The organism is Staphylococcus sp. Y174-1 (assembly GCF_049897865.1).
Lineage (GTDB): Bacteria > Bacillota > Bacilli > Staphylococcales > Staphylococcaceae > Staphylococcus > Staphylococcus saprophyticus.
This window is the reverse complement of sequence record NZ_JAFCXB010000001.1, coordinates 947,480-1,003,267: the sequence shown is the minus strand read 5'-3', so window position 1 is coordinate 1,003,267 and position 55,788 is coordinate 947,480. Positions and strand designations below refer to the sequence as shown.

70 protein-coding genes, 1 pseudogene and 1 riboswitch are annotated in these 55,788 nt (G+C 32.0%); of the genes and pseudogenes, 46 read left to right on the top strand and 25 right to left on the bottom strand.

Translation table 11 applies throughout. The features are described 5' to 3' along the window. Positions 1 to 208: 208 nt before the first annotated feature. Positions 209 to 436 carry a CsbD family protein gene (locus ACP7BT_RS05025; protein WP_115340666.1) on the bottom strand — a complete coding sequence of 76 codons (228 nt, stop codon included), beginning with the start codon at positions 434 to 436 and terminating at the stop codon, positions 209 to 211. Positions 437 to 627: 191 nt separating this feature from the next. On the opposite strand from ACP7BT_RS05025, the gene ACP7BT_RS05020 reads away from it, so the two are divergent. Together ACP7BT_RS05020 and ACP7BT_RS05015 are read left to right on the top strand one after the other, a co-directional pair. Then, positions 628 to 1,269 (top strand): DUF2975 domain-containing protein, encoded by a 642-nt coding sequence (locus tag ACP7BT_RS05020; RefSeq protein ID WP_100217403.1) that lies wholly within the window; start codon positions 628 to 630, stop codon positions 1,267 to 1,269. Positions 1,270 to 1,280: 11 nt separating this feature from the next. Beyond that, positions 1,281 to 1,493 (top strand): helix-turn-helix domain-containing protein, encoded by a 213-nt coding sequence (locus ACP7BT_RS05015; RefSeq protein WP_037538931.1) that lies wholly within the window; start codon positions 1,281 to 1,283, stop codon positions 1,491 to 1,493. A gap of 247 nt (positions 1,494 to 1,740) precedes the next feature. On the opposite strand, the gene ACP7BT_RS05010 is transcribed toward ACP7BT_RS05015, so the two are convergent. After that, positions 1,741 to 2,013, bottom strand: coding sequence for a hypothetical protein (locus ACP7BT_RS05010; protein ID WP_041079648.1), 273 nt, complete (start codon positions 2,011 to 2,013; stop codon positions 1,741 to 1,743). Positions 2,014 to 2,116: 103 nt separating this feature from the next. Beyond that, a complete protein-coding gene (locus ACP7BT_RS05005; RefSeq protein ID WP_041079646.1) occupies positions 2,117 to 2,614 on the bottom strand; it encodes a MepB family protein in 498 nt (165 codons plus the stop codon). 153 nt (positions 2,615 to 2,767) lie between these two features. On the opposite strand from ACP7BT_RS05005, the gene ACP7BT_RS05000 reads away from it, so the two are divergent. Both ACP7BT_RS05000 and ACP7BT_RS04995 read left to right on the top strand, forming a co-directional pair. Next, positions 2,768 to 3,583, top strand: coding sequence for an alpha/beta hydrolase (locus tag ACP7BT_RS05000; protein ID WP_011303567.1), 816 nt, complete (start codon positions 2,768 to 2,770; stop codon positions 3,581 to 3,583). Positions 3,584 to 3,690: 107 nt separating this feature from the next. After that, a complete protein-coding gene (locus tag ACP7BT_RS04995) occupies positions 3,691 to 3,873 on the top strand; it encodes a hypothetical protein (RefSeq protein WP_041079644.1) in 183 nt (60 codons plus the stop codon). A 70-nt stretch (positions 3,874 to 3,943) separates the two neighbouring features. Here ACP7BT_RS04995 and ACP7BT_RS04990 read toward each other — a convergent pair whose 3' ends face one another. Beyond that, positions 3,944 to 4,144 (bottom strand): helix-turn-helix domain-containing protein, encoded by a 201-nt coding sequence (locus tag ACP7BT_RS04990; protein WP_011303566.1) that lies wholly within the window; start codon positions 4,142 to 4,144, stop codon positions 3,944 to 3,946. A 213-nt stretch (positions 4,145 to 4,357) separates the two neighbouring features. Between ACP7BT_RS04990 and ACP7BT_RS04985 the strand changes: the two genes are divergently transcribed. Together ACP7BT_RS04985 and ACP7BT_RS04980 are read left to right on the top strand one after the other, a co-directional pair. Further along, positions 4,358 to 4,744 carry a VOC family protein gene (locus tag ACP7BT_RS04985; RefSeq protein WP_041079642.1) on the top strand — a complete coding sequence of 129 codons (387 nt, stop codon included), beginning with the start codon at positions 4,358 to 4,360 and terminating at the stop codon, positions 4,742 to 4,744. An 80-nt stretch (positions 4,745 to 4,824) separates the two neighbouring features. Then, entirely contained in the window at positions 4,825 to 5,265 is a 441-nt protein-coding gene (locus ACP7BT_RS04980) for a GNAT family N-acetyltransferase (RefSeq protein WP_041079640.1), read from the top strand. 227 nt (positions 5,266 to 5,492) lie between these two features. Here ACP7BT_RS04980 and vraX read toward each other — a convergent pair whose 3' ends face one another. Further along, positions 5,493 to 5,657 carry a C1q-binding complement inhibitor VraX gene (gene vraX, locus ACP7BT_RS04975; protein WP_002483865.1) on the bottom strand — a complete coding sequence of 55 codons (165 nt, stop codon included), beginning with the start codon at positions 5,655 to 5,657 and terminating at the stop codon, positions 5,493 to 5,495. A 408-nt stretch (positions 5,658 to 6,065) separates the two neighbouring features. On the opposite strand from vraX, the gene ACP7BT_RS04970 reads away from it, so the two are divergent. Beyond that, complete coding sequence (locus ACP7BT_RS04970; RefSeq protein ID WP_011303563.1) at positions 6,066 to 6,296, top strand: hypothetical protein; 231 nt, start codon at positions 6,066 to 6,068, stop codon at positions 6,294 to 6,296. A gap of 76 nt (positions 6,297 to 6,372) precedes the next feature. Here ACP7BT_RS04970 and ACP7BT_RS04965 read toward each other — a convergent pair whose 3' ends face one another. From ACP7BT_RS04965 to tsaT, 6 genes are all read right to left on the bottom strand, one after another. Then, positions 6,373 to 6,549: a hypothetical protein gene (locus ACP7BT_RS04965; protein WP_162835591.1), complete on the bottom strand. Its 177-nt coding sequence runs from the start codon at positions 6,547 to 6,549 to the stop codon at positions 6,373 to 6,375. A 233-nt stretch (positions 6,550 to 6,782) separates the two neighbouring features. Further along, positions 6,783 to 6,917 carry a hypothetical protein gene (locus ACP7BT_RS04960; protein WP_256093036.1) on the bottom strand — a complete coding sequence of 45 codons (135 nt, stop codon included), beginning with the start codon at positions 6,915 to 6,917 and terminating at the stop codon, positions 6,783 to 6,785. A 204-nt stretch (positions 6,918 to 7,121) separates the two neighbouring features. Further along, a complete protein-coding gene (locus ACP7BT_RS04955) occupies positions 7,122 to 8,087 on the bottom strand; it encodes an arsenic resistance protein (protein ID WP_041079638.1) in 966 nt (321 codons plus the stop codon). A 116-nt stretch (positions 8,088 to 8,203) separates the two neighbouring features. Next, entirely contained in the window at positions 8,204 to 8,338 is a 135-nt protein-coding gene (locus ACP7BT_RS04950; protein WP_011303560.1) for a hypothetical protein, read from the bottom strand. 121 nt (positions 8,339 to 8,459) lie between these two features. Beyond that, a complete protein-coding gene (locus tag ACP7BT_RS04945; protein WP_041079636.1) occupies positions 8,460 to 8,708 on the bottom strand; it encodes a hypothetical protein in 249 nt (82 codons plus the stop codon). A 575-nt stretch (positions 8,709 to 9,283) separates the two neighbouring features. Next, complete coding sequence (tsaT, locus tag ACP7BT_RS04940; RefSeq protein WP_011303557.1) at positions 9,284 to 9,466, bottom strand: type II toxin-antitoxin system toxin TsaT; 183 nt, start codon at positions 9,464 to 9,466, stop codon at positions 9,284 to 9,286. A gap of 255 nt (positions 9,467 to 9,721) precedes the next feature. Between tsaT and ACP7BT_RS04935 the strand changes: the two genes are divergently transcribed. The 3 genes from ACP7BT_RS04935 to ACP7BT_RS04925 all read left to right on the top strand — a co-directional run bounded on the left by ACP7BT_RS04935 (position 9,722) and on the right by ACP7BT_RS04925 (position 11,077). Continuing rightward, positions 9,722 to 10,219 (top strand): hypothetical protein, encoded by a 498-nt coding sequence (locus ACP7BT_RS04935; RefSeq protein WP_426303744.1) that lies wholly within the window; start codon positions 9,722 to 9,724, stop codon positions 10,217 to 10,219. Between the two features lie 68 nt (positions 10,220 to 10,287). Continuing rightward, positions 10,288 to 10,494 carry a TM2 domain-containing protein gene (locus tag ACP7BT_RS04930; protein WP_002483856.1) on the top strand — a complete coding sequence of 69 codons (207 nt, stop codon included), beginning with the start codon at positions 10,288 to 10,290 and terminating at the stop codon, positions 10,492 to 10,494. Between the two features lie 367 nt (positions 10,495 to 10,861). Then, entirely contained in the window at positions 10,862 to 11,077 is a 216-nt protein-coding gene (locus ACP7BT_RS04925) for a YozE family protein (RefSeq protein WP_037538918.1), read from the top strand. A gap of 12 nt (positions 11,078 to 11,089) precedes the next feature. Here the strand turns inward: ACP7BT_RS04925 and ACP7BT_RS04920 are convergent, their stop codons facing one another. From ACP7BT_RS04920 to ACP7BT_RS04900, 5 genes are all read right to left on the bottom strand, one after another. Beyond that, positions 11,090 to 11,326 (bottom strand): hypothetical protein, encoded by a 237-nt coding sequence (locus ACP7BT_RS04920; protein WP_011303554.1) that lies wholly within the window; start codon positions 11,324 to 11,326, stop codon positions 11,090 to 11,092. A 539-nt stretch (positions 11,327 to 11,865) separates the two neighbouring features. Next, a complete protein-coding gene (locus tag ACP7BT_RS04915; protein WP_041079632.1) occupies positions 11,866 to 13,161 on the bottom strand; it encodes a CitMHS family transporter in 1,296 nt (431 codons plus the stop codon). 182 nt (positions 13,162 to 13,343) lie between these two features. After that, positions 13,344 to 13,610, bottom strand: a complete 267-nt coding sequence (locus ACP7BT_RS04910; protein WP_041079630.1) for a hypothetical protein — start codon at positions 13,608 to 13,610, stop codon at positions 13,344 to 13,346. Positions 13,611 to 13,841: 231 nt separating this feature from the next. Next, positions 13,842 to 14,378, bottom strand: coding sequence for a GNAT family N-acetyltransferase (locus ACP7BT_RS04905; RefSeq protein ID WP_041079628.1), 537 nt, complete (start codon positions 14,376 to 14,378; stop codon positions 13,842 to 13,844). A gap of 476 nt (positions 14,379 to 14,854) precedes the next feature. Then, complete coding sequence (locus ACP7BT_RS04900) at positions 14,855 to 15,280, bottom strand: organic hydroperoxide resistance protein (RefSeq protein ID WP_011303551.1); 426 nt, start codon at positions 15,278 to 15,280, stop codon at positions 14,855 to 14,857. 158 nt (positions 15,281 to 15,438) lie between these two features. Here ACP7BT_RS04900 and aroD point away from each other — a divergent pair, with 158 nt between their 5' ends. Both aroD and ACP7BT_RS04890 read left to right on the top strand, forming a co-directional pair. Next, positions 15,439 to 16,158, top strand: coding sequence for a type I 3-dehydroquinate dehydratase (gene aroD / locus ACP7BT_RS04895; RefSeq protein ID WP_041079626.1), 720 nt, complete (start codon positions 15,439 to 15,441; stop codon positions 16,156 to 16,158). Positions 16,159 to 16,224: 66 nt separating this feature from the next. Beyond that, complete coding sequence (locus tag ACP7BT_RS04890) at positions 16,225 to 16,764, top strand: nitroreductase family protein (protein WP_002483850.1); 540 nt, start codon at positions 16,225 to 16,227, stop codon at positions 16,762 to 16,764. Between the two features lie 99 nt (positions 16,765 to 16,863). Here the strand turns inward: ACP7BT_RS04890 and ACP7BT_RS04885 are convergent, their stop codons facing one another. Continuing rightward, positions 16,864 to 17,184 carry a thioredoxin family protein gene (locus tag ACP7BT_RS04885; RefSeq protein WP_011303549.1) on the bottom strand — a complete coding sequence of 107 codons (321 nt, stop codon included), beginning with the start codon at positions 17,182 to 17,184 and terminating at the stop codon, positions 16,864 to 16,866. A 142-nt stretch (positions 17,185 to 17,326) separates the two neighbouring features. Between ACP7BT_RS04885 and ACP7BT_RS04880 the strand changes: the two genes are divergently transcribed. The 7 genes from ACP7BT_RS04880 to ACP7BT_RS04850 all read left to right on the top strand — a co-directional run bounded on the left by ACP7BT_RS04880 (position 17,327) and on the right by ACP7BT_RS04850 (position 21,994). Next, complete coding sequence (locus ACP7BT_RS04880) at positions 17,327 to 17,683, top strand: arsenate reductase family protein (protein WP_011303548.1); 357 nt, start codon at positions 17,327 to 17,329, stop codon at positions 17,681 to 17,683. Positions 17,684 to 17,855: 172 nt separating this feature from the next. After that, a complete protein-coding gene (gene gcvH, locus ACP7BT_RS04875; RefSeq protein WP_002483847.1) occupies positions 17,856 to 18,236 on the top strand; it encodes a glycine cleavage system protein GcvH in 381 nt (126 codons plus the stop codon). A gap of 265 nt (positions 18,237 to 18,501) precedes the next feature. After that, complete coding sequence (locus ACP7BT_RS04870) at positions 18,502 to 18,894, top strand: toprim domain-containing protein (protein ID WP_011303546.1); 393 nt, start codon at positions 18,502 to 18,504, stop codon at positions 18,892 to 18,894. Beyond that, a complete protein-coding gene (locus tag ACP7BT_RS04865) occupies positions 18,891 to 19,190 on the top strand; it encodes a thioredoxin family protein (protein WP_037538911.1) in 300 nt (99 codons plus the stop codon). Before ACP7BT_RS04870 ends, ACP7BT_RS04865 begins: the two co-directional genes overlap by 4 nt. A 54-nt stretch (positions 19,191 to 19,244) precedes the next feature. Beyond that, positions 19,245 to 19,352, top strand: a riboswitch (SAM riboswitch). A gap of 89 nt (positions 19,353 to 19,441) precedes the next feature. Next, complete coding sequence (locus ACP7BT_RS04860; RefSeq protein ID WP_041079624.1) at positions 19,442 to 20,467, top strand: methionine ABC transporter ATP-binding protein; 1,026 nt, start codon at positions 19,442 to 19,444, stop codon at positions 20,465 to 20,467. Continuing rightward, positions 20,460 to 21,155: a methionine ABC transporter permease gene (locus tag ACP7BT_RS04855; protein ID WP_037538908.1), complete on the top strand. Its 696-nt coding sequence runs from the start codon at positions 20,460 to 20,462 to the stop codon at positions 21,153 to 21,155. Before ACP7BT_RS04860 ends, ACP7BT_RS04855 begins: the two co-directional genes overlap by 8 nt. 23 nt (positions 21,156 to 21,178) lie before the next feature. Then, positions 21,179 to 21,994, top strand: coding sequence for a MetQ/NlpA family ABC transporter substrate-binding protein (locus ACP7BT_RS04850; protein WP_002483842.1), 816 nt, complete (start codon positions 21,179 to 21,181; stop codon positions 21,992 to 21,994). Positions 21,995 to 22,362: 368 nt separating this feature from the next. Here ACP7BT_RS04850 and ACP7BT_RS04845 read toward each other — a convergent pair whose 3' ends face one another. From ACP7BT_RS04845 to ACP7BT_RS04835, 3 genes are all read right to left on the bottom strand, one after another. Then, positions 22,363 to 22,785, bottom strand: coding sequence for a hypothetical protein (locus ACP7BT_RS04845; protein WP_052463669.1), 423 nt, complete (start codon positions 22,783 to 22,785; stop codon positions 22,363 to 22,365). A gap of 133 nt (positions 22,786 to 22,918) precedes the next feature. Next, on the bottom strand, positions 22,919 to 23,941 hold the full coding sequence (locus ACP7BT_RS04840; protein WP_002483840.1) for a hemolysin family protein: 1,023 nt from the start codon (positions 23,939 to 23,941) through the stop codon (positions 22,919 to 22,921). Positions 23,942 to 24,084: 143 nt separating this feature from the next. After that, positions 24,085 to 24,930 (bottom strand): DUF368 domain-containing protein, encoded by an 846-nt coding sequence (locus ACP7BT_RS04835; protein ID WP_037538904.1) that lies wholly within the window; start codon positions 24,928 to 24,930, stop codon positions 24,085 to 24,087. Between the two features lie 353 nt (positions 24,931 to 25,283). Between ACP7BT_RS04835 and sufC the strand changes: the two genes are divergently transcribed. From sufC to sufB, 5 genes are all read left to right on the top strand, one after another. Further along, positions 25,284 to 26,045, top strand: coding sequence for a Fe-S cluster assembly ATPase SufC (gene sufC, locus ACP7BT_RS04830; protein ID WP_002483838.1), 762 nt, complete (start codon positions 25,284 to 25,286; stop codon positions 26,043 to 26,045). 101 nt (positions 26,046 to 26,146) lie between these two features. Further along, the gene (sufD, locus tag ACP7BT_RS04825; RefSeq protein WP_002483837.1) at positions 26,147 to 27,454 is read left to right on the top strand and encodes a Fe-S cluster assembly protein SufD; all 1,308 of its coding nucleotides are present in this window, start codon (positions 26,147 to 26,149) and stop codon (positions 27,452 to 27,454) included. A 158-nt stretch (positions 27,455 to 27,612) separates the two neighbouring features. Continuing rightward, positions 27,613 to 28,851: a cysteine desulfurase gene (locus ACP7BT_RS04820; RefSeq protein ID WP_037538939.1), complete on the top strand. Its 1,239-nt coding sequence runs from the start codon at positions 27,613 to 27,615 to the stop codon at positions 28,849 to 28,851. After that, complete coding sequence (gene sufU / locus ACP7BT_RS04815; RefSeq protein WP_011303539.1) at positions 28,841 to 29,290, top strand: Fe-S cluster assembly sulfur transfer protein SufU; 450 nt, start codon at positions 28,841 to 28,843, stop codon at positions 29,288 to 29,290. The genes ACP7BT_RS04820 and sufU overlap by 11 nt, the downstream gene beginning before the upstream one ends. A 189-nt stretch (positions 29,291 to 29,479) precedes the next feature. After that, positions 29,480 to 30,877, top strand: coding sequence for a Fe-S cluster assembly protein SufB (sufB, locus tag ACP7BT_RS04810; protein ID WP_002483834.1), 1,398 nt, complete (start codon positions 29,480 to 29,482; stop codon positions 30,875 to 30,877). A gap of 286 nt (positions 30,878 to 31,163) precedes the next feature. Here the strand turns inward: sufB and ACP7BT_RS04805 are convergent. Further along, positions 31,164 to 31,316, bottom strand: a pseudogene (locus ACP7BT_RS04805) (zinc ribbon domain-containing protein); the annotation flags it as partial. 265 nt (positions 31,317 to 31,581) lie between these two features. On the opposite strand from ACP7BT_RS04805, the gene ACP7BT_RS04800 reads away from it, so the two are divergent. The 7 genes from ACP7BT_RS04800 (at position 31,582) to ACP7BT_RS04770 (ending at position 38,574) form a co-directional block, all read left to right on the top strand. Beyond that, on the top strand, positions 31,582 to 32,601 hold the full coding sequence (locus ACP7BT_RS04800) for a hemolysin family protein (protein ID WP_041079620.1): 1,020 nt from the start codon (positions 31,582 to 31,584) through the stop codon (positions 32,599 to 32,601). A gap of 116 nt (positions 32,602 to 32,717) precedes the next feature. Continuing rightward, on the top strand, positions 32,718 to 33,785 hold the full coding sequence (locus ACP7BT_RS04795) for an NAD(P)H-dependent flavin oxidoreductase (protein WP_041079618.1): 1,068 nt from the start codon (positions 32,718 to 32,720) through the stop codon (positions 33,783 to 33,785). 198 nt (positions 33,786 to 33,983) lie between these two features. Then, positions 33,984 to 34,832: a DUF72 domain-containing protein gene (locus tag ACP7BT_RS04790; protein ID WP_002483830.1), complete on the top strand. Its 849-nt coding sequence runs from the start codon at positions 33,984 to 33,986 to the stop codon at positions 34,830 to 34,832. Positions 34,833 to 34,842: 10 nt separating this feature from the next. Next, a complete protein-coding gene (locus ACP7BT_RS04785; protein ID WP_011303534.1) occupies positions 34,843 to 35,667 on the top strand; it encodes a sulfite exporter TauE/SafE family protein in 825 nt (274 codons plus the stop codon). Between the two features lie 22 nt (positions 35,668 to 35,689). Continuing rightward, a complete protein-coding gene (locus ACP7BT_RS04780; RefSeq protein WP_041079614.1) occupies positions 35,690 to 37,009 on the top strand; it encodes a bifunctional metallophosphatase/5'-nucleotidase in 1,320 nt (439 codons plus the stop codon). Between the two features lie 81 nt (positions 37,010 to 37,090). Beyond that, positions 37,091 to 38,032, top strand: a complete 942-nt coding sequence (lipA, locus tag ACP7BT_RS04775; protein ID WP_002483827.1) for a lipoyl synthase — start codon at positions 37,091 to 37,093, stop codon at positions 38,030 to 38,032. 152 nt (positions 38,033 to 38,184) lie between these two features. Next, the gene (locus tag ACP7BT_RS04770; protein ID WP_037538900.1) at positions 38,185 to 38,574 is read left to right on the top strand and encodes a YutD family protein; all 390 of its coding nucleotides are present in this window, start codon (positions 38,185 to 38,187) and stop codon (positions 38,572 to 38,574) included. Between the two features lie 126 nt (positions 38,575 to 38,700). On the opposite strand, the gene ACP7BT_RS04765 is transcribed toward ACP7BT_RS04770, so the two are convergent. Then, positions 38,701 to 38,967, bottom strand: a complete 267-nt coding sequence (locus ACP7BT_RS04765) for a DUF3055 domain-containing protein (RefSeq protein ID WP_002483825.1) — start codon at positions 38,965 to 38,967, stop codon at positions 38,701 to 38,703. A gap of 148 nt (positions 38,968 to 39,115) precedes the next feature. Here ACP7BT_RS04765 and ACP7BT_RS04760 point away from each other — a divergent pair, with 148 nt between their 5' ends. The 8 genes from ACP7BT_RS04760 to dltD all read left to right on the top strand — a co-directional run bounded on the left by ACP7BT_RS04760 (position 39,116) and on the right by dltD (position 45,915). Then, positions 39,116 to 39,547 (top strand): DUF86 domain-containing protein, encoded by a 432-nt coding sequence (locus ACP7BT_RS04760; RefSeq protein ID WP_002483824.1) that lies wholly within the window; start codon positions 39,116 to 39,118, stop codon positions 39,545 to 39,547. 6 nt (positions 39,548 to 39,553) lie between these two features. Further along, the gene (locus tag ACP7BT_RS04755) at positions 39,554 to 40,333 is read left to right on the top strand and encodes a TIGR01457 family HAD-type hydrolase (protein WP_041079612.1); all 780 of its coding nucleotides are present in this window, start codon (positions 39,554 to 39,556) and stop codon (positions 40,331 to 40,333) included. Positions 40,334 to 40,343: 10 nt separating this feature from the next. After that, entirely contained in the window at positions 40,344 to 41,303 is a 960-nt protein-coding gene (locus tag ACP7BT_RS04750) for a 2-hydroxyacid dehydrogenase (RefSeq protein ID WP_002483822.1), read from the top strand. A gap of 375 nt (positions 41,304 to 41,678) precedes the next feature. After that, the gene (locus ACP7BT_RS04745) at positions 41,679 to 41,825 is read left to right on the top strand and encodes a teichoic acid D-Ala incorporation-associated protein DltX (protein ID WP_011303529.1); all 147 of its coding nucleotides are present in this window, start codon (positions 41,679 to 41,681) and stop codon (positions 41,823 to 41,825) included. 14 nt (positions 41,826 to 41,839) lie between these two features. Further along, positions 41,840 to 43,303: a D-alanine--poly(phosphoribitol) ligase subunit DltA gene (gene dltA / locus ACP7BT_RS04740; RefSeq protein ID WP_041079611.1), complete on the top strand. Its 1,464-nt coding sequence runs from the start codon at positions 41,840 to 41,842 to the stop codon at positions 43,301 to 43,303. Beyond that, complete coding sequence (gene dltB / locus ACP7BT_RS04735) at positions 43,300 to 44,514, top strand: D-alanyl-lipoteichoic acid biosynthesis protein DltB (protein ID WP_041079610.1); 1,215 nt, start codon at positions 43,300 to 43,302, stop codon at positions 44,512 to 44,514. Before dltA ends, dltB begins: the two co-directional genes overlap by 4 nt. A gap of 19 nt (positions 44,515 to 44,533) precedes the next feature. Beyond that, on the top strand, positions 44,534 to 44,770 hold the full coding sequence (gene dltC, locus ACP7BT_RS04730) for a D-alanine--poly(phosphoribitol) ligase subunit 2 (RefSeq protein WP_002483818.1): 237 nt from the start codon (positions 44,534 to 44,536) through the stop codon (positions 44,768 to 44,770). Beyond that, positions 44,767 to 45,915, top strand: a complete 1,149-nt coding sequence (gene dltD / locus ACP7BT_RS04725; RefSeq protein ID WP_011303526.1) for a D-alanyl-lipoteichoic acid biosynthesis protein DltD — start codon at positions 44,767 to 44,769, stop codon at positions 45,913 to 45,915. Before dltC ends, dltD begins: the two co-directional genes overlap by 4 nt. Before the next feature lie 249 nt (positions 45,916 to 46,164). Here dltD and ACP7BT_RS04720 read toward each other — a convergent pair whose 3' ends face one another. Then, positions 46,165 to 46,407 (bottom strand): NifU family protein, encoded by a 243-nt coding sequence (locus ACP7BT_RS04720; protein ID WP_002483816.1) that lies wholly within the window; start codon positions 46,405 to 46,407, stop codon positions 46,165 to 46,167. 107 nt (positions 46,408 to 46,514) lie between these two features. Here ACP7BT_RS04720 and ACP7BT_RS04715 point away from each other — a divergent pair, with 107 nt between their 5' ends. Then, positions 46,515 to 46,826 carry a YuzD family protein gene (locus ACP7BT_RS04715; protein WP_002483815.1) on the top strand — a complete coding sequence of 104 codons (312 nt, stop codon included), beginning with the start codon at positions 46,515 to 46,517 and terminating at the stop codon, positions 46,824 to 46,826. A gap of 144 nt (positions 46,827 to 46,970) precedes the next feature. Here ACP7BT_RS04715 and ACP7BT_RS04710 read toward each other — a convergent pair whose 3' ends face one another. After that, positions 46,971 to 48,035 carry an NAD(P)/FAD-dependent oxidoreductase gene (locus ACP7BT_RS04710; RefSeq protein WP_002483814.1) on the bottom strand — a complete coding sequence of 355 codons (1,065 nt, stop codon included), beginning with the start codon at positions 48,033 to 48,035 and terminating at the stop codon, positions 46,971 to 46,973. Positions 48,036 to 48,455: 420 nt separating this feature from the next. Here ACP7BT_RS04710 and ACP7BT_RS04705 point away from each other — a divergent pair, with 420 nt between their 5' ends. The 6 genes from ACP7BT_RS04705 to ACP7BT_RS04680 all read left to right on the top strand — a co-directional run bounded on the left by ACP7BT_RS04705 (position 48,456) and on the right by ACP7BT_RS04680 (position 54,205). Then, entirely contained in the window at positions 48,456 to 48,692 is a 237-nt protein-coding gene (locus ACP7BT_RS04705) for a YuzB family protein (RefSeq protein WP_002483813.1), read from the top strand. Between the two features lie 12 nt (positions 48,693 to 48,704). Further along, positions 48,705 to 49,064 carry a HesB/IscA family protein gene (locus tag ACP7BT_RS04700; RefSeq protein ID WP_002483812.1) on the top strand — a complete coding sequence of 120 codons (360 nt, stop codon included), beginning with the start codon at positions 48,705 to 48,707 and terminating at the stop codon, positions 49,062 to 49,064. 234 nt (positions 49,065 to 49,298) lie between these two features. After that, positions 49,299 to 50,507 carry an NAD(P)/FAD-dependent oxidoreductase gene (locus ACP7BT_RS04695; protein ID WP_037538897.1) on the top strand — a complete coding sequence of 403 codons (1,209 nt, stop codon included), beginning with the start codon at positions 49,299 to 49,301 and terminating at the stop codon, positions 50,505 to 50,507. A 241-nt stretch (positions 50,508 to 50,748) separates the two neighbouring features. Continuing rightward, positions 50,749 to 52,230 carry a M17 family metallopeptidase gene (locus ACP7BT_RS04690; RefSeq protein WP_041079608.1) on the top strand — a complete coding sequence of 494 codons (1,482 nt, stop codon included), beginning with the start codon at positions 50,749 to 50,751 and terminating at the stop codon, positions 52,228 to 52,230. Between the two features lie 250 nt (positions 52,231 to 52,480). Then, positions 52,481 to 53,797 (top strand): Na+/H+ antiporter family protein, encoded by a 1,317-nt coding sequence (locus tag ACP7BT_RS04685; RefSeq protein ID WP_037538895.1) that lies wholly within the window; start codon positions 52,481 to 52,483, stop codon positions 53,795 to 53,797. Between the two features lie 30 nt (positions 53,798 to 53,827). Beyond that, positions 53,828 to 54,205, top strand: coding sequence for a hotdog fold thioesterase (locus tag ACP7BT_RS04680; RefSeq protein ID WP_002483808.1), 378 nt, complete (start codon positions 53,828 to 53,830; stop codon positions 54,203 to 54,205). Positions 54,206 to 54,372: 167 nt separating this feature from the next. Here the strand turns inward: ACP7BT_RS04680 and ACP7BT_RS04675 are convergent, their stop codons facing one another. Continuing rightward, on the bottom strand, positions 54,373 to 55,530 hold the full coding sequence (locus ACP7BT_RS04675) for an NAD(P)-binding domain-containing protein (protein ID WP_002483807.1): 1,158 nt from the start codon (positions 55,528 to 55,530) through the stop codon (positions 54,373 to 54,375). Between the last annotated feature and the right edge of the window lie 258 nt (positions 55,531 to 55,788).

Sequence of the window (55,788 nt, the reverse complement as noted above, 5' to 3'; positions counted from 1 at the left end):
TTGTAAAATTGAAGCTAGTGCTATGAAACTACAATGATACAATATTTGTGTTAGTCATCATTAACTATATGACATATAGAAATGATAAGATTTGTTCAATTGTACTATATATAAACTTATTTGCAACTAAAAAGTGGGCAATATTTAGTTTTATCTATTTTAGCGTGTCCTTTGTAGTATATTGATTCAAAAATATCGACAAAGATGATTACTTTGCCGATATAGGATAGCTACAAATAGCTGTAGACACAATATTATTTTTTAATTTGTCTATAAAATCATTAACTTTATCTTTTGTATTTTCAGTTACTTCTTTTGCTTTGCCAGAAGCTTTATCTTCTTTACCTTCTTGTTCCAAATCTTTGTTATCCATAACATTGCCTGCTGTCTCTTTTACGTTACCTTTAACTTGTTCAAATTTACTTTCATCTGCCAAGTTATTCACCTCAAAAATATATTTTTAAAAATTCTTATACTTATAATATACAAAATAATAAAATTTAACGCAATTAAAATCTATTTTGATGGCATGTTGTACATTTATTTATCGTTTTTCGATAAAAAAGTATTGATAATTGATAAATAGTTGTTATAATGAGTTTAATCTTAAATAAAGGGGTTTTAAGCATGAATACGTTTAATAGTAAATCTTTCAACTTGTTGCTAAAGCTTTTGATAATTATTGTGACTATTGCATTAGTTGTAACATCATTAAGTATATTACCTTTGTTAATTAGTATAATAGTTATAATTATTATTCCAACGTCATTTATAAATGATATAATAAATGAAAATCAAGATAGTTTATATGATGCTTTTAATGTTTCAAGCAATGTAGTTTCTAAGCATGATTTAAATGATGTCACTTTTTATAAACCCTCAGTGATTATCTTATTAGCGTTATTAATTGGTTTAATTTGTATTTATATAATTGGAATTTACTTTTTGAGGAAATGGTTGAAAAATATTAGTCAAAAAAGAATATTTACTTTAAAGAATGCAAATTTAATTGAAAAAATAGCTTACTGCTTTATTGTTATCGGTATTTATAATGCTATTTTGGGATTGGCTCGTTATTACGTATCGTATAGTATTGTTAGCGGTAATAGTAAACTACTATCTTTAATGGATAATGAAGTTGAATCATTGTCAGATTTTATATTTAGTTTTAATTTTGCATTTATATTTGCAGGAATCATTATTTGGATAATAGGTAGAGTTTTCAAATATGGAATGTTTTTACAAGATGAATACGATAGTACGATTTAGGAGATCATTTTATGATAATTATTAGGTTAGATAGGATATTAGCAGATAGAAAAGTTAAACTTAGTGAACTTGCAAATGAAATAGATATAACTATTGCAAATTTATCCAATCTAAAAACTGGAAAGGTTAAGGCAATTAGATTTTCAACGCTAGATGCTATTTGTAAAGCGCTTGATTGTCAGCCAGCAGACATTATTGAATATGTAGATGATAATGACATATAGAATATTTATCTTCGTCAAGTTTATATGATTTATGCAACATAATAAACACCACTATGTGTTTAATTTATATATTATATTTTTTTGTAATATTGGCAGTGATTTATGCCGACTCCTGCGGGAATAGCACTAGCCGAAGACTACAGGCTAAGGCAGTGCCCGCGGAAAGCGTGCATAAAAAAACTGACAACAAAGTCGGAGACTTTATCGACAGTCTGAAAGATTCCATTAATATGGAATCTTTTTTATTTTACTCATCAAGTAGTTGCAGAATTTCGTTATACTTTTGTTCACTTAACGTACCTAATGGACTTTGTTCAATTTCAAATATTAGAAAATCATCGGTAGAAGTAAAGTAAGTTTTGATGCTTTCACAAATTGTAGTTTTGTCTAAATTATTTTTTAAAAGCCATAAGCCTCTGTATATAAATAAAGCACTTCCTAAATTATTTAATTGAGACGGTAATTTTTCATAACCGTATGAAATGGAATTTAAATTATAAGACAATATATATTTTGACATCTATATCACGCTCCTATTTAAGCATATCATTAACCGATATTAAAAAGTTGGGAGAACTATGATATTTTAACGATTTCCATTGCAAGAGTGATTCATTAAAGAATTAATCTTCAACAGTCATTAACTTTTTCAGTAAATGTAAGTCAGTGGTGTGTGTTAGATCAATGAAATATTGCGTTTGCCATTTTTGAGATTTTTGAGCTGATGGGTTTAAATTGACCTCCCAAGGTGGGTAAACGCGCATTGCCATTTTCCCTTTATTATTTTCCGAATATAGTAAGCGTTGTGCAAGTAATTCAGATTTGGGGATAATAAAGAGACCTTTGTGTGTATGATCAAGCACCGTAATGATTAAGATATCTTTAGCTTCTTGATATGTAAATGGCCTATTGTTGTTATCGTAGTCTTTAGTCCAGAAAACAACAAAGTAACCAGATTTTGTTGGTGTTTTTTTAGCTAATCTGTGTCTATAGCTACAATGATTAATTTGAAAACAATAGCTTTCGTATTCTGCATTATAGGTTTCGTATGTTAAGTGATCTAAAGCACTTATATTTAATGAATTAAATAATGTACGCACTAATGTGATTGATTTATACATGGTTATCCTTTGGAATATGTATTTTGTATAAATAAGTATAGCATTCAAATAGATGATATATAAGTAAATGCTATATATGTTTAACGTATGAATTATTTGAAAAAAGGGTAATAAGTAACGTATGAATAATTTCAATAAAATGGAGTGATTAATATGAATTATATTAAATATGTGAAGTCTAAAGATAATACGAAACTCTATATGAAAGTGAATGATGTTCAAGAAGCAAAAGCAAATATTATTATCGTGCATGGAGTAGCAGAACATTTAGATCGCTATGATGAGATTACAGGCTATTTAAATGACAATGGTTTTAATGTCATAAGATATGATCAAAGAGGGCACGGGCGTTCAGAAGGAAAACAAACATTTTACAGCAATAGTGATGAAATTGTTGAAGATTTAGAAGCGGTCACAAATGATGTTAAGACACATATGGACGGTAAAGTATATCTAATTGGACATAGTATGGGCGGTTATACCGTTGCGTTATATGGAACACAACATCCAAATAAAGTAGATGGCGTGATAACTTCAGGTGCGTTAACACGTTATAATAATGAACTTTTTGGTAATCCTGATAAAAACATCTCACCGGACACTTATTTAGAAAATAGTTTAGGTGAAGGGGTATGTTCAGAAAAAGAAGTAATGGAAAAATATGAACTTGATGACTTAAATGCGAAGCAAATTTCAATGGGGCTTATCTTTTCATTAATGGATGGTATTGAATACCTAAAAGCGCATGCTCAAAATTTTACAGATAATGTATTAATTTTACATGGAAAAGAAGATGGTTTAGTAAGTTATCAAGATTCTATACAATTTTTTCAAGAAATAGGTTCAGTACATAAGTCATTACATATCTACGATCGCTTACAACATGAAATATTTAATGAAAAATCTCAAAATAAATTTATTTTTGAAGAAATCGTTGAATGGCTTGAAAATGAATTAAATAAAAATTAAAAAAGTAAGGTTACAACAATTGAATTAAATAAAACTGATGTGATTTTGTTTGATTTGTTTTAGAAAAATGAAGAATTTATAATAAATAAAATAGAGGAGTGATTAATATGGAAATAAAAACATTGCATATGGAATATGAAGAAAGTTTTAGTGATTTTGATAAACGTGTCAATGAATTTTTACAATACGTCAATGATAAGCAACACTGGGAATTAGTAAGTGTGACACCATCTGTCACGAACAGTGTTGAAGGTATAGACTATATCATAACAGTTATCTTTAAAAATTAAGCATAATAAAAAGTGGGGAACGGACATGCGTTTCCCACTTAAATATATAAATAATTAAGTTCCCTTAAAATTAATGCATGAATTCTTTTTCAGAAACATTAAAGTAATCAGCTAAAATTGATGCGTTTTTATTTGAAACATTGCGATAGCCATTTTCCCAGTCCCAAATTTGGCAAATTCTAATATCTGTATTATAGTTCGCGTTTAAATTAATTGCTAGTTTTGAAATACTTAAATTAGATTTTTCGCGCAATTCCATAAGGTTTTTCATAACGAGTCACTCCTAAAAGAAATAGATAATCAACATCCATGTGCCATTGTAGTATATATATTTCTGTAATACAAACTTATATTTTATTGAAAAATCCCACCGTATCATATAATGTTTTTTTGATTTTATTGTGTATACAAACAAAAAGTTGTTATTTTAGATGTAAACCATATATTTGATGTAAAAATGATTTCATAGATAAGGAGAAAATAAATGAGAATTATAGCGACAAGCAATTTTGTAGATGATCAAGACAAGGCGCAACAATTTTATACTGAAAAACTAGGGCTTAAGACAAAACATAATATTGAAATTGGCGGTGGTTTTAGATGGGTAACAGTTACAGAAAAAGATTCGACTAACCCCGTTGAAATCGTATTAGAGCCTAATGTCAGTCCTATATCTAAAGACTATCAAGAAGGACTATATGCGGCAGGGATTCCTGTCACAATGTTCGGCGTGGATAACTTGGATGGTGAACATCAAGCATTGATTGATAACGGCATTACATTTCACACTGAACCAAAAGAAGTTGAAGGTATAAGATATGCTATTTTTGATGATACATGTGGTAATTTGATTCAAATCGTTGAGCAATAAATATAAATAAGTGATACATTACTGCTATAAATAATTACTAAGGTTATGGTTTGTGTACGTGTGCTTTTGGGAGGTAAATAATGGAATTAAATATAAAACATACGAGGGATGTAACTAGTCAAGAACTTATACAAATTTATCAAGCTCGGATTCGCGTGTTTGTCGTAGAACAAAAATGTATATATCAAGAGGTTGATGATTATGATCTAGATGCAATTCATGTCATATTGAGCAACGAGAATGACATTGTGGCTTATACAAGAATTATAACGTTTGAACAGCATGTAAGTTTTGGAAGAGTTTTGGTTTCCGAAAATTATAGAAATCAAGGCTATGGACGCAAAATAATCAATGAGACAATCAATAAAATAAATGAATTGTATCAAAACACGACAATAAAAATTTCAGGGCAAGCACATTTAAAGCCATTTTATGAATCATTTGGTTTTCACAGTGTTTCGGATACATATATGGAAGATGGTATACCACATATTGCGTTTAAAATGCGTACACAAATTTAAATATAATATGGGTAGTGATGTAATAATCGTTATATTTAAAAATCTACTTTGAATTTTTATTATAATCATATAATCTACAAAACAAAACGCCAACTAAGAAAAATCATTTTCTAGTTGGCGCTAATAATTAATTGGATTAAATAGACGCAGTGTTCTATATTGAATTAAAATTGAAGCCCCTTGATTTTGAGGTTGGTGACAACATTGAAATGTTAATTGTTTTGCGATTATTTTTTCATTTTGTCAACATCTTGCGAAACGAGTAATAGTAGTTCCTCGGTTTCTGAATCTGTTAAATCATCAGATCCTTTGATTCTAATAACTAAGCCTTTATCTGTTTTGACATGATAAACAGGTTCGCCATCCTTATAAACTTTACGTAATACTTCCATTCCATCACCCTTTTTTATAAAAACATTTCAATGCAAATATCCATAATTTATCGAAATGTATGATATCTAATACTAAATTCAACTAGATAATTAATCTGTTTTTTTGTTAATGCTTTATCTATAGGATAACTTTTTATTAAATTGTTTTCCAACAGTATGATTGATTTTATTAAAATTAATTTATTATCAACTGCCATTATTAAGTATTGAAAGTTAAATGTTTTCAAAGTAGCAAAAAATAAATTGTAGTTATTTTGATATTATTAGTTATTTGTGTTTTTATTTAATAAAAGTGGGTATATATAACTAAGCACAAGAAGTCCTCCAAACTCTAGTGCAGATTATATTTTCGAGGTTGACGCCACTTTTCGAAGTGGCGTGTTTTAATTTTAAAAAGGGATGTAACATATGAAATTATTAAATATATTTTCGCTTATTTGCAGTATATTCATCGGTATGATTATTATTTATGGTGTCGTTATGATGGTCGGAGATGCTTTAGGTATCACAACATTTAATAATCAATTATTAATAGTAGGTTTGTCTCTGGTCTTACTTAGTGGATTGTTAGGGAAAAGTAAACCAAGATTATCAACGTTTGTATTATTTATAGGATTTATTATTGTCATAATAAATTAATAAAAAACTAAGCAGCAACACTAAAATAACTTTAAAAAGTATATTTTAGCATTGCTGCTTTATATCATTATCGAAGTCATTCAACATTTTGTCTAAGTTTATCGTCCATTTCTTTAGATACGCTTTGTAATAGGTTATTTGTTTGATATTGGGATAAGCTAGCATCTGTTTTTACTTTAATGATAAGTCCTAAATCTGTCTGTATATGATAAATAATGAAGTTATTTTCGTTTATTTTTCTTAAAGTTTTCATATCATCACCTCAGGGTAAAATTTGCGAGGTCACATAAGTGTAAAAAGTAAATATATGATTATTTTAAATCATTAGCGTATAAAAAGAAATAAATTGAATTATCAAATGAGAACAGTGACGTGGATCATTACTTCGATATTGTTATGGCGACGATATAAACAAGTTCTCATTAAAAAGACAAGGCTTCAACGGATGTCTTGTCTTTTGGTATGTATATACTAAGTGAAAATGTATTAAAACTGACTCGTTGTTCTATCTTCATCAACGACATCTTCTTCTAATTCGTCATCAATGACAATGTTTAATAGTGGCTTAATCAAAAAACTCAGACTAACAATCCCCAATAATACTAAAATAATTTTTTTCATCATGCTCATCTCCTAAGTTAATTTAAGTATTTGAAAATGAAAAACATAGCGCTTATATGTCATTTTATATTATAAAGTAACATTTTACGATTCATATCAATTATACCAAATAATTTAGTTGTATCATGTTAAATTATATAATAATAAAAAAATATACGCTTTATTTTAATTTTGGTGCTAAGAGAATAAGCAGGAATCAATGTATTACGATTTAATCAGCGAAGGTATCATTTTTATATAAAAAAGTTCACCTATCAATTCAATTAAAGTCTGTGTGATGATCACTGTTGTGGTTATTGTAACCCACTGATCTGGTAATGATAATGCTAGGGGAAGTACGACTAAGGCATTTCTAGTGCTTGTACTAAAGGCTAATGTCCGTAAAATGGATGGTTTTAAATGGAAAAGTTTACCCGTGAAATATCCGATAAAAGGAGCGATTAGCATAAAGATAATATATATAGGCGCTACTTTGACAACAACCGATAAGTCATTAGCGATTTTATTAATTTGTGAACCTACCACGGTAAATAATACCAGTGACATAAAGAGTTCAGGTAGCCAAGAAGTGGCCTTTAAAGTCTGTGACATCACATAATATTTTTTACTCAATAATTGTAAAGTCAATACGAGTAGTAATGGAATAATTATAAATGTGAAAAAAGAATGTATAAACGGCTCTATATCAATTATTGTAAGTATAGATTTATCTAAAAACATTGTTAAATACAGTGGTAATAATAAAATTTGTAAAACAAATAAAATGGGTGTTGAGATAAGCATATATTGAGCGTTGCCTTTACCTAAAGCAGTGAAAACAATGACGTAATCAATACATGGTGTTAATAGTACTAGAAATAGCCCAATTAATATTGCAGATGAGCTTATATTGAAAATAGAAATTAAAAAGTAAACGAAAATAGGTAGAATGACAAAATTAGCAATGATAAGTGCTGTCACAAATTTTAAGTTTAGGACACGCTTTTGTAATTCGAAAAAGGGGATCTGTGAAAACATACTAAACATAAGTATTGCGATACATATAGCTACAAAAGTTTCTAAAATGCCAGATATACCTGGGAAATTGGTCCCTATCAGTATGCCAAGTATTATTGCAGAAAAATAAATATAGATTTGAAAGTGTTCAATTTTTGTTTTGAAATGTTGCATAGTAACCTCACTTTACTGTATATATGATTGAAAATATGAATGGACATAGATTAAAATAAACCTCACAATTCTAAAGTTGATTGAACGAAAGAATGAGGTTTATTTAGTGTTACAGGTTATGATTTTTGTTCCGCTTGCACATTTACTTTATTTTCAATTTTATCTTCATTTGAATTGTCGACACTCAATAATAAAGCGCGAACGACAAGTACACCAGTTAGCAATAGTAATAGATTTTTGAATAATTTCATTCCCATCACACACCTATCTTATTAAACTGAGTTACGCACTGTTTCATGACATGAGGTACCACAACTATAAAGTTATAACGATTATTAAATATATACCCGTTTTTAGTAATTATAAAGGCGTTTAAATATCCTTAATAACAATTTGTTTATTGGCTTTTTTGACTTCGGCAACAAGGGATTGACTATTGTTTTCAACTGACGTATCAGTAACTTCGTCATTTTTAATAGTAAAAAATACTTGGCTTAAAATGCCCATAGCATAGTCGTTAATTGGACTGACTAAGGAAATTGAATTTTCATCTTCTTGAATAGCAAATGCTTGTTTACTTTGATTGATTAGCTGCCATTCAGGTAAATAAGTTAATTTCATAAATAACACTCCCTAAGGTGAATCTAAATGGTTAAATTGTATTGATTATATTATAAACTAAATGTATCAATGAATATACAATTTCAAGAGATTTACAATAGCGCAGTTAAATTGAATTTTTAAGGGAATAACATAGTGAAAATAAAAATCATTAGAGGTGATGTTATGAATTTTCTTATTATTGTAATACTTAGCCTCATTTTTGCATTTTTAGCAACGATGCCATTCTTATTTATTAATACCAGGTTGCATGAAAATACTAATCACTCAAAAGATGAGGTTCAACATGAGAGGGTGCGAGCAGTTAAACGCTTTGTTTACTTTTTTATTTTAGCAATAGTGATTTTGTTAATTTACACTTTTTTAACTGATTAAAGATTAAAATATAGGATGAACGTATGAATTATAGCTGGATGCTTAAGTTAAACTAGCAAAAGTCATGCTATAGAAAGTATATTTTTAAATAATTTAACTATGCTAGATTATAAAAAAGCCCTGCAAAGTCGTTTTCATTTAGTAAATGTCTACTTTGAAGGGCGCATCCGTATTAAATTAGAGATTCTTTGGTACAATATTTAACTAAATATGAGTGCAAATAGGATACCTACAACACCAAAAATAAGCAACATTACTGTAACGCCTAGTAATGATTCTTTTGCTTGTTCAGAACCTCTTAATTTGTATGTGATAAGTGAAACGATACCACAAATTAAAAAGACAAGAGATAGCCAAAAAACAATCATGAAATGTAGATTCAAATCACTACACCTCCTTTAATATGTTTAAATGTTTATAGTGAGTTCAATAAAATTAAATCATTGAACAAGTTTTGTTATATCTCATAGCCTTATCATCTTATCACTAATTAACAAACAGCAATAGGGAAAATATTGAAATTACTGTTTTATATTTAAGTGTAAGCAGCAATAATACAAATTATAGTGAAGTTTGAAAAAAGGGAAAATAGGTAATTTAAAACTGTGACAAGCTTTTATAGGGGGATATCGAATTCAATGGAAGATAATAATTTAAAACAATTGATACAAAGCATCGAATCACTACAATCCAAAAATATTGATGAATATCAAGAATCATTCGAAAAAGTTGAATCTGAAATTGTACAACAAAAAGTTGAGGTAAGAAATTCATTAATGCCTGATAATAATCAAGAAGATGAACGAATTAAGGATATTGCAAATAAGCTAAACGAACATATTAAGACTGGCTTTAGTGAGTTTGAAAAGGTAGATGAAATTCTGAATTATTTAGAACCTGCTTTTCAAAGAGGGAAGGTAGATAAAGCATATGGACGTGCACTTGTACTTTTAGTAGAAAATACAATGATTGAACAAGTGAAAATACATTTTGAACATTCAAAAGATAATGCCAGATTAATGGATTTTATCTTAGATAAGTTAATAGAATTAAGTGAAGAAATCATGCCAGATAATTATACAGAAATTTTGAGATTAGAAAAAAGATTCTTTGAGTTACGATATAGTGAAAAGTAATATACTTTAAATTAAGTAGCTGATTAATGTATAATATGAGTAATATAATGAAGATAGGAGATAGAACGATGAATGAAGTAAATAAAGTAATTTACATTGTTTTAGCCGTTTTCTTGGGTAGTTTTGGTATTCACAAATTTTACGCAAGAAAAACAGGTATGGGTATTCTTTTCCTAGTATTTTGTTGGACAGGTATTCCACAAATTTTAGCGATTATTGGCGCAATTTTAACATTATTCAAACCAGCAGATCAAAACGGTAATGTCTTAGTCTAAAACCAATACAATTTAGGCTGAGTAAAACGAAATGAAATTTAGTTTTTGGATACAAGTAAACCCTACGCATATGAATGCGTAGGGTTTGTTTTGTTAATATATTAATATATGACAATAAAAAGTGGGCTGATACGCATATTTCACTCAGCTTTAAAATATATTGTTAGAGATTAACATATAATTAAAAAAACTTTATAAAATTTACAATTCTTAATTAAATCTTGTGGCGACAGTATACAATTAAAAAACTTTTAAATTTTAAAATGTATCGTAATAGACAAATAGTTATTATTTGTTATGATTAAATAAAGATTTGAAAAAGATTAACAGTGTAACGAATAAAATAAAGATGGTCGAGGTAACGCTTATGACATTTTATGATTTTGTAATTGGTTTTATTGAAGACGATACACCGTTAGGGCAACTTGCACATAATATCATGAGAGATAAAAATTTCCCTAGATATGAAACAAGTTCTATTAAGTTAAACTCGTATTTTTATAGTCATTATTTTGATCACGAAGTATTAGCATCCGCAAAAAGAGCATTGAGTTTATACCTTAATAATATTGAACTTAGATAATTAAAAAGAAGTTTACTTATCGTAATACCAATTTTGTTTTCTCAAAGCGTCTCTAATGTCTTGAGTTTTAAAATTTATTTCGTTATTTCTGATCGAGAAAGGTTCAATTATATTTTGAGCCATCCATGAGTTAATGAGTTCCTTAGGTAAACCATCTAGTTCCATATCACTTTTACTTACAACAAAGCATTCCCAATCAAGTGAAACTTTAGATGGATTAACGTAATTACATTCATTAAGTTGATTCATAAAAACACTCCTTAATATTGTAAATCCGACGTTAACTTTTACCCATGTATGTTGAAAATGAAACGATATTCAAAAAATAAATTATTATTATGTCATTTTTTGAATCATTCATAAAGCATATATAAATTTGAAAGTATTTTATAGAATAGTGCTGTTGCGGTTTAAAGAAATATAAGCTTAAATATAACTCATTTTGTGAACTTATTATAAAAAAATGACCCGAAAAATTTCGACATCTTAATAGTTGTAATTCAAACTGTCGGCAAAGTCTTGGCTTTGTTGGCAGTTTTTTACGCACTCTTTACGCAATCACTGTCTTAGTTTGTAGATTTCGGCTAGCGCTGTTTCCATGGAAATTGGGTCAAATGACTGCCAATGCAATATGAAAAATATGTCCTGCACGATCTACATATATGAATAAATATAAAAAATAGACAAATCTTCCACAAATTAATGTAGTAGATTTGTCTATATCCTAACCTACGCTATCATAATAGTCGTAGGTATTTAAAATCTATTTTTTTGCTACTGTGTATGCTTTACCAAGGTATAATACCGAGGATACAGGCTACAATAATCATAAATAAACTGGAACCAATAGCCCATTTTATGACGATTCTTTGGTTTTGTCCGTATTCAATATCTAACATACCGACAAGTAAGTAACCTGCAGCATATAGTGGACTTAATACATGAAGCGGTTGTCCTAATACCGAAGCTCTTGCCATGTCAACTTTAGAGATACCAAATTGTTGCGCTGATTCAGCAAGTATTGGTAATACACCATAATAAAATGGATCATTTGCCATAAAGTAGGTGAATGGGCCACTAAGTATCGCAGTGATTAAAGCAAAATGGTTGCCCATTGCATCAGGAATAATGTGTACCAAGGCGTTAGCCATTTCATTGACCATCTTAGTACCATTCATTACACCAGTAAAGATACCAGAGGCAAATACTAAACTAATAACAGATAGTACATCGCCAGCGTGTTTTTTTACAACTGAATTTTGAATACTGAGATTTGGATAATTGAGTAAAATTGCAACGCCAAACCAAAGCATAAACATAACTGGAATAGGCATGATACTAATGACCAAACATATGATCAACGAAATGGTAAGCAAGGCATTTGGTATAAGCATTTTAGGTCTTTTAAGTAATGATTCTTCTTTTGTATCTGTAGGTTTAATATCATCTAAGTCAATATCTGTATAAGATGTGATATGTTTTTTGGCACGTTTACCTAATATGTATGCAACGCCAAAAGCAAAAACAATTCCGGCAATCATAGCAGGAATAATTGGTACGAATACTTCTTCAGTAGTGACTTGCAGTGAAGAAATTGCTCGTGCCGTCGGGCCACCCCAAGGTAACATATTCATAACACCTATGGATAGTAGTGCCAGCGTCGATAGTGTATATAAACTCATGCCGATTTTTTTATAAAGTGGCATCATTGCAGTAACAGTGATAATGAAAGTCGTTGTCCCATCGCCATCTAATGCTACCATTGATGCTAAGATAACAGTACCAAAAGTGATTTTAACTGGGTCCCCTTTAACGACTTTTATAATTTGATTAATGACAGGTTCGAATAATCCCGCGTCAATCATCACACCAAAATAGAGTATTGCGAAAGTAAGCATAATTCCTGTTGGTGCAACGGTTTCAATACCATCTAGCATAAATTTACCGAGACCTGCATAAAAACCACCAATCAATGCAAAAATTGTTGGTATAACAATTAACGCAGTTAAGGCTGACATTTTACGTGTCATAATTAATACCATGAATATAATAATCATGATAAAACCTAATATAGCTAAATTCATTTGTAATCCCCCCTATTTTTTATATTATAGCGCTTTCAGAAGATTTGTAAAATTAAAATATGAAAAAACTTTATATTAATTAATAGGGCATATAATTTGAAAATAAAAAAGCCTCTATAATTAACTAAATAACTTTAGAATTATAGAGGTTTAAATATTATATTGAATTGATATGTAAGAGATTAAGCTATAAATCCAGAAATATAAGCTGTCCATATTGGATAACTTAATAAAATAAATGAAAAAATAGATACGCACATTGCAAAAATGTTCGCAATACGATCGCCACGTAGACAAGCGTAAATGTTAATTAATAAGACACCTAAGATAAATAAGCCACCTGTTAAAATAGGTAGGTTACCTTCTAAAACTTTTCCAATTGCAAGTAAAGGTGTTGCTAACGTAATTAACGACAAGAATAGTGACAATAAGGTTGTAGCATATTTCAAAGTATTCAGTCCTCTCTTGTATTTTAAAATGATATCAATTTAAAAAAATTAAAACTGTTTTGTACTTACTTAAAAATAATATTTGCTTATGCGTAGGATTGCAGGTTATTTTAAAATATTAAGAGGTAGAATGATATATTCATGTTAAATGAAACACAGTCAATCATTAATACAAACGCTTTATTCACCAATATATGGCGTATTTTAATTAATAGGTATCAACGGTATGATTTATTCGAATAACTCGATATCTTGCTTGTTAAAGTAGTAAATGAGCCAATGTTCATCTACGTAATAGTCTTCATATTTTCTAGCGTGTTGTTCCAAAACCAGTGTCTCAAAATTGAGATTGCTGAAAAATACTTTGCCACTAATATTATTTGAAACAAGAGAAGTCATTAAAATCTCAATTTGTTTTTCATTACATATTTCGAAGACTTTACGCATTAACAAGTTTGATATAGATGCTCGTGCGTTGTGATTTTCACCTTTTACACACATGTTTTCCAATGTAGCTTTATGCGCTATACTATATCGATTTGTATGAATTAATGTGACAGCACCAATTAATTCCTCACCATCAAATGCACCGATAATATTGTAGTCCGTAGTCTCCGGTGATAGGATTCTAGAAATATTTGCCTCTTCAAGACATTTTTTATTTTGCAGTTTCCATGCCATAACCTCAAGTTTCTTATCAATACCTTGTAGTAAAAGCGCGTGATATATAGGAAGATCTTCAATTGTTAAATAACGAATATGAGTCATTTATTCCCTCCTTATCCAGAAAACTAAATTATTAAGTATAAGTACTGTAGTTAAGCGATTTATATATAATACTAAAGGAAAAAATTTATTTGAGCAATACTATATTTAATTTTTTGTAAAGATATGTATAAATTTAGAGTTCAAGTTATAAAAAAATATATTTTTATAAAGTTTAAACCATTCCTTAATATAATTTTTAAGTAACGAAATTAAATAGGATAATTATGCTATAATATGGTGAGTTATATAAATGAAAGCGGAGGCATAAATTATGGGGGCTTTAGTAACAATCATAGTTTCTTTAATCGTGCTTATTCTTATTTCTTTTTCAATATTAATTGTATGTCTGTATAACCAATATAAAGACAATTAAAAGTATTTAAAACATGAGACTTCAAGAACAAGCAACAAGAACTGAATAGCAAAGAAAACCCCCGAAATTCAATTTAGAATTTCGGGGGAATTACATATTAATATTAATCTACAACTGCTACATTTAAGTCAACTTCTATATTACCACGTGTCGCTTTTGAATAAGGACAAAACTCATGCGCATCTTGTAAATATTTCTCTGCTTCTTCTTGAGATAATACGTTTTTAACTTTTGCATCAATAGAAACACTTAATTTAGGGCTCTCTGCTTCTGGATCATCTTCTAAACGAACAGTCAAAGTAACTTCTGGCTCAGCGCCTCTTACTTTATTTTGTTTTAAGATTAAATCGAAAGCACCATTAAAGCATGAAGCGTAACCTGCTGCGAACAATTGCTCTGGGTTCGTACCTTTTTCAGCATCGGCTTGAGCTGGTGGTACAATCGCTACATCAATTGCTTTATCATCAGTTTGAACGTGTCCATTACGTCCACCTGTATTTGTCGCTTTTGTTTCATAATTTACTGCCATACTTATTACCTCCTAAAATTTTCATATTTATTCTTTACCCAACAAATAAAATTTAAATCATTCTAAGATATCAAGAAAATATAATTTAAGGATTATTTGTAATTTTTTTCGAAGTTGTTATACAATTATAAATATTATTAAAAAGAGGGCGTTTTTAAATGACTGAAGTAAAAGTTGCTGTAACCATTGCACCAGAACAAGAACTCTCACAATCAACGATAGATGATTTAATACAGTTTCAAGATTCAATTGATATTATTGAATTACGAATCGATCAATGGACAAATCTAAACGAAATTGCTATCGAAAAAGTTGTTGAAGATCTTCAAAGTTTAAAACTAAATAAAAAGCTATTAGTGACGTATCGAACTTCAAATCAAGGTGGTTTAGGTGATTTTGGGGAGGATGACTATATACAAATTCTAAGGAAAATTTCTAATTGCCAAAATATAGATATGTTAGATATAGAATTTGATCAAACTAGATCACTCAATATTTTACAAGAACTGATTGAACTAGCTCATAAAAATCAAGTTCAAGTCGTACTGTCTCACCATAATTTTAAGGAAACACCAAAGCTTGAAGCGTTAAAGCATTTATTTTATAAAATGCAGCAGCTTGATTCGGATTATATAAAAGTTGCTGTGATGCCTCATGGTAAACAGGATGTACTAAACCTATTGAATGCAATGTCTGATACTGCAGATGTTGTTACGCAACATGTAGTGGGCATTGCCATGTCTAAGATTGGTTTAATATCAAGAACAGCACAGGGTGTATTTGGAGGGTCGATTTCATATGGCTGTTTAGACACACCCAAAGCGCCGGGACAAATACATGTTTCCACGTTAAAAAAGCAACTTAGTATGTACGAGTAATTTGAAAATATATTGTACCTGTCTTATAATTGAAAATAGTTATCATTGACGAAAGGGCGATATATAATGGAACTACAAGAAGCAATTGCGAATCGTAGAAGTGTTAAAATTTTTAAAAGAGATATGACTATAGATGACGACGCTTTATACAAAGCAATCAAACAGGCTACAGATGCGCCTAACCATGGTCTAAGAGAACCTTGGAGAGTAGTTCATATTGCAAAAGATAGATTAGGAGATATGAGTAAACAATTATCAGAAATAGCATTTCCTAATTTACAGAAAAAACAGCAAAACCATTATGAAGTAGCCACACATTTAGGTGGTATGCTTGCTTTAATTGTCAAAGAAGATCCTAGACAAAAAGAAAACTTGGAAAATCATATGGCTTTTGGTGCATTTGCTCAAAATTTAATGCTCTTATTACACGAAGCAGGTATAGGTACATGTTGGAAATCACCTGCATATATTTTTACACCAGAAATTAGAGAACTCTTTGGGGTTAAAGATGATGAAAAATTAGTGGGGTTGTTATATTTAACAGATTTAGAAGACGAGTTACCTCATAGAGAGCGTCACTTTAATGAAATAATAGAAAAATTTTAATTGCTATAAGTACTGTGATGCATTGCATCATATTAAAAAGGAAGCTGAAACATAACTAAAGATGTTTCAGCTTCCTTTTATTGTTTAAAAATTAAGTGATTATTTAAACGTTTCTTCTAAAAATGATTCAACTTGATCTGGTGATTTCGCATTAGCAGAATGTAGGTGTGCTAATTTTTCACCATTTTTGAATACGAGTAAACTAGGGATGCCCATAACGTCATTTTCTGCTGCAACATCTTCTAATTCATCACGGTTAACAGTGAACCAACCATAATCATTGTATTTTTCTTGAATTGGATCAATCCACATATCCATTGCTTTACAATCAGGGCACCAACCAGCTTCGAATTTTACAATCACTGGATTATCGCTTTGAATTGTTTCTTTAAATGCATCATTTGTGTTAATAGGTTTCATTGATTTTGCTCCTTTTTTTGATATTAGTAATACCATTATAACGGACGATTGTATGTTATAAAAAAAATCAGCTTATTAATTAGAGCGTTTTTGTAACAAATTTGATATATTAGTGATAACTAGTTATAGGAGGTACAGAATCATGATAAAATTTTACCAGTATCCTAATTGTACAACTTGTAAAAAAGCAGCTAAATTTTTACAAGATTACGGTGTGAGTTTTGAACCCATAGATATCGTACAGCATACACCAACTAAAAATGAGTTTAAAGAAATACTAGAAGTAACTGATATCGATATTAATAAATTGTTCAATACGCATGGCGCTAAATATCGTGAATTAGGTTTAAAAGATAAACTTAAAGATTTAACAGATGATGAAAAGTTAGATTTATTATCTGCCAATGGCATGTTGGTTAAAAGACCGCTAGCGATTTCAGGTGACAAAGTAACTGTTGGATTTAAAGAAGACGAATATAAAGCAACTTGGTTGTCATAAAATAATAAAGGCGATTAAATTACGTTGGACTATTATTTTGACAAAATAATGAAAACGCTTTACCGGTGTTTTTCGAAAACATTATAATAATTTAAAGATGCCATTAAATAGTTGATTGTATGCTATTCATATGGCATCATTAATATGTAAAAACATTTAGGAGGGGATTCTCGTGGCAGTACCGAGTGAATTAAAATATTCTAAAGAACATGAGTGGGTAAAAGTTGAAGGTAATACAGTAACAATTGGTATCACTGAATATGCACAAGGTGAACTTGGCGATATCGTATTCGTTGAATTACCAGAAGTTGATGATGAAATTAATGAAGGCGACACGTTTGGTAGTGTTGAGTCCGTAAAAACAGTTTCAGAACTTTATGCGCCAGTATCAGGTAAAGTTTTAGAATCTAATGAAGAACTAGAAGACAGTCCAGAATTCGTAAATGAATCACCTTACGAAAAAGCTTGGATGGTAAAAGTTGAATTAAGTGACGAAAGTCAATTAGATGAATTAATGTCAGCAGAACAATATTCTGAAATGATTGGTGAATAATATTACATAGAACTCCATGATATAACTATCTTGGAGTTTTTATTTTACCTTTTTTTATCTATATTCAAATGAGACTAATCAAAAAATTGTTAAGACTTTGTAAATGCAGACGTTGTCATTTGTTGTAGGTAAGTGTATTTAGCTGACAAAAATGGATTGCCATAATAAGATGAAATTAGAAAACTGTAAAGGATGTTTATGGTCACTCAGTATTGTGAAGAACTAAATAGAGAAATTTACTATCAACATTTAGAGGGTGGATGTCATGGCGATACTAAACCAAGTAATTATTGTAGAAGGAAAGTCAGACAAAAAGCGGGTAAAACAAGTAATCGATCAACCAATCGATATTATTTGTACTAATGGTACGATGGGTGTCGATAAAATTGATGAAATGATTGATACATTATACGATAAACAAGTGTATATACTTGTCGATGCCGATGATGAAGGTGAAAAAATTCGAAAATGGTTTAAACGATATTTAAGTGAAAGTAGACATATAAGAATTGATAAACAATATTGTGAGGTTGCACGTTGTCCTAAACGATATTTATCCAGAGTGCTTGAAAAGCATGGGTTTACGGTAAAGGATGAAGAAAAAGTAGCTAAAGCGAAATTGGATTATATAGCTGAAAGGGTAAGTTTATTAACATGAAGTTAACAAATCAACAACGCGTCAATATAGATGAACATATAAATCAGGAAAAATATCTTATATTTGGATACACACCGACATGTGGTACCTGTAAAGTTTCTGAAAGAATGTTAGACATTGCTAATGAAATATTAAAATTACCAATTACTAAAATCGATTTGAATTTTCATCCAGATTTTAGTCAGGAACATGAAATACAATCTGTACCTGTGTTGATGTTGATGTCAAAAGGTGAAGAGCAAAAAAGAATTTACGCATTTCAATCCGTCCCTAATTTGTTAGAAAATTTAAAATAATTATTGACGAATCATTAGTGCGATGGTAGGATTAAAAATAATTAAATAACGAAACTCTTATCACGAGAGGTGGAGGGATGTGCCCTTTGAAGCCCGGCAACCGTCTGTAACAGAAATGGTGCCAATTCACATAAAGTTCATAGAAACTTTAGAAGATGAGAGAAGCAAACGTTGCTTTCTCTATTCTTCAATGAACATAGGGAAAGCATTTTTTATTTAATTGAAACAAAGCAATACGAGGAGGCAACAGAATGATTGAGTTAAATCAAATAGTCAAAAGGTACAAAACGAAAAAACAGGACGTACTTGCTGTAGATCATGTTGATTTAAGTATTCAATCAGGCTCAATTTTTGGTGTTGTTGGTTTTTCAGGTGCGGGGAAAAGTACATTAATAAGACTTTTAAATCATCTTGAGCAACCAACATCAGGAGACGTTATTATAGATGGTGACACTATAGGTAAGCTATCAAAATCGGACTTAAGAAAAAAACGTCAAAAAGTGAGTATGATTTTTCAACATTTCAATTTATTATGGTCACGTACTGTATTAAACAATATTACATTCCCATTAGAAATCGCAGGGATTTCACGACAAGAAGCCAAGCAACGTGCGCTTGAGTTAGTGGAATTGGTCGGATTGAAAGGGAGAGAAGATGCTTATCCTTCAGAATTATCAGGTGGGCAAAAACAACGTGTGGGTATTGCGAGAGCATTAGCTAACGAACCATCTGTATTATTATGTGATGAAGCGACAAGTGCATTAGATCCACAGACAACAGATGAAATATTAGAACTATTATTGAAAATAAAAGAAGAAAGAAACTTAACCATCGTTATTATTACACATGAAATGCATGTCATTAGACGTATTTGCGATGAAGTTGCAGTAATGGAAAATGGTAAAGTGATAGAACAAGGCAAAGTTTCAAGTGTATTCGAAAATCCACAACACGATGTGACAAAACGCTTTGTGAAGGATGACTTAAATGATGACTTCGACGAATCAATTAGTGAACTCGTGTCACTTAATGAAAATGATTACGTTGTGCGTTTGAATTTTACTGGGAACAACGCAACGGAACCATTAGTGTCATACATAACGAAGACACACAATTTAGATGTCAATATTTTGGAAGCTAATATTAAACATACAAAAGACGGTTCTATCGGATTTTTAATCATACAATTTGCCGTTGCAAATTCAGAAAAATTTGAAAAATTCAAGAATGATTTAGAGGCACAACATGTATCTGTGGAGGTGGTTAGACATGGGTAATTCATTAAGCGATATCCTCCGAGAAATGTTTACAATGCCAAACGTAAGCTGGGAAGAAGTTTGGGTTGCAACATATGAAACCATCTATATGACGGTAATAGCAACAATATTTGCATTTGTTTTAGGAATTATTTTAGGTGTCTTGCTCTTTTTATCAGCTAAAAGTAAGTCGCCAGTCGCTAGAGTATTTTATAGCATTGTTTCATTCATTGTGAATTTATTCAGAGCGATTCCGTTTATCATTTTAATCTTATTGTTAATTCCATTTACAAGTTTAGTATTAGGCACAATCAGTGGTCCTACAGGTGCATTGCCAGCATTAATCATCAGTGCAGCACCATTCTATGCAAGATTAGTGGAAATCGCATTTAAAGAAATTGATAAAGGTGTAATCGAAGCGGCTTGGTCAATGGGAGCGAGTACTTGGACTGTAGTGAGAAAAGTACTTTTACCAGAAGCAATGCCAGCATTAGTATCTGGCATCACAGTGACAGCCATCGCATTAGTTGGTTCTACAGCAGTTGCAGGTGTCATCGGTGCAGGTGGTTTAGGTAACTTAGCTTATTTAACAGGATTCACACGTAATCAAAATGATGTCATATTTGTTTCAACTATTTTAATACTTATTATTGTGTTCATTATTCAATTTATTGGTGATTGGGCAACAAATAAAATTGATAAAAGATAAATTCATAAAGGGGAGATTTTTATATGAAAAAGTTATTAAGTTTAGCTTCGGTCGTTGTGCTTGCACTTGTTCTAGCAGCATGTGGTAATGGTGGTGGCGGTAAAGATAAGACGATTACTGTCGGTGCTTCACCAGCGCCACACGCTGAAATTCTTGAAAAAGCAAAACCGTTATTAAAAGATAAAGGTTATGATTTAAAGATTAAAACAATCAATGATTATACAACACCTAATAAATTATTAGATAAAGGAGAAATTGACGCAAATTTCTTCCAACATACACCTTACTTAAACACTGAGAAAAAAGATAAAGGCTATAAGATTGAATCTGCAGGTAATGTTCATTTAGAACCTATGGCCGTATATTCTAAAAAATATAAAAGTTTAAAAGATTTACCTAAAGGTGCTACTGTCTATGTTTCAAATAATCCTGCTGAAGAAGGTCGTTTCTTAAAATTCTTCCAAGACGCTGGACTTATTAAAATTAAAAAAGGTGTTAAAATTGAAGATGCTAAATTTGATGATATTGTAGAAAATAAAAAAGATATCAAATTTAACAACAAACAATCAGCAGAATATTTACCAAAAATTTATCAAAATGAAGATGCGGATGCCGTCATCATTAACTCTAACTTTGCTATTGATCAAAAATTAAGCCCTAAAGATGATTCTATTGTCTTAGAAAAAGCGAAAGATAATCCATATGCAAACCTAATTGCAGTTAAAGATGGACATAAAAACGATAAAAAAATCAAAGCTTTAATGGATGTATTACAATCTAAAGAAATTAAAGATTACATCAACGATCATTACGATGGTGCAGTTGTACCAGCAAAATAATATTGAATATATTAACAAACCCTTTAACTCAAATAGTTAGAGGGTTGTTTTTATGTTTGGAATATTGTGAAACGGCATTATTTAAAACTAAAACTACAAAGTAAAAGACGAGTGATAGTTATTTTTTACGTTACACATGTAAAAGAAGTATAGTTACTATACGTTTGTTTTTCGTTATTATTACTAAACGCGCTATAGTTTGTTGTATTTGCGATACAGAAAAGTTCAAATGAATCGCTAAATTTAATTTTAATGTCTTTCAAAAAATTTGATGTTTGGAAACTAATATTAAATTTTGCTCTGTAATGTTCATTAATTCCTAAAATTTAAATACAAATTAAAAACACTTTAGTTTTTCAATTTTTAAATCAAATTAACCATTGGAAACTTTGTATAATGTCTTTACTTAAATTAAATGAGTTCGGTTGATGCTTTAATCGTTTTTTATATAATTTGCCTGCATCTTCTTCTTTGATTAGCATGTCCATACCCGCTTTTGTTACTAAAGTGGAAGAAAATTGAATAATAAGTATATCGGAATCTAAATAAATAATACGCCACTTGCTAGAGAAACATCGTAACAATCCTTTGCCTGTCCAAGTAAATTGATCGTCCTTTAATTTATCATAACCTAAGATAGATTTTGTTTTGTATTTTGTTTGATACTGTACTTTGTCTAGCAATATTAATGGTTCCTTTTCTATTATTGAATAAGAGATAGAAGGATTTGCTTTTTTGCCAGAAGTCCACATATTAAACGTTGACGCAATAATCTTCCATTTTCCAGGCAAATGTTTAATGTATTGAATATTGATCGCTCCTCTGCATAAGTTATTTTGTCATATAGAATTAAATTTACAAAAAAGCGCAATAGGTCACGTCTTATGATATGTGCCTATTGCGCCTATGTTTTATTATTTTATGTTAATCGTGTTCATCTTTAATATCGCCGACGATATTTTCTAAAATGTTTTCCATTGTAATGATACCTATAGCTTGTTGATTTTCATCTTCAACAAGGGCGATATGAATTTGTTGCGATTTCATTTGTTCAAGTACCTGATGATATTTTGTAGTCAATTTAATTTTAAGGATATCGTGTGTGATTTCCTGAACTGAAGTGACACTGTCATTTAATAAATCTTTTGAATGAATGTAGCCAACAATGTTCGTTGGATTATCTTTGATTACCGGAAATCTAGTATAGTTTGCATTGTTTACATAAGATTTTGTTTCATTTATATCGCTATTTATATCGATAACAGAAACTTTTTCTAAAGGTAGATAACCGTCTTTTATTTTCATTTCATCAAAAGCGAAGGCACGATTAATATGAGTTAATTCGTTTTCAGAGATCTCTCCACCTTCGTGACTTTCTTTAATTAATAGCTTTAACTCTTCTTCTGAATGATACAATTCACTTTCTTTAGCAGGTTGCATGCCGAACATTTTTAAAATTAAACGCGCCGAACCGTTAAGGATATATATAAATGGATAAAATATTTTGTAAAACATAATGATTGGTTTGGCAATGATTAATGTGATTTGTTCAGCTTTTTGAATTGCAATGGTCTTAGGTGCCATTTCTCCAACAACAACGTGTAAGTAAGTCGCAATAACAAAAGCACTGATTAAGGTGAATATATGGATCATTGTTTCAGAAAGTCCAATACTACTAAATAAGGGATGTAATAAAAATTCGAAAGTGGATTCACCGACCATACCTATTCCTAGAGCGGTAATTGTGATACCTAATTGACAAGCAGCTAGGTATTCATCTAAATGCGTTACGACTTTTTTAGCGGCAATCGCATTTTTATTATTTCCACTAGCAAGTGAATTGATACGAGATGAACGTACTTTGACGATTGCGAATTCTGTCGCAACAAAGAATGCAGTTAATGCAAGTAATACTATAAATGTGATTAAACTAATAAGGGTTCCCAAAAATTAATTAATTCCTCCATTGATTTGTTATTCAATCTATACCGATTGATATTCTATTATATAAAAATTAAGAATTCATGGCTAGTGTAACGTATTACACTGAGTGATTTTTTGAAGCATGATTATAATTTAGGTTGAAACGGTTAATCGGCGGTCACCCTACCTAATCTATAACTGATCACAAAACCTAATAACAGTGTAACGATTGATATAATCCAAATCATTATTGTACTTGGTAAACCGGGGAATACAGCATATAGTGAACCGATTACAAATCCTATGATTAATGCGTATGTTAAATAAGTATAATAAGACAATAAATATTGGATTAATTTACTAGAACACAAGAATCCGAATAATACGCCACAACCGACAGTAATTAAAATAGGTAAAGCTGCAAAGTTAAGTGAAACAAATTCAGAAATAGCATACATGATTGTACCGTAAACACCGAATACGAGTAACATAAATGAACCTGAAATGCCTGGTAATAACATTGCACTAGAAGCACATGCGCCAGCAATAAAATATTTTAATATAAGTCCTGTTGAAAGTGATAGTGTTTCTCCCGCATGCTTATCACCACTATTCATCACAGTCATCATTACTATGATGATAATGCCTACAACTAATAATAAATAATGCGGTGTTGTAAAAGTGTGTTTAAAACGAGAAGTTTTCAATAAATAGGGGATGATACCACCAATTAAACCTACAAAAAAGAACATTGTTGGAACAGTATGCGTATTAAGTAAATAGTTGATTAGTTTACTAAGTAAACCGATTGCAACTACCATGCCGATACCGATAGGCAGTAAAAACTTTAAACTTTCCCAAAAACGTTTTGAAAAAAGACCACTGATAGAACGTATAAAATCATCGTATATACCCAGTAAGAGCGCGATTGTACCGCCACTAACACCAGGTACGAGATCTGTCGTTCCCATCGCAAAACCTTTCCAAAGATTTGACCATTTGATTTTTGACATATTCAATTCCTTTCTTAAATAAAATGTATTAATGATAATAGCATAATATGGCCTATTACAATAATGAAACACGTAAAATAAAAAGGATGTAAAAAATATATTTTTGATTATATTGCGGAAAATTACCATTGAGAACATGATATCGTTTTTTATCAGTTAAGAAATACTTACTATTATTATCGAAAATGATTGTGTTTTAATAACGATTTTAATTTAGCACTTGAAAAGGTTTATATTCACCTATAACTACGTTATAATGAGATGATGTAACAAGGGCTCAGTCTTTTGACTGTAGATTAAAATTATTATAAACTAGATAGGAAAACATATCATATAATACGGAGGGAATATGTATGCCATCAACATTAGAAATTAAAGACCTACATGTGTCTATAGAAGATAAAGAAATCTTAAAAGGTGTTAACTTAACAATTAACACTGGTGAAATACACGCAATTATGGGGCCAAATGGTACGGGTAAATCAACATTATCATCTGCAATCATGGGACACCCTAGCTTTGAAGTAACTCAAGGGGAAGTTATCTTAGATGGCGTCAACATCTTAGAATTAGAAGTTGACGAACGTGCGAAAGCAGGTCTTTTCTTAGCAATGCAATATCCATCAGAAATCACTGGTGTAACTAATGCAGATTTCATGCGTTCAGCAATTAATGCAAAGCGTGAAGAAGGCGAAGAAATTAACTTAATGCAATTCATTAAGAAACTTGATAAAGAAATGGACTATTTAGATATAGATCAAGATATGGCTCAACGTTATTTAAATGAAGGTTTCTCAGGCGGAGAGAAAAAACGTAATGAGATTTTACAATTAATGATGTTAGAACCTAAATTTGCTATTTTAGATGAAATTGACTCTGGTTTAGATATCGATGCGCTAAAAGTTGTTTCTAAAGGTATCAACCAAATGCGTGGTAAAGAGTTCGGTTCATTAATCATTACGCACTATCAACGTCTATTAAACTACATCACACCTGATCACGTTCATGTAATGTATGGTGGTAAAGTAGTTACTTCAGGCGGTCCTGAATTAGCGAAACGCCTTGAAGAAGAAGGTTACGAATGGGTTAAAGAAGAGTTCGGTGCTGCAGAATAAGTCTCAACTCATATTAAATATATTAATTTAGATGAAGATTTAAGGTCTTGATTTAAGCCGATGAATTAAATCATATAATCATCAAATGGGAGGAAAATAGTATGACGACTGAAACTTTGAACATTTCTGAAGCGCAACTTGTTGAGTATTCACAAGCCCATAATGAACCAGCTTGGTTAACAGAATTACGTAAAGAAGCGTTGAAATTAACTGAAACTTTAGAAATGCCAAAACCAGATAAAACAAAAATTAATAGATGGGATTTTGACTCATTTAAACAACATGAAACGACAGGCGATGTATATCAATCATTAGAAGCATTGCCAGAAGCTGTTAAAGAGATTATTGATATTGAGAACTCAGAAAATTTAATTATCCAACATAATAATACACTTGCTTTTTCTAAAGTTTCTGACTCTGCAAAAAATGACGGTGTCATTGTAGAAGGCTTAGCAGATGCGTTAGTAAATCACCCAGATTTAGTGAAACAATATTTCATGAAAGAAGCAGTAGTTGTAGATGAGCATAGATTGACTGCGTTACACACAGCGTTATTAAACGGTGGTATGTTTGTTTACGTACCTAAAAACGTTGTCGTGGAGCACCCTATTCAATATGTTGTGTTACATGATGACAACCAAGCAAGTTTTTACAATCATGTTATTATTGCTGCTGAAGAAAGTGCAGAAGTAACATACGTAGAAAACTATTTATCAAATGCAGACGGTGAAGGCAATCAACTAAACATTATTTCAGAAGTAATTGCTGGTGCTAACTCAAAAATCACTTACGGATCAGTTGATTATTTAGATAAAGGCTTTACGGGTCATATCATTCGTCGTGGTACAGCAGATGCTGATGCGAAGATTAATTGGGCTTTAGGTCTAATGAATGAAGGTAGTCAAATTATTGATAATACAACTAACTTAATCGGTGATCGTTCTGAAAGTGAATTGAAGTCCGTGGTAGTTGGAACTGGAAGTCAAAAAATCAATTTAACTTCTAAAATTGTTCAATATGGTAAAGAAACGATTGGTTATATTTTAAAACACGGTGTTATGCTTGAAAGTGCTTCAACTGTATTTAATGGTATTGGTTATATTAAACATGGTGGTACGAAATCAAATGCAAACCAAGAATCTCGTGTATTAATGCTATCTGAAAATGCTCGAGGAGATGCTAACCCAATCTTATTAATTGATGAAGACGATGTAGAGGCTGGACATGCAGCTTCTGTTGGTCGTGTAGACCCAGAACAACTTTATTACTTAATGAGTCGTGGTATTTCTCGTCAAGAAGCTGAACGTTTAGTTATTCACGGCTTCTTAGATCCAGTAGTACGTGAATTACCTATCGAAGATGTAAAACGCCAATTACGTGAAGTAATTGAACTTAAAGTAAACAAATAATTAACAAAAATAAATGTAGTCAAGGACAGTAGTAATTAAATTGTGATGTCAAAATTTGAACGTATGTAAATGGTTATTAAATACGTTTTACAAGTTATGATTGAACCTTTACTAAGGTCTGATTATTGATTCTTAATTAAGGAAGGCCTGTGAATAATTTGACTGATACATTAAATGTTACTGAAATTATAAAAGATTTTCCGATTCTCAACCAACAAGTGAATGGCAAAAGATTAGCGTATTTAGATACAACGGCCACTAGCCAAACGCCTGTTCAAGTGATTGATGTTATGGCGGATTATTACAAACGTTATAACTCAAATGTGCATCGTGGTGTTCACACACTTGGTTCATTAGCAACAGATGGTTACGAGAGTGCACGTGAAACGGTCAGACGTTTCATTAATGCTAAATATTTTGAGGAAGTCATTTTTACAAGAGGTACAACGGCTTCTATTAATATTGTTGCACATAGTTATGGTGACGCACATGTTTCTGAAGGTGATGAGATTGTTGTTACTGAAATGGAACATCATGCAAATATTGTGCCGTGGCAACAATTAGCTAAACGTAAAAATGCACATTTGAAATTTATACCAATGACTGAAGATGGGCAATTAGCGTTAGAAGATGTTAAGGCAACAATCAATGATAATACTAAAATTGTTGCGATTGCACATGTTTCTAATGTCTTAGGTACGATTAATGATATTAAAGCAATTACTGAAATCGCACACCAACACGGTGCAATTATCAGTGTTGATGGTGCACAAGCTGCGCCTCATATGGCACTAGATATGCAAGCGTTAGATGTCGATTTCTATAGCTTTAGTGGCCATAAAATGCTAGGGCCAACAGGTATTGGTGTTCTGTATGGTAAACGTACGCTACTTAATAAAATGGAGCCTACCGAATTCGGCGGTGACATGATAGATTTTGTAAGTAAGTACGATGCTTCATGGGCAGATTTACCGACTAAATTTGAAGCTGGTACACCATTAATTGCACAGGCAATTGGTTTGGCCGAAGCAATTAGATATTTACAAAATATTGGCTTCGAAGCGATTCATCAACATGAATCAGAATTAACTGCATACGCTTATGATAAAATGTCAGAAGTAGATGGTATTGAAATTTATGGACCTGCCAAAGACAAACGTGCAGGTGTCATTACTTTTAATATGGTTGATGTTCATGCACATGACGTTGCGACTGCAGTAGATACTGAAGGCGTAGCAGTAAGAGCAGGGCATCATTGTGCACAACCACTTATGAAATGGTTAAATCAATCTTCTACAGCGCGTGCAAGTTTTTACATTTATAACACGAAAGAAGATATTGACCAATTCGTTGAAGCATTGAAACAAACGAAGGAGTTTTTCTCATATGAATTTTAATAATTTAAATCAGTTGTATCGTTCAGTTATAATGGATCATTATAAAAGTCCTAGAAATAAAGGTACTTTAGACAATGGTTCTATGACGGTAGACATGAACAATCCAACTTGTGGGGATCGCATTCATCTAACGTTTGACATCGAAGATGGTTTCATTAAAGATGCTAAATTTGATGGTGAAGGTTGTTCTATTTCTATGTCGAGCGCTTCTATGATGACAGAAGCGGTCAAAGGTCACACATTGGCTGACGCTATGAAAATGAGCCAAGAATTTTCAAAAATGATGCTTGGTGAAGAATATGAAATTAGCGAAGATATGGGCGACATTGAAGCGTTACAAGGTGTTGCGCAATTTCCAGCAAGAATTAAATGTGCCACATTAGCTTGGAAAGCACTTGAAAAGGGTACAGTTGAAAAGGAAGGCAATACAGAAGAGTAAAGATTCATTCGAATTGATACGTTGACATTGTGTAAAATTCCATTCAAACTGGAAAGAACAACAAGATAAATAAACGTGAATATGTATAGATAGAATAACAGTCTCTATGAGATAAAGTAAAAAATGCAAATAACAGACAAATCAATTAGCACGTTAGTCGTTTTTTAATATATAAAAGGAGTGATTTAAATGGCTAAAAAAGCACCTGATGTTGGGAATTATCAATATGGTTTCCACGATGAAGATGTTTCCATTTTTAGATCAGAACGCGGTTTGACGGAAAATATTGTCCGTGAAATTTCAAATATGAAAGAAGAACCAGAATGGATGCTAAATTATAGATTGAAATCATTAAAACAATTTTATAAAATGCCTATGCCACAATGGGGTGGGGATTTATCAGAATTGGATTTTGATGATATCACTTACTATGTTAAGCCATCAGAGAACACTGAACGTTCTTGGGATGAAGTGCCAGAAGAAATCAAACGTACATTTGATAAACTTGGTATTCCAGAAGCAGAGCAAAAATATCTTGCTGGTGTTTCAGCACAATATGAGTCAGAAGTTGTTTACCATAATATGGAAAAAGAACTTGAAGATAAAGGCATTATCTTTAAAGATACAGACAGTGCTTTAAGAGAAAACGAAGAGTTATTTAAGCAGTATTTCTCAACGGTTGTGCCAGCTGCAGATAACAAATTCTCAGCGTTAAACTCAGCTGTATGGTCAGGTGGTTCATTCATCTACGTACCTAAAAATATTAAATTAGATACACCATTACAAGCTTATTTCCGTATTAACTCAGAAAATATGGGACAATTCGAACGTACTTTAATCATTGCAGATGAAGGTGCTTCAGTGAACTATGTTGAAGGTTGTACTGCCCCTGTTTACTCAACAAGCTCATTACACTCAGCTGTTGTTGAAATTATTGTTCATAAAGATGCACACGTGCGTTATACAACAATCCAAAACTGGGCAAACAATGTTTATAACTTAGTAACGAAACGTACATTAGTATACGAAAATGGTAACATGGAATGGGTTGATGGTAACTTAGGTTCTAAATTAACTATGAAATATCCAAACTGTGTACTAATGGGCGAAGGCGCTAAAGGTAGCACATTATCGATTGCATTTGCTGGTAAAGGACAAGTTCAAGATGCAGGCGCTAAAATGATTCATAAAGCACCTAATACTTCTTCAACGATTGTCTCTAAATCTATTTCTAAAGATGGCGGTAAAGTTGTTTATCGTGGTATCGTTCATTTTGGTCGTAAAGCGAAAGGTGCGCGTTCAAACATCGAATGTGATACTTTAATTTTAGATAATGAGTCAACTTCAGATACAATTCCTTATAATGAAGTATTCAATGATAATATTTCTTTAGAGCATGAAGCGAAAGTTTCAAAAGTTTCTGAAGAACAATTATTCTACTTGATGAGTCGTGGTATTTCTGAAGAAGAAGCTACAGAAATGATCGTAATGGGCTTCATTGAACCATTCACGAAAGAACTTCCAATGGAATATGCTGTTGAAATGAACCGTTTAATTAAATTCGAAATGGAAGGAAGTATTGGTTAAGATTTTCTAATCTCTAACTTTCTTTTATAAAATAATAAAACACGAGTAATACCTATGGTTAAAGTGTGCATCAAGTGATACTTTAACTATAGTGTATACTCGTGTTTTTTTGATATGATTTCAGTGTAAACATACAGGTTCAATGTTGGAAGTAATCATATACATTGCTTGCCATATTACATAGTGTATAAACTTAGTGTCATTTACGCCAACGATCTAATTTTGCCATGAATTTTTTTGTGTACATTTTGTTTAAAAAGAATTTTTGAACTTTATTCATATCGGATTATTGGAATCTTTTCAGGTTATATGCGTACATTGCATCAAAATCTAGGTTCATTGTAAAAGCACCATCTTGGTAACAATGAAGACAGTATTTTTTCGATAAAATACCATCACTTTCTGTACCAACTGGTGTTTTTTTATCAAGTGGCATACCACAACTTTGGCATTATTGAACTTTGGCCATAGAAATACTCTTGTCTGTTATTTAAATTTGTAGAGCAAATTATGGTGATAAAGTACTTTAACATGAGGATGATGAAAAAGTGAAGCTACACCGTATAAACTTTATTTCGGTTTTAGATATATGCTATATCATTTAATTTATCAAGTGGAAGCGTGTTTATCATATATAGGATTAGGGAATAAAATATCAAAATATAAAGTTTTTTAATAATGATTGCTAAAGGAGTCTTGCACTGATGATTATTGCTATAATCATACTTTTGTTTGCTTCATTTTTCTTTTCAGGAAGTGAAACAGCTTTAACTGCTGCAAACAGGATGAAGATACAAACAGATGCACAACACGGAAACAAAAAAGCCGGAAAACTCGCAAAGTTATTAAGTAAACCGAGCGAATTTATAACTACGATTTTAATAGGTAATAATATTGCAAATATTATTTTACCGACACTTGTAACAATTCTTGCAGTTGATATGGGGATTAATGTTGGGTTAGCTACAGCAGTAACTACGATAGCAATTATCATTATTTCGGAAGTTATACCCAAATCTATCGCTGCCACTTATCCTGACAGAATGTCGCGTTTGATTTATACACCAATTTCATTTTTTGTATTTATTTTTAAACCAATCACTAAGATATTAAATGCATTAACAGATTTGATAAATAAAGCACTATCAAATGGTACAGATGAGACAAAGCGCTTTTCTAAAGAAGAAATTAGACAGATGGTGACGATTGCAGGCAGTGAAGGTGCGTTTAATGAAATAGAACGAAATCGCATACAAGGTGTCATGGATTTTGAGCAATTAAAGATTACAGATATAGATACAACACCACGCATCAATGTTACAGCTTTTCCATCAGATGTTTCATACGAAGATGCATATGAGACAGTCGTATCAAAGCCTTACACTAGATATCCAGTCTATGATGAAGATATAGATGATGTGATAGGTATTTTCCATTCTAAATACTTACTTGCATGGAGTCGTGAACCAGATAATGATATTTTAAACTATACATCTGAACCTTTATTTGTGAATGAGCACAATAGAGCCGAGTGGGTGTTAAGAAAAATGACAGTTTCAAGAAAGCATTTAGCGATTGTGTTAGATGAATATGGTGGCACCGATGCGATTGTTTCTCATGAAGATCTGATTGAAGAGATGCTCGGAATGGAAATTGAAGATGAAATGGACGAAGAAGAAAAGGAAAAATTAGAATTACAGAAAAAAGCATATAGTGAAAAATAGTTTTTGAGGAAGTATCTATCTAGTGTGAATTTGAGTTGGTTGCTGATCAAATCAAAACGGATAAGGTAGTCTGCGTCTCGACTTGCCTTAGACGTGTATTAAAGGAGTATGTTGGTATGAAATTATCTACAAGAGTTACTGGGTTATTGAATGTAAAATATCCAATTATTCAAGCGGGCATGGCTGGTTCAACGACACCTGAATTAGTTGCAACTGTGAGTAATGCTGGTGGATTAGGTACAATTGGAGCTGGATATTTTAGATCAGATAGATTAGAACAAGAAATTACTTATGTTCAAGAATTAACGGATTTACCTTATGCAGTCAATTTATTCGTACCAAGTGATAAATTATACATCCCTGAAAAAGTGGAACATATGAATGCATGGTTAAAGCCCTATAGACGTGCATTTAATATAGAAGAGCCTGTAATCAATATGACTGAAAAACAGCAATTTGAAGATGCGATTGACCTAGTTATTGAAAAAGGTGTGCCTGCGGTTTCATTTACATTTGGTATTCCGGAACAAACAGTTATTGAAAAATTAAAAGAACGTCATATTAAATTAATTGGCACAGCAACAAGTGTTGAAGAGGCAATAGCCAATGAATCTGCAGGAATGGATATGGTCATTGCGCAAGGTAGTGAAGCAGGTGGTCATAGAGGCGCGTTTTCTGAAACTGCAAGCCAACTTACACCGCTTATTGGCACCATGTCTTTAGTTCCTCAAATGGTTGATCAAATCAATATCCCAGTCGTAGCAGCAGGCGGGATTATGGATGGTAGAGGATTAGTGGCTAGTATGGTATTAGGCGCAGAAGGTGTTCAAATGGGCACAGCATTTTTAACATCAGATGAAAGTGGTGCAAGTCAACTATATAAGCATGCAATTAGTCAAAGTAAAGAAACGGATACAGTTGTCACTAATGTTATTACTGGTAAACCAGCAAGAGGCATAGATAATGAATTTATTCATAAAATGAATGAATATGATGATGAAATTCCAGATTATCCGATACAAAATCAACTGACAAATGCATTGCGCAAAGAAGCCGCAAATAAAGGTAATGCGCAGTGGACACATTTATGGAGTGGTCAAAGTCCAAGGCTTGTACAACATATGTCGGCTTGGGCACTAATAGAAAATGTGGTTAAACAAGCAAATGAAATAATGAATCGATAACTGCAACGCCATATATGAAAAATTATCAAAGACGAGACTAGAAGGCTTAATGAATTATTAAGTTGCTAGTCTCATTTTTTATGATACATAGTAAATCATTTGAAATAAAAATCTTTAGTTTTTTAAAGTTATCGTAAATTGAATTTAATCAAGTGAATATCATAAATCATCTGTGGTATCATTAATTTGGTGATAGATATGATAAATATTGGATTAACAGGTTGGGGCGACCACGATACATTATATGAGGATTTGCAACGAAAAACAGATAAATTAATTACATACGCAAGTCACTTTCCAATAGTGGAACTTGATGCAACTTATTATGCCATACAACCTGAAAGGAATATAAGAAAGTGGATTAAAGAAACACCAGAACGCTTTGAATTTATTGTTAAAATACATCAAGCACTAACACTTCATGCTGATTTTCATGATTATGCAGAAACAAGACAAAGCCTTTTTGATCAATTTAAGGATATGTTACAACCGCTAATAGATGAAAGTAAACTCGCTATGATATTAGTTCAATTTCCACCATGGTTTGATTGTACCGTACCGAATATTACATATATAAGATACGTGCGAGAACAATTAAAAGACTTTCCGATATGTGTCGAGTTTAGGCATCAATCGTGGTTTAATGATCAATTTAAAGAAGAAACATTGGCGTTTTTAACGCAACAACGCATCATCCATGCTGTTTGTGATGAACCACAAGCAGGTCAAGGGTCTATACCGCTCGTCAATAGAATCACGCATGAAAAAGCATTTGTACGTTATCATGGTCGGAATGTTCACGGGTGGACGAAAAAGGACATGACCGACGAGGCATGGCGCGACGTGAGATATCTATATGATTACAGTGAATCTGAACTACAAGATTTAGTGAATAAAGTTAAAGTATTAGAACATAAAGCCAAAAAAATTTATGTTGTATTTAATAATAATTCTGGTGGTCATGCAGCACAAAATGCTAAAACATACCAACGCTTGTTGGGCATAGATTACGAAGGATTAGCACCACAGCAATTAAAATTATTCTAGGAGCGATAAGATGTTAACAATTATATTATTGATTTTAATTGGTGGTTTGTCAGCGGTCATAGGCTCTTTAGTAGGTATTGGTGGCGGCATAATAATAGTTCCGACAATTGTATACTTAGGTGTGGATAATGATTTGTTACACGGCATAACACCTCAAATTGCTATCGGAACATCTTCTGTTATATTAATTGTAACCGGCTTATCTTCCACACTTGGTTATCTTAAGACAAAACAAGTTGATGTTAAGAATGGATCGATATTTTTATTTGGCTTACTACCAGGTTCATTAATTGGTTCAATCATAAGTCGTTATCTGACATTAGAATCATTTAATTTATATTTTGGTATATTTTTAATCTTAGTTGCCATCCTATTGATGGTGAGAAATAAAATTAAGCCTTTAAAAGTATTTGCGAAACCACAATATGAAAAAACCTATGTGGATGGTCATGGGGAAACATATCACTATCACGTACCACCATTGGTTGCATTTGTGGCTACATTATTTATTGGTATTTTAACAGGACTCTTTGGTATTGGTGGCGGTGCTTTAATGACACCACTAATGCTCATTGTATTTAGATTCCCACCGCATGTTGCGGTAGGTACGAGTATGATGATGATTTTCTTTTCAAGTGTTGTCAGTTCAGCAGGTCATATCGTACAAGGTCACGTAGCCTGGGGTTATGCAATCATCTTAATTATAGCAAGTTATTTTGGTGCTAAATTAGGTGTCAAAATTAATCGATCCATTCAATCGAATACTGTCGTTACATTATTGCGTGCAGTCATGCTCATAATGGGTATATATCTAATCATTAAATCATTTTTATAAAATAAGAGGAGGGAAAACATAGATGAAATTAACAATTTATCATACGAATGATATACACAGTCATCTACATGAATACGCACGTATCACTGAGTATTTAGCTCAAGAGAGACCTAAATTGAATCATCCCTCGCTCTACTTAGATATAGGTGATCACGTTGATTTGTCAGCGCCTGTGACTGAGGCAACGATGGGTATCAAAAATGTTGAATTATTAAATGATGCACATTGTGATTTGGCTACGATTGGTAATAACGAAGGTATGACGATATCTCATGATGCATTAAACACATTATACGATAATGCAAAATTTGATGTGACTTGTGCCAATGTTTTTGATGAACGCGGTCAATTACCAAATAATATCTCTTCATCATTTATTAAGGTAATAGATGGTGTGCGTATATTATTTGTGGCTGCTACAGCTCCATTTACGCCGTTTTATAGAGCGCTAGACTGGGTTGTGACGAATCCATTAGAAGCAATTAAAGACGAGATAAGTGCTAATGAAGGTGCTTATGATTTATTAATTATTATGAGTCATGTAGGGGTCTTTTTTGACGAAAAGTTATGTCAAGAAATACCTGAAATTGATTTGATTTTAGGAAGTCATACGCATCATTATTTCGAAAATGGTGAATTTAATCATGGCGTGCTTATGGCAGCTGCAGGTAAATATGGTTATTTCTTAGGTGAGGTTACTTTAGAGATTGAAGATAATGTTGTAGTGCATAAAGAAGCAACGATTCACCCTATAGAAAAGCTGCCTGAAGTAGAAACACATTTTGAAGCGGAAGGCAAGGCACTCCTTAGTGACGCTGTCATAGATTATCCCATCCAATTACCTAGAAGAACGAACATGATTTCACAAACATCTTATATGCTAGCAGAGAGTTTGTTTGAATTTACGAATGCAGATTGTACGATTATTAATGCTGGTTTAATTGTACAAGGAATTGATGGTAATCAAATTACAGAATATGATATTCATCAAATGTTACCGCATCCAATTAACGCAGTGCGTATTAAATTAAGTGGTCAAGAATTAAAGCAAGTAATTATTAAAAGTCAAAAGCAAGAATATTTGAATGAACATGCGCAAGGTTTGGGTTTTAGGGGTGATATTTTTGGCGGTTATATTTTATATAACCTTGGATTTATCGAATCGGAATCACGTTATTTTATCAATGGTGAAGAAATAGATAATGATGGCACGTATATCTTAGGAACAGTTGATATGTATACATTTGGTAGATATTTCCCAATGTTAAAAGACCAAGCCATAGATTACTTAATGCCAGAGTTTTTACGAGATATTTTCAAGGAAAAATTGTTAGAATATTAAATTGTTGTAATAATACGTTTTAATTTGTTGGAAATTTCGTTATAATGATTAGAGATTTCAAATCGGGAGGATTGTCATGTTATGGCTACTAAAAATGAAGAAATTTTACGTAAACCAGATTGGTTAAAAATAAAACTAAATACTAACGAAAATTATACTGGTCTTAAGAAAATGATGCGCGAAAAGAATTTACATACAGTTTGTGAAGAAGCAAAGTGTCCTAATATACACGAGTGTTGGGGTGAGCGTCGTACTGCAACATTTATGATTCTTGGTGCAGTTTGTACACGAGCTTGTCGTTTCTGTGCAGTTAAGACTGGTTTACCTAACGAATTAGATTTAGATGAGCCAGAACGCGTGGCAGAATCTGTAGAGTTAATGAATTTAAAACATGTTGTTATTACTGCAGTTGCGCGTGATGATTTAAGAGATGCAGGTTCAAATGTATACGCTGAAACAGTGCGTAAAGTACGTGAACGTAATCCATTTACATCAATTGAAATCTTACCTTCAGATATGGGCGGAGATTATGATGCATTAGAAACATTAATGGCATCAAAACCGGATATCTTAAACCATAACATCGAGACAGTTCGCCGTTTGACACCGAGAGTTCGTGCTAGAGCGACTTACGATCGTACATTAGAGTTCTTGAGACGTTCTAAAGAATTACAACCTGATATTCCTACAAAATCAAGTTTAATGGTGGGATTAGGTGAAACACACGAGGAAATTTATGAAACAATGGATGACCTTCGTGCTAATGATGTGGATATTTTGACAATAGGTCAATATTTACAACCTTCACGTAAACACTTAAAAGTTGAAAAATATTACACACCTTTAGAATTTGGTAAATTAAGAAAAGTAGCAATGGATAAAGGTTTTAAACATTGCCAAGCTGGTCCACTTGTAAGAAGTTCTTATCATGCAGATGAACAAGTAAATGAAGCTGCAAAAGAAAGACACCGCATCGGAGAAGAAAAACTTGGTAATGAAATTGGTACAGATACGAATAACTAATTAAAATAAGGCTTAGTTCATTTTAGATGATTGCGTGTATCGCACTATATGAACTAAGTCTTTATTAGAAATATGATATAAATATGTGAGTCATTTTAATATTTTATTATTTATAATTGAGTTTATGAAATGACATAGATTAGGTGAATGATATGATAAAAGTAAATGGACAATACTTTGAGATAATAGAGGAATATAGAGCGTGTTTTGAAGAAGAAACATTTGCCAACAGATACTCAGATATTTTGGATAAGTATGATTTCATTGTTGGTGATTTTGGATATGACCAATTGAGATTAAAAGGGTTTTATAATGATAATAATAAAAAGGCAGAGTTAAGTAAACGATTCTCAACAATACAAGATTATCTATTAGAGTATTGTAATTTTGGCTGTCCTTACTTTATTTTAAGACGTATTCCAGAAAGTGAAATTAAGACACAGTTAGATGAAAGCGAAACAACAGAAAGTGACGCGATACTTGAAGAAGATAAACTGCATGATGTTAAAATTCAGCCCAGTATCCAACAATCAGAGAAATAATATAAGCTGGCAAACAGTGAATAGATATTTCCATTTTAACAAAACAAACCAAAGGCGATTATACGCTTTTGGTTTGTTTTTATTGATTAATATTTTGAGGCATAGTGCAAGTACTATGGCATCATGTTATTGAATGACTTCATTTAAATATGCTGTAATCTCGTTACCTTCGATTTCAGACACACCAAGAATATGTGCGATATAGCCTTCTTCTTCTAAGTCATCTGTGCCAATAATGCCAAATTTATTTGTTTGCATATTAAGGACGATTGTTTTCCCAAAATGGCGGTTGGTTTGAACTAGCATTAAATCATAACGGCTGTGTTCACCAACAAAACCAACAAATTGGGCTTGTGCAGATTCATCATCATCATATAGATACATATCAATCATGTTTAGGCTCCTAACAATATAAGTATTTAGTTTAAATTAGCTTATTTAAAGCAATTTTGATCTTACTAAAAGTCTTGATTTACAGTATAACCATAAATGAATTTGTCTGCAAAGTTATGGTATGATGAGATGGATAGGGGTGACTAAAATGTATTTTGTTAATAAAGAACAATTGAATACTAAATTAAATTATTTACAACAATTAATTCAAGATTATCCTAGCCATAAAGATAATCATTATGCATTTGAACGTATTGCGCAAATGTTTATTGAATCAGCGGTAGACATTGGTAATATGATTATAGACGGCTTTATACTTAGAGATCCTGGTAATTATAAGGATGTTATAGATATTTTAGCGTTAGAAAAAGTGATATCTAAAGATACACAACATCAAATTAATCAAACCGTTGATGTAAGAAAGCAATTTGTTCATTATTATGATGAACTTAATACGACGACATTGATACCCATCTTTGATGAAGCAGTGCCATTTTATCAAAGTTATATTGATGAAGTAATTCAGTTTTTAAAAAATGAAAATGTTCCAATCACAGCTTTTGGTAAAAAAGGAGAATAAGTCATAATGAAAAATTATAAAGCGTATTTAATCGATTTAGATGGAACGATGTATAAAGGGAATGAAGAAATTGATGGAGCAGCCAAATTTATTTCTTACTTAAATAATCAAGATATTCCACATTTATACGTGACAAATAATTCAACGAAAGAACCAGAAGAAGTAGTATCAAAATTAAATACAATGGGTATTGTCGCACAAGCTGATGAAGTTGTTACATCAGCTTTGGCAACCGCAGAATTTATCGCAGAAGAATCACCTGGAGCAACTGTATACATGTTAGGTGGAAGCGGGTTATCCAATGCTTTAACTGCACAAGGATTGGTACTCAAAGACGATGAATTCGTGGATTACGTAGTGGTTGGTTTAGATGAGCAAGTTACCTACGAAAAGCTTTCAACTGCAACGTTAGGTGTGCGAAATGGTGCTAAGTTTATCTCAACAAACCAAGATGTCTCTATACCAAAAGAGAGAGGATTTTTACCAGGTAATGGAGCGATTACAAGTGTCGTGTCAGTTTCGACAGGTGTCCAACCCGTATTTATTGGCAAACCAGAGCCGATTATTATGAATAAAGCCTTAGAAATTTTAGACTTAGACCGTTCAGATGTAGCGATGGTAGGAGATTTATATGATACAGATATTATGTCTGGTATTAATGTTGATATAGACACGATTCATGTACAAACTGGTGTCACAACTAAAGAAGAAATAGAGAAAAAATCAGTACCACCGACTTATACTTTTAAGGATTTAAATGAAGTGATTAAAGAACTTGAAAAATAGGAGTGTTCGTATGGATAAAATCATTGTTACTCGAAAAATTCCGCAACCTTTTATAGAACAATTAGAAGCGCTTGGACAAGTAGAAATGTGGGATGAGTCACTTATTCCGATGCCTAGAGCGCAATTTTTAGATGCCATCAAAGATGCAACGGCTTGCTTTATAACTTTGAGTGAAAAAATAGATGAAGAAGCCCTGGAAGCAGCACCTAACCTGAAAATTATTGCAAATATGGCAGTTGGTTTTGACAATATTGATATTGATCTCGTAAATAATAAAGGTATTATCGCAACGAATACACCGAGTGTCTTAACTGAAACGACTGCAGAATTAGGATTCACATTAATGTTGGCAGTAGCAAGACGAATTGTAGAAGCTGAGAAATATGTTCAAAATGGCGAGTGGCAAAGTTGGGGCCCATATTTGTTTGCGGGCAAAGACTTGATTAATGCGAATGTGGGTATTTATGGCATGGGTGATATTGGTAAAGCTTTTGCTAGAAGATTAAAGGGCTTTAATACTAAAATCATGTATCATAATCGCTCTAGACATGAAGATGCCGAAAAAGAGTTAGGGGCATTGTATGTACCATTTGATACATTATTAGAACATAGCGATTTTATAATATGTACAGCACCACTCACAAAGGAAACTCAAAATAAATTTAATGCTACAGCATTTAAAAAAATGAAAAACGATGCGATTTTTATCAACATAGGACGCGGCGCAGTTGTCGATGAACAAGCACTAATCGCTGCTTTAGAAAATGGTGACATCGCAGCTTGTGGTTTAGATGTTCTACGTGAAGAACCGATAGATATGAAACATCCACTCTTAGCGATGGCTAATGCCGTGATTGTACCTCATATTGGTAGTGCGTCTGTAATAACAAGAAATCGTATGATTCAACTATGCGTTGATAATATTCGATTAGTATTAAACAATTTACATCCTAAAACACCAATAAAATAATAAAAAGTATCTTGTATTTAGGGATTGGGACTTTCAATACATACGTCCCAATTAAAAAGAGTCTGCGAACATCTATGGATGTTTGCGGGCTCTTTTTTTGATAGCAAAAAACTGATGTATAAAGATAACTGATTTTTAAACCGTTTAGTTTCACTGATTATAAGTGCATTAAATATAATTGTATTTTGAGCATTTTAATATTTTAAACCATCTAACATTTTTGTTATATATAAAATACTTTATTCGATTGTCAGACCATCATAAAAAATGTATAATAAGTTGGTAAAATGTTAAAATATTGTAAATAGCCTTACAATCAAAAAATATTATTATGTAATAAAAAAATAATAGTATAAATAATAAAAGAGGTGGATGATGAGTAAAGAAATGAATAAAAAACCTACCTATCAAAAAATGAAGCCATGGTTATTAACATTATTATATCTTGCTATTTTTATAGCCTTATACTTAATTTACGGTTCTGGAGATACGCATAATAACTTTATTTATAATGAATTTTAATCGAGGAGAAAATTATGAAAGATATTGTATATTCATTAATTGAAAATGAAAAGAATTACCCCGACCATATTGCAATAAGACATAATGATGAAACAATCAATTATCGAGAACTTAATCAATATACGAATGGACTAGCAGAATTAATAAAAGACAGTCAAAGTCCATTGATCGTATATGGACATATGTCGCCTTATATGATTGTAGGGATGCTTGCAAGTTTAAAAGCAGGTTGTGGTTATGTACCCATAGATGTTTCAATGCCTGAAGATCGAATTAGTTCTATTATTGAAAAAGTAGAACCTGACTATATTTTAAATACGACAGAAAGTTTATTAGACATAAAACATAATCATATTTTTGATTTGAATATATTTAATGACATGGATACATCTATTAAATTTAATGCGCTGATTGAAGATAAAAATATTGCTTATACGATTTTTACTTCTGGTTCAACAGGTGAACCTAAAGGTGTACAAATTCGTTATGATAGTTTAAATCAGTTTACGCAGTGGATGGTCGACCTCAATCAATTAGGTGAAAACCAACAGTGGTTAAATCAAGCGCCTTTTTCATTTGATTTATCAGTAATGGCGATTTATCCATGTTTAGCTACGGCAGGCACGTTAAATTTAGTAGACAAAGCAATGATTAATAAGCCTAAACTATTAAACCAAATGCTAGAAGTAACACGCATTAATGTATGGGTCTCAACGCCTTCATTTATGGAAATGTGTTTAATGTTACCAAATCTTTCAGAAAATCAATATGATAGTTTGAAAGAATTTTTCTTCTGTGGTGAAATTTTGCCACATAGAACGGCAAAAACGTTATTACAGCGATTCCCATCTGCGTATATTTACAATACATACGGGCCTACTGAAGCAACGGTTGCAGTTACAAGCATACGGATTACTGAAGATATCATAAATCAATATAATCCATTACCTGTTGGCGTACCGAGACCAGGCACAATATTGTCTTTAGCTGAGAATGACGAGTTAGTGATAACTGGTCAATGTGTGAGTGCTGGATACGTTAAAGATGAAATGTGCACTAAGGCGGTATTTAAAACATCCAATGGACAGCCAAGTTATTACACAGGTGACAAAGCTACGAAGAAGCATGAGCAATGGTTTATCAATGGTCGCATAGATTTTCAAGTTAAACTTAATGGTTACCGTATGGAATTAGAAGAGATTGAATTTCAATTACGACAGGTTAATGTAATAAAAGAAGCGGTTGTTGTTCCAATTTATAAAAATAGTAAAGTTGTGCAATTGCAAGGTGTAGTCATTTTAAATGAGGAAGTAGATATCGATGCTGAACAAGCTATGATACATAACATTAAACAAGCGCTTAAAAAATCAATTCCAGATTATATGATTCCTAAAAAAATAATATTTAAAGATAAATTTCCATTAACGGCAAATGGAAAACTAGATAGAAAACAAATCGCTGAGGATATACAAGCATGATTCCATATGGCACATTTACATTTTTTCTCATAGCGTTCATTGTACTATTACCTGTCATTATCATGGGGTTAGTTGGCAAGAGAAGTCGAATTTATAATGGTATCAGTACCATGGTGATGATTGTTGTCATTTTTTCTTCAGAAAAACACAATCTTTTTGGACTATCATTTTTAAGTGTACAGTTAATTAATTTTATCTTATACATTCTCTGGCAAGTAGCCATTATCATGTTTTACTGGAAATCACGTGCAAAAAATAATACATTCAGTAAATTTTTTGTCGTTATTGTTTTATCGATATTGCCGTTAGTGGTTGTCAAAGTCATGCAAAGCTCGTGGTTTGGTGCAGCACAATTGAAATTACATGAAAATAAAGTTATTGAATTTATTGGTTTTTTAGGTATTTCATACGTCACGTTCAAAAGTGTACAACTATTAATGGAAATACGAGATGGTTCGATTAAAGAAGTTAAAGTATCGAAAGTATTTCAATTTATATCGTTCTTTCCAACCATTTCATCAGGTCCGATAGATCGTTATAAACGATTTGTTAAAGATGAAGCAAAGATTCCATCCAGTGACCAATATCAAGAATTATTACATAAGGCAATTCATTATATTATGCTTGGATTTTTATATAAATATATCATTGCCTATTTAATTCAAGTTTATGCTATAAACCCACTGTTGTTGGATTTTAATAGTTTTACTGCTAAATGGCTTTATATGTATGCGTATAGTCTGTATTTATTTTTTGACTTTGCTGGTTATTCTTTATTTGCTATGGCCTTTAGTTATTTATATGGAATACAAACACCGCAAAACTTTAAACAACCCTTTAAAGCAAAGAATATTAAAGATTTTTGGAATAGATGGCATATGTCATTGTCATTCTGGTTTAGAGATTGTATTTATATGAGATCGTTATTCTTTATGTCGAAAAAGAGATTGTTAAAAAGTCAGTTCACGATGTCTAATATTGCCTTTTCATTAAACTTTTTAATAATGGGAATTTGGCATGGCATTGAAGTTTATTATATTTTGTATGGCTTATATCATGCAGTTTTATTTATTGGTTATGGTTATTATGAAAAATGGCGTAAAAAACATCCGCCAAAATGGTCAAATCAATTTACGGCACTATTAAGTATTATCGTTACATTCCATTTTGTAACATTTGGCTTTTTCATCTTTTCTGGGAAATTGTTTTAAAATTTAGGAGGAAAATATTATGGAATTTAGAGATCAAGTATTAGATTTATTAACTGAAGTAGCTGAGACTAATGTGATTAAGGAAAATCCTGATGTGGAATTATTCGAGGAAGGTATTATTGATTCATTCCAAACGGTAGGGTTATTACTAGAAATTCAAAATAAATTAGATATTGAAGTTTCAATTATGGATTTTGACAGAGATGAGTGGGCGACACCTAATAAGATTGTAGCGGTATTAGAAGAATTACGATGAAACTAAAACCATTTATACCAATCATTGTAAGTCTTGTGCTATTTGGCATCTTTGTAATGTTGCCAGCGAGTTGGTTTACTGGTTTAATCAATTCCAAAACATTAGCTACGCAACGTGTTGCTCTGACTGATCAAGTATTAAAAGGTACTTTAATACAAGATAAAATGTATCAATCCAATGCATATTATCCTATTTATGGGTCCAGTGAATTAGAAAAAGATGATCCATTTAACCCGGCGTTTTTACTAAATGGTAGAAAAGATGTTCCGAAGCAACCGTTTTTAATTGGGACAGGTGGATCAACCGACTTAGTCAATGCCGTGGAACTTGGTTCGCAATATGAAAACTTAAGAGGCAAAAAGATGGCCTTTATTGTGTCACCACAGTGGTTTACAAAACATGGATTAACACATGATAATTTCAAAGCACGAATTTCAAAGGGACAATTAAATAGATTATTTAATCAAAATCAATTAAGCCCTAAGTTGAAACAACGTTATGCGAAACGTTTATTACAGTTCAAAGATGTTGAAAACAGACCTTATTTAGAAAAAGTAGCAGCAGGCCATATGCCAAAAGAAACTCAATATCTTTCAAAATTTCAAGATAATCAATTGAAAAAAATTGAAGCAATTAAATCAATATATCCATTAAGAACGTCTCCTTTATCACATATCGATCCTGTTACACATAAAAATAGTTCGTGGCATAACATTGAGTCAGCAGCGGAATCATACGGTGAAGCGCGTACCAAGTCAAATCAATTTGGTATTCGAGATGAATATTGGGGTTTAATCAAACAGCATAAACGTAAAATTAACCGAAATTACGAATTCAGACAAAATTCTCCTGAATTTAATGATTTAAAATTACTTGTAGATACGTTACGTGAAGGTGGCGCAGATGTTGAATATGTGATTTTACCTTCTAATGGTAAATGGTATGATCACATCGGAATCAAACAAGAGAGACGTCAAAAAATATATGACAAGATTGACAATACGATTATTGATCATGGTGGACATACCTATAATATGACCGATAAAGATTATGAACCATATGTGGTAAGTGATGCGGTGCATATTGGCTGGAAAGGCTGGGTTGATATCGCAGAACGTATTGAACAACACATGCATAAAAAATAACGTATAAAATTAAACAATCCTTTCAAATTTCACAGTTTATGTGAATTTTTGAAAGGATTATTTAATGGGTTTAAAACGTAAAATAAGCTAAATAATGTCATATTATAAGTGTATAAAACATTTAGTTTAAAATGGATGGTGAAATATTAAAATTAAAAAACCTAGTACACAGTTTTCGTGTTCTAGGTTAAAAAGTGTTCGAAAGCCATTCAATTTTTGATGTTATTATATATATAGTAAGTCTATCAATTAGAATACTTGTTCTACTTCGATTACTCCTGGTACTTCTTCATGCAAAGCACGTTCGATACCTGCTTTTAATGTGATAGTTGAACTTGGGCATGTACCACATGCGCCATGTAATTGTAATTTAACAATACCATCCTCTACATCTACAAGTGAACAGTCGCCACCATCGCGTAATAGGAAGGGACGTAGTTTTTCGATAACTTCTGCTACTTGATCAAACATCGTTACGTTTTCAGTTGGCATAAAAATGCCTCCTTTCAAGTAAATTATTTCATTTTCTACTTATCTTTTTATTATAATAGAAAAATAGGGAAAAATCTATAAATCAAAACAAAAGGGGAGAAAGATATATGGATAAAGTGAGCGTCGTTGTTTATGGAGCAGATGTTGTATGTGCGAGTTGTGTCAATGCACCTACTTCTCGTAACACATTTGATTGGTTACAGCCTTTATTAAAACGTAAATATCCGGACAAACAATTTGAATTTACGTATATCGATATAGAAAAAGATGTAGAAAATCTAACAGATCATGATCAACAATATATTGAACGCATCCAAGAGGATGAATTATTTTATCCCTTAGTTACGATGAATGACGAATATGTTTCAGATGGTTATGTTCAGTTAAAAGATATTACTAAATTTATGGAATTACAGTAAAAAAAGAAGGCGTCTAGGTCATTTGATGATGTGTCCTAGACGCCTCTAAAATTAGCTGTAAATATATTGATCTCAGTGATCATTAGCATATTTGATAAAAAACTAAGCCAAGATAAAAGGCTTAGTTTGGAGCTTCAAAACGATTTAACCGTTATGGTATTTATACATCCATAGGACGCCTGATTTTAAGATAGAAGCTAGACGACCAGTAACGGTGCGGTCCATAATGTATGCGAACCCTTTTTTATCACCAAGTGATCCAAGGAAACCTTGAATTTTAATTTCTGGCATTTTTTCAGGAAGTGGTTTGTTTTGCCATTGTAATTTCATCACATCAGCAATTTGATCACCTTGAGCTTCCGCCAATTGCGCGCTTGGTGCATGAGGTAAATCTGCACAATCGCCGACCACGTAAACATTTTTGTAAGTAGGCACCTGATGATATTGATTTAAAATGACGCGCCCGCCTTTACTGATATCAATAGGTAGGTTTCTAACTAATTCTACTGGTTGGATACCTGCAGTCCACACGATTAAATCAAGTTCTTCTGGTACGTCATTATTGTAAATACAACCGGGTTCAACACGGTTGATATCAGAGTTTGGTACAACTGTGACATCATGTTTTTTGAACCATTTCTCTATATATTTACTTAATTTTTCAGGGAAACGACGTAAAATACGTTCTCCTCTATCATACAGGAAAATTTGTAAATCACTGCGACTTTCACGTAATTCACTAGCTAATTCGATACCGCTTAAACCTGCACCTACAATACCTACTTTAGCACCATTTGGAAGTTCACTAATATGATGGAATGTTTCACGCGATTTAGAAAGTGTTTGAATACTATGTGTGTATTCTTCTGCACCTGGCACATTATGATATTTATCTTCACAACCAAGTCCGATAACAAGTTCATCATAATCAACCTTGGTGTGCCCTACAGATACGATTTGGTCATCCAAATTAATATCAGTAATTTCGCCATAAACGTTATTGATTCTATCTGAATCAGGAAAACTCATGCGGATATCTTTGTCAGATTTTGTTCCCGCAGCTAATTCATAAAATTCTGGTTTTAAACCATGGTATGGCATGCGATCAATTAATGTAATTGAATAATTTTCTGGAAGTGCTGATGGTAAAATATGAGACATGATGCGCATATTACCATAGCCACCACCTAGTAATACTAAGTTTTTCATTTGTGATACCCCTCTAATAAAAATTGTATTGAGCAGAAAAGATATGATAAATTTTTAAATCATTGTAGAACATGTCCATTGCACTTCAATGTAAATAAAATGTGATTAAATCATGTTTTATTCTGCATCGATATACCAATTTTCTATAATCAGCTTACTTAGATATATTATATGCTTTTTTGTTTACTACTACAAATAAAGTAGACGCATTCTAATTTGTCATTACAAAATTTTTAGATAAGTAAATATTAACTTTGAAAATCAAATAATCAAATGTGATTGAGACTGGGCATACATTGATAAAGGTCAACTCAATGATGAATTGAAGCGTTAATCAAAATTTCTGTAAGCTAGTATGTAGATATAGCCCCAGTGTTTTTGTTATAATTGTCTAACTGATAATTAATGAGAGGGTGTAATATGAATCCAATAGTTGAGTTCTGCATTTCGAATTTAGCGAAGGGCGGAGATTATGTATACAATCAGCTTGAAAATGATCCAGGCATAGATGTTTTAGAATATGGGTGTTTACAAAATTGTGGTATATGTTCTAGCGGCTTGTATGCATTAGTGAATGGTGATATCGTTGAAGGTGAATCTCCAGATGATTTATTACAAAAAATATACGCACATATAGAAGAAACATGGATTTTTTAGGAGGTAATTGTTATGACAGTGATTAATATGACAGAGTCAGCAGCTTATGAAGTTAAAGACATGTTACAACAGAACGATATGCCTGATGGCTATTTAAAAGTGAAAGTAAATGGTGGTGGGTGTACAGGCCTAACTTATGGCATGTCTGCTGAAGAAGAACCTGGCGAGAACGATGAAATATTCGAATTTCATGGTTTGAAAGTATTAGTTGATAAGTACGATAAACCAGTATTAGATGGTACGACAATCGATTTTAAACAATCTTTAATGGGAGGCGGCTTCCAAATAGATAACCCGAATGCCATTGCAGCATGTGGTTGCGGTAGTTCGTTTAGAACTGCTAAAGTGGCTGGGACGCCTGAAGATTGCTAATTAAATAAATTGATAAAAAGGCTATGGTTCACTTAAACAATAAGTGTAAACTATAGTCTTTTGTACGTTTATGTGAAATAATAAACAATATGGTCGTTAGCGCTTGAAAATCAACGATAAAAACTATAAAATTGGTATTGGATGAAAATTGTCTTTTTTGTGAATTACTTTTTAAAGATTGGGTAAATAAAAGACGATTGCAACAAAAAAATTATGAAAGCTTAGGTGAATGAAATGGCTCAAGATCGTAAAAAAGTATTAGTTCTAGGCGCTGGTTACGCTGGTTTACAAACTATTACAAAATTACAAAAGCAAATTTCAGCAGATGAGGCTGAGGTTACATTAATTAATAAAAATGACTACCACTATGAAGCAACTTGGTTACATGAAGCTTCAGCAGGTACAATTAGCTATGAAGATTTACTATATCCAGTTGAAAGTGTTGTTAACAAAGATAAAGTTAACTTTGTAAAAGCAGAAGTAACTAAAATTGATCGCAATGCTAAAAAAGTTGAAACTGACGCTGGAATCTTTGATTTTGATATTTTAGTAGTTTCATTAGGTTTCGAAAGTGAAACATTTGGTATCAAAGGTATGAAAGATTATGCTTTCCAAATTGAAAATGTATTAACTGCACGTAAATTATCTCGTCACATTGAAGACAAGTTTGCTAATTATGCATCTTCAAAACAAAAAGATGATAAAGATTTAGCTATTATTGTTGGTGGTGCTGGATTTACTGGTGTGGAATTCTTAGGTGAATTAACAGACCGTATTCCTGAATTATGTAACAAATATGGTGTAGAACAAAGCAAAGTGAAAATCACTTGTGTTGAAGCAGCACCAAAAATGTTACCAATGTTCTCTGATGAATTAGTTAATCATGCGGTAAATTACTTAGAAAACAAAGGTGTAGAATTTAAAATTGGTACACCAATCGTTGCTGCTAACGAAAAAGGTTTCGTAGTAAAAGTAAATGATGAAGAACAACAATTAGAAGCTAATACAGTAGTATGGGCTGCTGGTGTGCGTGGTAGCAAATTAATGGAAGAGTCATTTGAAGGCGTTAAACGTGGACGTATTGTTACTAAACAAGATTTAACAATTGAAGGATACGATGATATCTTTGTTATTGGTGATTGTTCTGCGTTTATTCCTGCAGGAGAAGAACGTCCATTACCAACTACAGCACAAATTGCTATGCAACAAGGTGAACACACAGCTAAAAATGTTAAAAACATTTTAGAAGGTCAACCTACAAACGAATTTGAATACGTTGATCGCGGTACTGTATGTTCATTAGGCGCTCATGATGGCGTTGGTGTTGTTTATGGCAGAGATATTCAAGGTAAAAAAGCTGCCTTCATGAAGAAAGTAATCGATACACGTGCGGTATTCAAACTTGGCGGTATTGGTTTAGCGTTTAAAAAAGGTAAATTTTAATAAATAAATCCATTGAGATACATTTTTGAATGTGTCGTATGAGATGCAATGAGGCCGGGACATATCATTATGTTCCGGCCTCATTAAGCATATAGATGTTTTTATTTGAATTACATAAGCAGTATCAAGAAATTACTTTAGACAAATATAATTTCTGTTTTTAATCTACAGAAAATAGAAATTTTGAAAATTACATAAACAATATAAGATATTAATTAAGCAGAAAAGAGGAGAAACTATTATGAAATTTAATATTAGTAATCATCAAGAAAGTGACACGGATACATTAGTAATCGGAGTACCTGAGCATTTAAATCAACTAGAAACAGTAGTCGTTGGAAATGAAAACTTAAATGACAAGCTTAAAACATTAAAGCAACATCAAATTATAAGTACAAATATTGCTGCTATTTCTACAACAATGATCAATTTAAATGATAAATTTGTAAAATTAATTACGGTTGGCTTAGGTAATGTAAAATCAACCCATCACAGTGATTATTTAAAAGTATTTGGTCATTTATTTCAATATTTAAAGAAAAACAGAATTAGTCATGTTTCATTATTGTTTGATACATTTCAAGCGCATGAGTTACCAAGAGAAACAATTGCTGAAATATTAGGTCAACAAAGTATGCAGTCAATTTATGAATTTGATAATTATAAAACCGATAAATCTGCACCATATCAAATCGATTTAGATATCAGTACTTCCAAAGAAGGGGGTATAGAAGCTGCAATTGAACATGGACAAGCTATTGCATCAGCCATCAATATTGCTAGAGATTATAGTAATATACCCCCTAATATATTGACACCAAGCTTTTATGCTGAAATGATACAGAAACATTTCAATCATACTGAGGTTAGCGTTGATATAAAAGATAGTAAAACACTTCAAGAAGAAGGATTTGGCTTAATACATGCTGTTGGAAAAGGCTCTAAGCATGGTCCTAGAGTCATTACTTTGTCATATAACGGTGGCAACGTAAATGATGCTCCGATTGCATTGGTTGGAAAAGGTATTACATATGATTCTGGCGGTTATTCTATTAAATCTAAATTAGGTATGCAAACTATGAAATATGACATGTGTGGCTCTGCAAATGTCGTAGCCATGATTGACGCAGCACGTAAACTTGAACTAAAGGTTAATATTGTTGGTGTTATTGCTGCTGCTGAAAATATGGTTAATGAAATCGCGATGAAACCGGATGATGTATATACTGCATTGAGTGGTGAATCGGTTGAAGTATTAAATACGGATGCTGAAGGTCGTTTAGTATTAGGAGATGCAGTATTTTATGCGAATCAATTCCGACCTAAATTGATTCTTGATTTTGCAACATTAACTGGTGCTGCAGTAGCGGCATTAGGCGATGATAAAGCGGCTGTGTTTAATCATAATGCAGATGAAACTTTACAACATATACTAAACTGCGCACGTCAAATGGATGAATTTGTTTTTGAATTACCAATGACTTCAACAGAGCAAAAATTAATTAGAAATAGTGATGTTGCAGACCTCGTTAACCATACGAATGGTCAAGGAAAGGCATTATTTGCGGCAACATTTATTAATCATTTTGCGGGAGAAACGCCACATATGCACTTTGATATAGCTGGTCCAGCAACGATAAATAAACATACACATAAAGGTCCTAAAGGGCCGACAGGTTATCTTGTTCCTACTATTGTAGAATGGATGCGTCATCTGAAATAGTAAGATTTGTAATATTTTAATACTATAAAAAATGGGCAACATGATGTAATTAACGTTAATGGTTGTCCATTTTTTTGTTATTAATGTCTATAAAAGACAATGACTTAAAGATAGATTTATAAACCAAGTTTACATAGTCTTTTAAATAATAATATTAAAGTTAATAATGTGTTTGACAAGTACTATCGTTATTGATATTATAAATCACATGATACTTTAGTTCGATAACGTGATAAAGGAGTTATGCTTTGTGATAAATGCAGTTGTTATAGCCGTTGTACTGATGATTGTCTTATGTTTATGTAGATTAAATGTAGTTATTAGTTTATTTGTCAGTGCACTTGTAGGTGGATTAATAGCGGGTATGAGTGTTTCTGAAATTGTATCCGTATTTGGTAAAAATATAGTAGATGGTGCAGAGGTGGCACTTAGTTATGCATTGCTTGGTGGGTTTGCAGCATTGATTTCTTATAGTGGTATTACTGACTTCTTAGTGAATAAAATTATAGATGGAATTCATGCAGAAAACAGTAAGATGTCACGAGTTAAAGTGAAAATCATTATTATCATTGCTTTACTTGTCATGAGCATAATGAGTCAGAATTTAATTCCCGTACATATTGCATTTATTCCAATTGTCATACCTCCATTAATTAGTTTATTTAATGAACTTAATGTGGACAGAAGACAAATCGCTATTATCATTGGTTTTGGTTTGTGTTGGCCTTATGTATTATTACCTTTTGGTTTTGGTCAAATTTTCCACCAAATCATACAAAATGGCTTTACCAAAGCACATCACCCAATTGAGATGGGTATGATTTGGAAGGCTATGATTATCCCATCGTTAGGTTATATTGTTGGGTTGATATTAGGTATTTATTATTATAGAAAACCAAGAAAATATATCCAACATAAAAAAATTAAAAATAATGATTCAATTGTCATCAAACCTTACGTACTTATAGTAACTGTGATTTCAATCTTAGCTACTTTTTTAGTACAACTCGTTACGGATTCAATGATATTTGGCGCGCTCGCAGGTGTGCTTGTATTCTTTGTTTCAAGAGCGTATAAATGGACGGAATTGGATAAACAGTTTGTTGATGGAATCAAAATTATGTCATTTATCGGCGTAGTCATATTATCTGCAAATGGTTTTGCAGGTGTAATGAATGAAACAGGGGATATCAGCAAATTAGTGGATAGTCTAAGTGGTGTTGTAGGAGACAATAAATTATTGAGCATTATTGTTATGTATATTATTGGATTAGTGGTCACATTAGGTATAGGTTCTTCATTTGCCACAATACCGATCATTGCCACATTGTTTGTGCCACTAGGAGAGTCATTAGGTTTAAGTACGATGGCGCTTATTGCATTAATAGGTACTGCGAGTGCCTTAGGTGATTCAGGGTCACCAGCGAGTGATTCAACACTTGGACCGACAGCAGGTTTAGATATTGATGGACAGCATGATCATATTAGAGATACATGTATACCTAATTTTGTGTTCTATAATATACCATTGATTATTTTTGGAACAATTGCAGCTATGATATTATAGTATTAATTCTATGCAAAGGAGGTATACGTTATGGAAAATATGCTAGATGCTTTAGATATTAAAGTAGAAAAGCAAGAACGTGGATTAATGGTGATGTCAATGCCGGTAACAGATAAGGTGAAACAACCTTTTGGCTATTTACACGGTGGTGCGAGTCTTGCGCTCGGAGAATCTGCTTGTTCTATGGGAGCTGCTTATTTAATCGATACTGAAAAGTATGTTCCCCTTGGATTGGAAATGAATGGTAACCATATTGGTTCAACAACCGAGGGAACCATATATGCGACAGCAACAATTATTCATGAAGGAAAAACAACACAAGTTTGGAATATAGATATTAAAGATGACACAGATAGATTGATTTGTGTGATGCGTGGAACGATTGCGATTAAACCGCTTAAACGCTAAAAGATATTTTACAATAAAATTGAAAAACAAACACAAATCATTTTATTTTCTAATCAAATCATAGCAATAATAATGAAAGCGTCCGAGACAAAATACATGTCTTGGACGCTTTTTTATATTTCAGGATTAAAGTAAATCAATATATTTAGATGACATAGTTTTATGTTTTAAATAAATGTGGCGTCGTTTGAAGTTGTCTTTTCATAGACTTCTGAAATACGTAAAGCAGCTTCTCGTCCGCCCATAATATTTCTAGCAAATGGACCTAATTCCAAATCAGCTAAGCCGCCACTGACAAAAAGATTTGGCAGCCATTCTAAATTAGCATTAATGGATGGCAAACCACAGTGAGTAATGGGGGCTTGGTAACTATCGACAAGTTGTTTGATCACTGGCTGTTGCATGATACTTTCTTTAAAACCCGTAGCAAGTAGTAAATGGTCATAATACATACAATATTGTTTCGTATGTATAGCATGGTTGGCTATATCTGTGATTTCATTTTTATGAATGATTAAGCGACCTTGTGCAATATATTTTTTTAATCTTAGTTCCAGTTCTTTTGGCATAGAGCCTTTGTGTCTTTCTTGTTTAATCAAATTAAAGCGCGCCTTTGAAGATGTCATTTGGCTAAAGTATTTCATATTTTTGGGGCCTAACCAGCCTGGATCAGCATCAAAGTCATGTATGGTAATGTCTTTTTTCATCCATAAATGTATTGGTTCAGTGTTATTCTTTTTTAATAATTTTAATGTAAGGTGTGCAGCAGAAATGCCACTACCTATAATTTGAGATGCATGATGGGTCGAACAATGCTCGTTTTGAAATATATGCGTAACATCTGGTTGATTATGGAATAATTCAGGTATAAAGGGGTCATGATTGCAACCAAATGCGATAACTAAATGTGTTGATTTGATCCATTGATTATGACACAGTATGTGCCATTGCGATTGTACGCGTTTAATTTGAGAAACAGTACCCTGAACGTGACAATCATTTAAATTGTAGCTATGTATTAAATCGTGTGTATGTTCCATAAAGATGTCGCGATTCGGTCTCTTATATGGACCATATGAAGCATGGGTGTATTGTTTTTTCTTACCATACTGTTTTAAGTGAAAAGGGTCGGGATGTACATGATGTACACATGGTGAGCGTAAATAAGGCATATCAATGCTTTTTGTGAAATGATCAAATTGCTCACACAAATTGGTATGTGGGTCTATAATTGTTAACTTTGTGCAATCTAGACCAAGCGATCTTAATTTGATTGCAATTGTCACGGCGTGGATGCCACCGCCGATAATTGTCCATGATGACAAATAAAAACACTCCTTTTTTAATCGTAATAATTACGATTTAATATATCATGGACTGCTAACGATGACAATAGTATGTTATAAACATTTTTGAACATTTACATGCATCTTATTACGACTAGACAAAGTGTCGATGCATAGACGCGTAATTTGAGCACGAGCATTTTAGTTCGATACATAACTTTGATAACCATGCGATGCGTGGTCAAGTGCATAAGATTTTAAAAACAAAGAGGGGAGTGGGACAGAAATCAAATTTTT

Bases quoted from the DNA above. Each gene is read 5' to 3' on its own strand.
- ACP7BT_RS05020 (WP_100217403.1), top strand. From the start codon at position 628: ATGAATACGTTTAATAGTAAATCTTTCAACTTGTTGCTAAAGCTTTTG.
- ACP7BT_RS05015 (WP_037538931.1), top strand. From the start codon at position 1,281: ATGATAATTATTAGGTTAGATAGGATATTAGCAGATAGAAAAGTTAAA.
- ACP7BT_RS05010 (WP_041079648.1), bottom strand. From the start codon at position 2,013: ATGTCAAAATATATATTGTCTTATAATTTAAATTCCATTTCATACGGT.
- ACP7BT_RS05005 (WP_041079646.1), bottom strand. From the start codon at position 2,614: ATGTATAAATCAATCACATTAGTGCGTACATTATTTAATTCATTAAAT.
- ACP7BT_RS05000 (WP_011303567.1), top strand. From the start codon at position 2,768: ATGAATTATATTAAATATGTGAAGTCTAAAGATAATACGAAACTCTAT.
- ACP7BT_RS04995 (WP_041079644.1), top strand. From the start codon at position 3,691: ATGGAAATAAAAACATTGCATATGGAATATGAAGAAAGTTTTAGTGAT.
- ACP7BT_RS04990 (WP_011303566.1), bottom strand. From the start codon at position 4,144: ATGAAAAACCTTATGGAATTGCGCGAAAAATCTAATTTAAGTATTTCA.
- ACP7BT_RS04985 (WP_041079642.1), top strand. From the start codon at position 4,358: ATGAGAATTATAGCGACAAGCAATTTTGTAGATGATCAAGACAAGGCG.
- ACP7BT_RS04980 (WP_041079640.1), top strand. From the start codon at position 4,825: ATGGAATTAAATATAAAACATACGAGGGATGTAACTAGTCAAGAACTT.
- vraX (WP_002483865.1), bottom strand. From the start codon at position 5,657: ATGGAAGTATTACGTAAAGTTTATAAGGATGGCGAACCTGTTTATCAT.
- ACP7BT_RS04970 (WP_011303563.1), top strand. From the start codon at position 6,066: ATGAAATTATTAAATATATTTTCGCTTATTTGCAGTATATTCATCGGT.
- ACP7BT_RS04965 (WP_162835591.1), bottom strand. From the start codon at position 6,549: ATGAAAACTTTAAGAAAAATAAACGAAAATAACTTCATTATTTATCAT.
- ACP7BT_RS04960 (WP_256093036.1), bottom strand. From the start codon at position 6,917: ATGAAAAAAATTATTTTAGTATTATTGGGGATTGTTAGTCTGAGTTTT.
- ACP7BT_RS04955 (WP_041079638.1), bottom strand. From the start codon at position 8,087: ATGCAACATTTCAAAACAAAAATTGAACACTTTCAAATCTATATTTAT.
- ACP7BT_RS04950 (WP_011303560.1), bottom strand. From the start codon at position 8,338: ATGAAATTATTCAAAAATCTATTACTATTGCTAACTGGTGTACTTGTC.
- ACP7BT_RS04945 (WP_041079636.1), bottom strand. From the start codon at position 8,708: ATGAAATTAACTTATTTACCTGAATGGCAGCTAATCAATCAAAGTAAA.
- ACP7BT_RS04935 (WP_426303744.1), top strand. From the start codon at position 9,722: ATGGAAGATAATAATTTAAAACAATTGATACAAAGCATCGAATCACTA.
- ACP7BT_RS04930 (WP_002483856.1), top strand. From the start codon at position 10,288: ATGAATGAAGTAAATAAAGTAATTTACATTGTTTTAGCCGTTTTCTTG.
- ACP7BT_RS04925 (WP_037538918.1), top strand. From the start codon at position 10,862: ATGACATTTTATGATTTTGTAATTGGTTTTATTGAAGACGATACACCG.
- ACP7BT_RS04920 (WP_011303554.1), bottom strand. From the start codon at position 11,326: ATGAATCAACTTAATGAATGTAATTACGTTAATCCATCTAAAGTTTCA.
- ACP7BT_RS04915 (WP_041079632.1), bottom strand. From the start codon at position 13,161: ATGAATTTAGCTATATTAGGTTTTATCATGATTATTATATTCATGGTA.
- ACP7BT_RS04905 (WP_041079628.1), bottom strand. From the start codon at position 14,378: ATGACTCATATTCGTTATTTAACAATTGAAGATCTTCCTATATATCAC.
- ACP7BT_RS04900 (WP_011303551.1), bottom strand. From the start codon at position 15,280: ATGGCAGTAAATTATGAAACAAAAGCGACAAATACAGGTGGACGTAAT.
- aroD (WP_041079626.1), top strand. From the start codon at position 15,439: ATGACTGAAGTAAAAGTTGCTGTAACCATTGCACCAGAACAAGAACTC.
- ACP7BT_RS04890 (WP_002483850.1), top strand. From the start codon at position 16,225: ATGGAACTACAAGAAGCAATTGCGAATCGTAGAAGTGTTAAAATTTTT.
- ACP7BT_RS04885 (WP_011303549.1), bottom strand. From the start codon at position 17,184: ATGAAACCTATTAACACAAATGATGCATTTAAAGAAACAATTCAAAGC.
- ACP7BT_RS04880 (WP_011303548.1), top strand. From the start codon at position 17,327: ATGATAAAATTTTACCAGTATCCTAATTGTACAACTTGTAAAAAAGCA.
- ACP7BT_RS04870 (WP_011303546.1), top strand. From the start codon at position 18,502: ATGGCGATACTAAACCAAGTAATTATTGTAGAAGGAAAGTCAGACAAA.
- ACP7BT_RS04865 (WP_037538911.1), top strand. From the start codon at position 18,891: ATGAAGTTAACAAATCAACAACGCGTCAATATAGATGAACATATAAAT.
- ACP7BT_RS04860 (WP_041079624.1), top strand. From the start codon at position 19,442: ATGATTGAGTTAAATCAAATAGTCAAAAGGTACAAAACGAAAAAACAG.
- ACP7BT_RS04855 (WP_037538908.1), top strand. From the start codon at position 20,460: ATGGGTAATTCATTAAGCGATATCCTCCGAGAAATGTTTACAATGCCA.
- ACP7BT_RS04850 (WP_002483842.1), top strand. From the start codon at position 21,179: ATGAAAAAGTTATTAAGTTTAGCTTCGGTCGTTGTGCTTGCACTTGTT.
- ACP7BT_RS04835 (WP_037538904.1), bottom strand. From the start codon at position 24,930: ATGTCAAAAATCAAATGGTCAAATCTTTGGAAAGGTTTTGCGATGGGA.
- sufC (WP_002483838.1), top strand. From the start codon at position 25,284: ATGCCATCAACATTAGAAATTAAAGACCTACATGTGTCTATAGAAGAT.
- sufD (WP_002483837.1), top strand. From the start codon at position 26,147: ATGACGACTGAAACTTTGAACATTTCTGAAGCGCAACTTGTTGAGTAT.
- sufU (WP_011303539.1), top strand. From the start codon at position 28,841: ATGAATTTTAATAATTTAAATCAGTTGTATCGTTCAGTTATAATGGAT.
- sufB (WP_002483834.1), top strand. From the start codon at position 29,480: ATGGCTAAAAAAGCACCTGATGTTGGGAATTATCAATATGGTTTCCAC.
- ACP7BT_RS04800 (WP_041079620.1), top strand. From the start codon at position 31,582: ATGATTATTGCTATAATCATACTTTTGTTTGCTTCATTTTTCTTTTCA.
- ACP7BT_RS04795 (WP_041079618.1), top strand. From the start codon at position 32,718: ATGAAATTATCTACAAGAGTTACTGGGTTATTGAATGTAAAATATCCA.
- ACP7BT_RS04790 (WP_002483830.1), top strand. From the start codon at position 33,984: ATGATAAATATTGGATTAACAGGTTGGGGCGACCACGATACATTATAT.
- ACP7BT_RS04785 (WP_011303534.1), top strand. From the start codon at position 34,843: ATGTTAACAATTATATTATTGATTTTAATTGGTGGTTTGTCAGCGGTC.
- ACP7BT_RS04780 (WP_041079614.1), top strand. From the start codon at position 35,690: ATGAAATTAACAATTTATCATACGAATGATATACACAGTCATCTACAT.
- lipA (WP_002483827.1), top strand. From the start codon at position 37,091: ATGGCTACTAAAAATGAAGAAATTTTACGTAAACCAGATTGGTTAAAA.
- ACP7BT_RS04770 (WP_037538900.1), top strand. From the start codon at position 38,185: ATGATAAAAGTAAATGGACAATACTTTGAGATAATAGAGGAATATAGA.
- ACP7BT_RS04765 (WP_002483825.1), bottom strand. From the start codon at position 38,967: ATGATTGATATGTATCTATATGATGATGATGAATCTGCACAAGCCCAA.
- ACP7BT_RS04760 (WP_002483824.1), top strand. From the start codon at position 39,116: ATGTATTTTGTTAATAAAGAACAATTGAATACTAAATTAAATTATTTA.
- ACP7BT_RS04755 (WP_041079612.1), top strand. From the start codon at position 39,554: ATGAAAAATTATAAAGCGTATTTAATCGATTTAGATGGAACGATGTAT.
- ACP7BT_RS04750 (WP_002483822.1), top strand. From the start codon at position 40,344: ATGGATAAAATCATTGTTACTCGAAAAATTCCGCAACCTTTTATAGAA.
- ACP7BT_RS04745 (WP_011303529.1), top strand. From the start codon at position 41,679: ATGAGTAAAGAAATGAATAAAAAACCTACCTATCAAAAAATGAAGCCA.
- dltA (WP_041079611.1), top strand. From the start codon at position 41,840: ATGAAAGATATTGTATATTCATTAATTGAAAATGAAAAGAATTACCCC.
- dltB (WP_041079610.1), top strand. From the start codon at position 43,300: ATGATTCCATATGGCACATTTACATTTTTTCTCATAGCGTTCATTGTA.
- dltC (WP_002483818.1), top strand. From the start codon at position 44,534: ATGGAATTTAGAGATCAAGTATTAGATTTATTAACTGAAGTAGCTGAG.
- dltD (WP_011303526.1), top strand. From the start codon at position 44,767: ATGAAACTAAAACCATTTATACCAATCATTGTAAGTCTTGTGCTATTT.
- ACP7BT_RS04720 (WP_002483816.1), bottom strand. From the start codon at position 46,407: ATGCCAACTGAAAACGTAACGATGTTTGATCAAGTAGCAGAAGTTATC.
- ACP7BT_RS04715 (WP_002483815.1), top strand. From the start codon at position 46,515: ATGGATAAAGTGAGCGTCGTTGTTTATGGAGCAGATGTTGTATGTGCG.
- ACP7BT_RS04710 (WP_002483814.1), bottom strand. From the start codon at position 48,035: ATGAAAAACTTAGTATTACTAGGTGGTGGCTATGGTAATATGCGCATC.
- ACP7BT_RS04705 (WP_002483813.1), top strand. From the start codon at position 48,456: ATGAATCCAATAGTTGAGTTCTGCATTTCGAATTTAGCGAAGGGCGGA.
- ACP7BT_RS04700 (WP_002483812.1), top strand. From the start codon at position 48,705: ATGACAGTGATTAATATGACAGAGTCAGCAGCTTATGAAGTTAAAGAC.
- ACP7BT_RS04695 (WP_037538897.1), top strand. From the start codon at position 49,299: ATGGCTCAAGATCGTAAAAAAGTATTAGTTCTAGGCGCTGGTTACGCT.
- ACP7BT_RS04690 (WP_041079608.1), top strand. From the start codon at position 50,749: ATGAAATTTAATATTAGTAATCATCAAGAAAGTGACACGGATACATTA.
- ACP7BT_RS04680 (WP_002483808.1), top strand. From the start codon at position 53,828: ATGGAAAATATGCTAGATGCTTTAGATATTAAAGTAGAAAAGCAAGAA.